We start from the raw sequence: 54444 nt of genomic DNA, 5'->3' as shown, positions 1-54444 counted from the left end.
GGAGGTTTTTGCGTTTGCACGCAAGATCAAGATCCGAGATCAGCGCCGGACGATAGTCTTTGTCTCGCAAGTCGATGACATTTGCGCCAAGCGCACTGCTTCACCCCCGGGCCGCGCCCCGGAAGGCGGCCGCCAACGCCGCAAGCGCTTCGCGTGAGGGGGCGTCCTTCACCCGGCTGTGCAGCATGATCGGCTGACGCGGCAGGGGCGGAAGACCGAGCCGCCGGCTCACCTCCATCACACCAAACGGGACCATGCGCGGCGATAGCGCCGCCACCCCGAGGCCCGCCATCACCGCCGCCGCCACCGCCATCACCCCGCCGCCAACAAAAATCTCCCGCCAGTTCACCCCGGCATCGTCCAGAAGCCGACAGGCCAGCGCGCGCACGCCACACGGCTCGGCCATCGTGGCAATCGGCAGCGGCTCGTCCGGGCGGTGTTGCCAAGCGGGAGCGGCGAACCAACCGAACTGTTCCTCGGCGATCAGGCTGCCATCGTCCCGATCGGACCTGAGGCGAATGAGCGCGCTGTCGATCTCCCGCCGGTCGAACTGCTGCAGGAGATCGGCCGACGACCCGATCCGGATCTCGATCACAAGCTGCGGATCCTGGCTGTTCATGCGCGCGATCAGGGCCGGAAGCTCGGGGCCGGCGACATGATCGCTGATTCCGATGGTGAGCCGCCGGCGCTGTTCCGAGAGGGAGGCCAGCGTCCGGTCGTGCAGTTCGAGCAAGGCGCGCGCCTGATCGAGAAAGCTCGCGCCGCGGGGCGACAATTGGACGTAGCGCGGGGTGCGGTCGAACAGGCGGCATCCGAGGCGCCCTTCGAGCCGCTTCAGCTTGAGACTGACGGCCGCCTGGCTCGTGCCCATGGCTTCCGCTGCCCTCGTGAAGCTTTCCAGCTCCGCGATGTGAACGAAGGTCCGGACGGAATCGAGGTCGAGTGGCGGATCAATCATATCAAAATGCTATCTCAGATATGAACTGCGATAGCGTACCAAAAAGAAGCGGCCATTCCTATTGTTTCGACATCGATCAACGGGAAGGAGCCGCACATGCCTCTCACGCACATCTCCCTCAGGGCCGGCAAGCCGGAAACCTATCGCCGGGCGATCTTCGACAGTCTCGCGCGCGCAATGCAGGAGACGTTCAATGTGCCGCGCGACAACCAGTTCATGACCATCACCGAGCATTCGGCCGAGAACTTCCGGTTCGACCCTTCCTACATGGGCATCTCGCGTACTGAAGATGTGGTGTTCATCCAGATCGCCGCGAACGACACCCGCACGGTGGAGCAGAAGAAGGAGATGTTCCGGCGCATCGCCCTCTATCTCAGCGAGAGCCCCGGCCTTCGGCCCGAGGATGTCTTCGTCAACCTCATCGAGGTGAAGAAGGAGAATTGGTCGCTCGGCAACGGCGTGGCCCAGTACGCCTGAGCGTGGGTCCTGGTCCGCACCTGCCTGCAGGGCGGGTGGGGGCCGCCAGCGGTCGAACGGCGAGGTCTCCGTGCGATGCCCTTATTTACCCGGATGAAAAATCAATCTATATCATCCGGGTAAATATGGAGGCGTCATGGACAGGCAGGAGCGCAAGGCGGCCGTCGCGGCCTATCGGCAACGCAAGCCCGCATTCGGGGTCTATGCGATCATCTGCACTGCGACGGGGGAGGTGTGGGTCGGCACCAGCCCCACCGTAGACACGTACAAGAACAGGATCTGGTTCGAACTGGGCATCGGCAGGCACGCCAACGGGGCGCTGCAAGCCGCGTGGCGGGCGCATGGTGCCTCCGAATTCCGATATGAGGAACTTGACCGGCTCCGGGACGACTTCCCCGATCTCGACCGGGACGACGAACTCAAGAAGCGTCGCGCCCTCTGGCAGACGCGGTTGCGCGCCGCATCGCTCTAGCGCGGCATTCTTCAGTCCGGCAGAGCCGGGCACTGGAGAGGCGCCACACGTGGGAAGGCCGGCGCTCGTTCCATGGCAGGGGTGCTTGCTGGGCCGAGATGAAAGCAGGCGAACTACCTGCCTTCTGCCGCCATACGCGCGCCGATGATGGCCACCGGGCCGCCACCATCCGGTCCCTGATGTTCGGCGCCGCCGGAGACATAAATCTCCGTGTGGCCGACCACGCCGGCCAGGGCGCCGGCGACGAAGGCGCGGGCGTGGCGGGTGGAGGAGATGTCGCTGTCGTCCAGCATGGTGTGGCGCTTGCCACGGATAAGGCCGCTGCGGCTCGCCTCGGCCTTGGCGAGTACGATGGTGGCTTCGCCCGGCGCGCCTCCGAGACTGTCGATTGCTTCGCGCACCGGCGCGACATCTATGGCATCTGCCATCACTGCATGAGCGATGACGCGCGGGCCGCTCCAGCTCCTCGACATGCCGAGCACGACGATCTCGTGCCCCAGCAGTTCGATGCCGCTCGAGCAACTGGCGCGGCCGGACCACAGGCCGTAGTCGGCGCAGATGGCAGCGTCGGAAAGCGCATCCTCGGCCACCTCGCCAAGCGCCAGCGCGATGCCGAGCGCACTGGCGCCGCGCGAGAGGCCCATGGATTTCAACGTGTCGGAGGTCGCCGTGGTCGCGCCCCGCTCCTCGGCCTCGCGCACGCGGGCGGCCGTGAGAAGCGGGCACTTCACCTGTACGAAATGGACATCGCCGGCGTCTTTGATGCCGGCGGCTTCCATGGCCCGTCGCACGCCTTCGGCGACCGAGCGCACCTGCCCCATTCGACCGAGATGCTCGGAGGGAAGGTCCGGCGTATGCGCGCGGCCGACGGCGAGGGCAGGGAAGGCGTCGTTCGCATCGGCCTCGGTCACCTCGAAGACCAGCAGGTGGGGCGACATCCCGCCCTCGGTGCCGCCCGACATGACGAGGCACACCTCATCCGCCGCGCCGCCGAGATGAGAGCGCAGGAGCGCCTGCAAGGCGGAGACAGCGAAGCCGCGGGAGAAGTCGTTGACGCAGCCGTTGCCCTCGGTCTTGCCGAAGATGGCGAGGATGCCCTTGGGCGCGATGGCGCCGGAGGCGATGGCGGCGGCAAGACCGGACACGTCGTCGGGGCTCGCCGTGGGGATGCGATGGACCTTGGCAGTGGGCATGGCGCGTGTCTCAGGCGAAGTCCGCCCCGTCCTTGCGCCGCGCCCAGCCGATCACCCGCCCTTCGATGAGGGAGAAGATGGCGTAGAGGCCGACGCCCAGCAGCGCCAGCACGAGCAGCCCGGCGAAGACGAGGGGCACGTCGAAGGAGGAAGAGGCGATCATCATGAGGTTGCCGATGCCCTGGTTCGAGGCCACCGTCTCGGCGATCACCGTTCCGACGAAGGCGAGCGTCACCGATACCTTCAGGGAGGCGAAGAAATAGGGCATGGCGCGGGGCAGGCCGACATTGAACAGGATGTCGAGCTTGGTGGCGCGGAGCGCCTTCATCACGTCCTCCAGCTCCGGCTCCGTGGTGGCAAGGCCGGTGGCGACGTTCACGACGATGGGGAAGAGGCTCATGATCATGGCGGTGAGCACGGCCGGCACCGTGCCCGCCCCGAACCACAGGACGAAGATCGGGACCACCGCCACCTTCGGGATGGAGGAAAAGCCGATCAGCAGCGGATAGCCCGTGTCATAGGCGAGGCGCGAGGAGCCGATGAGAACGCCCAGCAGCACGCCGGAGACGATGCCGAGGGCGAAACCCACCAGCGTGGTGTAGAGCGTCTGCACCGTGTGCGGCCAGATGGCGGGAGCCTGGAGCCAGAGCGTTTCGAACACCTGGCTGGGCCGCGGCAGGACGATCTCCTTGATGTGGAAGATCACGCAGGCGAGTTCCCAGACGACGAAGAAGCCGATGATGACGGCTGCGGAATTGAGGCGGCGGCGCAGGGCGTAGGTCATGCGGCGCTCTCCACTGCGGCGTCGGGCGCGCGGGCGGAGACGATCAGCTCGCGCAGGCGCTGGGTGAGAGAGACGAAGCCCGGCTCGTAGGTCATCTCGATGGTGCGCGGGCGAACGAAATCCACCGCGCAGTCCTCGACAATCCGCCCCGGCCGGGCGCGCATGACGCAGACGCGATTGGCGAGATAGCCGGCTTCCTTGAGATCATGGGTGACGAGCAGCACGGTCGGGCGGCGCGTCAGCCACAGGTCCTGAAGGATGGCCCACAATTCCTCGCGGGTGAACTGGTCGAGGGCGCCGAACGGCTCGTCCAGCATCAGGAGCTGGGGGTCGTGGATCAGGGCCCGGCAGAGCGAGGCGCGCTGGAGCATGCCGCCGGAGAGCTGCCAGGGAAACTTGTCGCCGAAGCCCGCGAGGCCCACCTGCTCCAGCAGGGCATCGGCGCGGTCGCGGAACTCGGTCTTCTTCTTGGCGCGGTACTGCTGGCGGAAGGGCGGCACGATCTTCAGCGGCAGCATCACGTTCTGCCGGATGGTGAGCCACGGCAGCAGGGTCGGGTTCTGGAAGGCCATGCCCACCCGCACCGGCTCCGCGCCCACTTCGCGCTGCGCGACGAACACCCAGCCGGCCGAGGCGGGGATGAGCCCCGTCACCAGCTTGAGGATGGTGGACTTGCCGCAGCCGGAGGGGCCGACGAGGGCGACGAAATCGCCCTTGCCGACCTTGAGATTGGTGGTGCCGAGCGCCTCCACGGTGCGCTCGCCGTGGCCGTAGGTCAGGCGCACGTCCTGGAGATGGACGAAGGGAGGGGCATCCTCGTTCATGCCGCCGCCTCCGGCCGGTGGGCGATGACCGCCGCCATGGTTTCATCGGTATGGAGCGGCTTCGCCTCCGGCATCTGCTGGATGGCGTGGACCGAGCGGCCGTGGCCCTTCGTGTCCGCCACCAGCACGCGATCCCTCATCACGAACCGCCCGCGCACCATGGTGTGGCGCGGCAGGCCCACCACGCCCCGTCCGTCCCACGGGGAAATCTTGGAGCGGGACTGGAGATCGGCGTCGCGCAACGTCCAGGCGTGGTTCAGGTCCACGAAGGCGAGGTCCGCGTCGGCGCCGGGCAGGATGGCGCCCTTCTTCGGATAGAGCCCCCACACCTTGGCCGGGTTCACCGCGCTCCAGCGCACATAGTCGCGGATGTCGTAGCGGCCGGCCGCGACCTCGGTGAGCATGAGCGGCATCTGCGTCTCGACGCCCGGGAAGCCGCAATCCACGCTCCAGATGTCGGCGCGGGTCTTCTCCTCCGGCGTGTGCGGGGCGTGGTCGGTGGCGATCATGTCGATGGTGCCGTCGAGAAGGCCGGCCCAGAGCGGTTCGTTGTTCACGCTTTCCCGCACCGGCGGGTTGACGCGGATGATGCCGCGGCAGCGGGCGTAATCGGCCTCGCCCAGCATCAGGTAATGCGGGCAGGTCTCGCCGGTGATGTCGACGCCGCGCGCCTTGGCGTCGCGCAGCGGGCCAAGCTCGGCGGCGGAGGAAATGTGGAGGATATGGATGCGCGCGCCGGTCCATTCGGCAAGGATGGCCGCGCGGGCCACGGCTTCCACCGCCACCACGGCGGGGCGGGAGGCGAGATGGGCGAGGGGATCGCTGCGGCCGCTCTCTGTCAGACGCTTCTGGCGCCGCTCCATCACCGAATTGGTCTCGGCATGCAGCGAGATGCGCTTGCCGGTGGGCGCCACCATTTCGAATGCCTCCAGCATCGCCCCCGTGGAGGGCGTCGGGATGCGGCCGAAGGTGTTCCCCATGTAGCACTTGAAGCCGATGATCCCGGCCTCGATCAGCTCCGGCACCTTCTCGATGGTGTCTTCGCCCAGCACCGCATAGAGGCCGTAGTCCACATGTGCCTTGGAGGCGGCGATGGCGTGCTTGGCCTTCAGCGTCTCCCCGTCCGCCACGGTGGGGATGGTGTTGGGCATGTCGAACACGGTGGTCACGCCGCCGAAGGCCGCGGCGGCGGTGCCGCTCTCGAAGTCTTCCTTGTGGGTGTAGCCGGGATCGCGGAAGTGCACATGTACGTCGATGGCGCCGGGCAGAATGTGAAGGCCCGTGGCGTCGAAGGTCTCCTTCGCCTCCGGCATGGCATCGGGCGCGCCGACGGCGACGATGGTCTCGCCGCGGATGGCGATGGAGGCTTCGATGACCGTCTCGGGGGAGACGATGCGCCCGCCATGGATGACGAGATCGACAGGTTCGTTCATGTCATCCTCCTCAGAGCATCGCCCAGCCGCCGTCGACCGGCATGTCGATGCCGGTGAGCTGGCGGGATACGTCGCTGGCGAGGAACAGGCAGGCGTTGGCCACGTCCTCGTCGGTGGTCACGCGGCGCAGGGCATAGTCCGCCGCGTGGCGGGCCATGGCCTCCTCCAGCGTGATGGAGAGCTTCCGCGCCATGTCGGCGCAGACCTTCTCGCGGAAGCGCGGGCCGTCCACCATGCCGGGCTCCACGCAATTCACGTTGACGTTGTGCGGCCCCACCTCCAGCGCGAAGCTCTTGGTGATGCCGCGCAGGCCCCATTTGGAGGCCGAATAGGCCATGCGGCCGGCCCGCCCCCGCATGCCGAAGGTGCCGCCCACATTGACGATCTTGCCATAGCGGCGCTCCATCATGGTGGGCAGCACGGCGCGCATGGTGTGAAAGCAGCCGTTCATGTTGAGGGTGACGATCTCGTCGAACTCCGCCGGCGTCGTCTCCACGCCCGTCTTGCCGATGGGGCCGGAGCCGCCGGCCACGTTGACGAGGATGTCCACCGTGCCGAACGCCTCCACGGTGCGCGCGGCGGCGGCATCGCACGCATCGGCGTCGGTCAGGTCGCAGGGGATCACGAGCGCCTCGGCGCCGGCGGAGCGCACCTCGTCGGCGATCGGCGCGATGGCTGCCGTGTCACGGCCGATGAGGGCGAGGCGGCAGCCTTCGGCCGCGAAGGCGCGGGTGATGGCGGCGCCCATGCCCTTGGCGGGGCCGGTGATCAGCGCGACGCGATCCTTGAGCTTGAGATCCATGGGAGGTCCGTTGGGTAGGGGGCGGGCGCCGCTCCACTCACGGGAGCGGCGCCGGGTCGGGACGTCGGAGCGTCTGGTTCAGAAAAGCTCTTTCAGAACAGCTTCTTGGGCAGGTCCGCCACCGGCGGCAGGAAGGCGGGATCGAAGATCTGCGCGGCCTTCGGGGTGGTGGGCAGCTTGTTGGCGTCCACCAGGATGTCGATGGATTCCTGCAGGCGCTTCATGTCCACGTTGCCGAGGCCGATCTTGGCGATCTCCGGGTGGTTCATCTCCGCCTTCAGGGTGGCGTCGAGGCGCTCGGTCTCCACCGGGATCTTGATGAGGGGCTCGCGCTTGGCCACGGCGGCCACGGCCGCGTCCGGGTCCTTCAGCGTGTCGATGACGCCCTTGTTGAGGGCGCGCAGGAAGCCCTTGATGGCCTCGGGATTGTTCTTGATGAGATCGGCCGAGACGATGATGCCGTTGGAATAGAGGTCCATGCCGTAATCGCCGAAGTTGATGTAACGCAGCTTGTCATCACCGGCGCCGATCAGCTTGGCGGAGAAGCGGATGGTGTTCACATAGCCGAACACCCCGTCCACCTGGCCCTGCATCAGCATCTGCTCGCGCAGGTTCGGCTGCATGTTGGTGATCTTGATGCCGGAGCAGTCGATCTTCGTCAGCTTGCAGAAGGCCGGGAAGAGCTTCAGCGCGCCATCATTGGCCGCGCCGCCCAGCGTCTTGCCTTCCAGATCCTTCGGCGTCTTGATCGGGCTGTCCGCCTTCACCGCGATGGTGAAGGGCGGCTGGTTGAACATGATGTAGACGGCGACGGGCGCGCCCTCCGGCTTCTTGGCGGCAAGCTCGATGAGCGCGTTCACATCGCCGAAGCCCATGTCATAGGTGCCGTTCGCCACCAGCGGCACCGCGGCGCCGGAGCCGTTGCCCTGATCGAAAGTCACGTCGAGACCCTCGGCCTTGAAGTATCCGCGGTCCTGCGCCAGGAAGAACATGCCCTGCGGGCCCTGATACTTCCAGTTGAGCACCATCTTCAGCTTGGTGTCCGCGAGCGCCGGCAGGCCGGCGGCGGCGGTGGAGGCGACGCCGAGGGCAAGGGCAAGCGCAAGTTTGCTGCGTGCGAGGCGTCGCGAGAGTGTGCGGAGTGTCATTCTGAAGGTCCCGTCTGGCTCTGGTTATTGTTGAGGCTGGTCGGCGAGGGCGGCCATCAGGTCGCTGCTCGAAAGCGTGACGCCGTAGAGCTGGCGCACGAGGAAGAGGATGGCGTCCGACACATAGGCCGGCGAGACGGTGGCGCAGGCGTCTTCCACCAGCAGGCAGCCGTAGCCGCGGAAGCTCGCGTCGCAGAGCGTGGAGAAGACGCAGCGGTCGATGTTCACACCTGAGAACAGCAGCGTGTCGATGCCGCGGTTGCGCAGGATGGAGTCGAGCTCGTTGTCGTGGAAGCCGGAGAGGCGATGCTTGTGCACCACGAGGTCGCCCGGCTCCGGCGCCAGCGCGTCGATGGTCGCGGCGCCCCAGTCGCCCTCCACGAGAATGCGTCCCCGCCCTTCCACCGAGGGATCGGCATAGACGGGCCGCGTGCCCGCGCCCGACGCCTTGGCGAGGAGCGGGGCCGACAGCTCCGCGCGATCCGCCCGCACCCCCCAGTTCACGAAAATGACGGGCAGGCCTGCCGCCCGCGTCGCCGCCGCCAGAGCCTGAAGGGTCGGCACGATGGCGAGGAGCGGCGTGGGATCGACGCCGAGGCGGGGAAACCAGCCGTCGGGTTCGAGAAAATCGTTCTGCATGTCCACGATGACGAGCGCGCTGCGGGCGAGATCGATCTCGGCCGGCTGCGGCGCGCCGGGCATGGTCACCGGCCGGGGCGTCGGCACGGGACGGGCGAAGCGCAGCGGGGGCGGTTTCAGCGGGGGCTGGTCGGACGCGGACATAAGGAGCGTTCTCGCGACACGCCGGAGAGGAGCTCTCCTGCTGAGAGATGACATTGGCACGACGCAGTGATGCGATCCATTGCCGATTATTCCACATGCTGTAGCCTAAAAGGCTACGATGGGTGGAGACGGCATGCGGCACCTCAGATTCCTGCGCTACATGGACGAGGTGGCGCGCACCGGCTCCATTCGCGGCGCCGCCGACCGGCTCAATGTGACGCCCTCCGCCCTCAACCGGCGCATCATCGATCTGGAGGAGGAACTGGGGCTGAAGCTGCTGGAGCGGCGCGCGCGCGGCGTGCGCCTCACCTCGGCCGGCGAGGTTTTCCTCACCTATGTGCGCGAGCAGCTGAACGACGCCGACCGGATGCGCTCGCAACTCGAGGATCTGCGCGGCCTGCGGCGGGGCACGGTGCGGATCGCCTGCAGCCAGGCATTGGCGCACGATTTCCTGCCGCGGCAGATCGGCGCCTTCCGCAAGCGCTATCCGCTGATGACGTTCGAGGTGATGGTGGTGGACCACGAGCGGGCCATGGGCCTGCTGGTGGATTATGTGGTGGACCTCATTCTCGTCTTCCGCCCGCCGTTTCTTGGGCGCCTGAGGCCGATCATGACCCTGCCGCAGCGGCTGGTGGCGCTGATGAACGCGGACCACCCGCTCGCCCGCAAGGCGAAGCTCCGCCTCGCCGACTGCACCGGCCATCCCCTCGCCTTGCCGGAATTCTCCACCGGCGGCCGGCAGATGATCGAGGAGCGGCTGTCCCGCGCGGGGCTGAAGCTGTCGGTGGCCGCCGAGACCAATTCCTTCGAGCTGCTGCGCGGCCTCGTTGCCCATACCGGCATGATCTCGTTCCAGATCGAGATCGGCGCCGAGCCGGATGCCATGCCGCCGGGTATCGTCGTGCGCCCGGTGGACGAGCGCGACCTGCCGAGCGCCGATCTGGTCCTGGGTCAGCTCCGCGACCGCAACCTGCCGCTGCCCAGCGCCCAGTTCGCCGAGCATCTGGCGGGCGCGCTGCGCGGGCGCATGGAGGTCCCGACGGGGTAGGGGCAATGGCCGCACGCCCCGGGGTGCAGCCGCGGTTACGATTGTCCATCGCACCACAGGACGCCATTCTGCGCGTCCGTTGCATGGAAGACGACCGACATGGAGACGACAATCAGGCTGATGCTGTTGAACGGCAGTCTCCGGCAGGGCTCGATCAATGGCGCGGTTCTCGCGACCGCCCGCGCTCTCGCGCCGGTCGGCACCCAGGCGCTGCTCTATCAGGGTATTGCAGGCCTCCCCCACTTCAATCCGGACGATGATGTGGATCCGCTCCACCCCAACGTGGTCGAGCTGCGTGAGGGAATCGGCAAGGCCGACGCCGTGCTCATCTCGACGCCGGAATATGCCGGATCGCTGCCGGGGAGCTTCAAGAATGCTCTCGACTGGACCGTGGGCGGAGCCAGCCTCTGTGAGCGGCCGGTTGGGTGGATCAATGCGTCCGCGGAAGGCCGTGCGCAGGATACCTATGCGGCGCTGAGACTCGTCCTGGAACGCGCCGGCGCCAGGATCATCGAGGCCGCTTGCCGCGACATTCCCGTGCCGAGGTCGGCCGTGGATGCCTCAGGCATCATCGCCGATCCTCACCTGCGTGCCGAGATCGGCTCGGTCGTCCGTTTGCTCGTCGCGGCAGCGAGATCGGGTCTGCCTGAGGATCAGCCCGCCGACACGGCGCATGTGCCGTAGCTGGGGGCACGGGGCCGCCTATGCGATCTCCGCTTTCATCGTCTCCGCCTCCAGGGAATTCACCACCTTGCGCAGCGAGTCCAGATAGCGCGAGGCCGCGACCGCAGTCGTCATCGCCGACGCAATGTAGACCACGCTCAGGCAGCCCAGAAGACCTTGCGCGCTGCGGATCGGAACGGCGATCCCGGCCATCTTCGGCTCTTCCGTCCAGTTCATGTGGTTGAAGCCATATCCCTGCTGCACCACGCGGGCGAGCAGGTCGTTCAGGGCCGGGCGGTCGCGGGCCAGCCGGCATTCCATTCGCGGCTGACGGGCGAGGAAATCGATGATGCGCTCGCGCTCATCCGCGGGACAGAAGGCGAGGTAGGCCGTGCCGCTGGCCGTCTGGAGCAGGGGCAGGCGCCGGCCAATCATGGAGCGATGGAACGAGAGCTTGCTGAAGCGGTGGGTGGTCTCGCGCACCACCATGGCGTCCACGTCGAAGGTGCACAGGTCCGTCGGCCAGCCCACCTCCCGCAGCAACTCGCCGAGCAGCGGCGAGGCCAGGGCCGAGATCCAGTGTTCGTCGCGAAAGCCTTCGCTGAGCTCGCGCACTCGAAGGTTCAGGCAATAGCGGTCATCGGACTCGCTGCGCCGGACATATCCCTCCGTCTGCAACGTCTCCAGAAGACGTTGCACGGTGGTGCGATGCAGCTTGGTCAGCTCGGCGAGGCGCGCGACGTTCGCGCCGCCATCCATGCGGTTGAGGACATTGAGGAGCGCGAGCCCCCGGCTGAGCCCCCGGACGTTCTTGTAGCGGCTCGCCTCCGCCATGTGGTTTCGCTCCCGACCTTTTCGCCAGCATAGACCAGGCGCGAAACGTTCGGCGCATTGCACGCGCAAAGGCCCGCCGCGCCTCGATCCTCGCCCCGCACCGATCTGCCCCCGGGCTTTCACGATGTCCCGGAATGATATTTGAAATCAATGATGTGCACTAGGTGCACATCCGAGCGGTTTGACGTTCCGTCTCCGCCGCCACCGCCCCTACAGTGCACGCATTCAAAATGAAGAACACGACCTGGAGGGGGGAGCTGGCCACGCGCTGTCGTCGGCCCGCAGCTTCCAAGGTCGAGGGAGCCAACATGACCATCATGCTCAAGTGCCTCTCGCACACGCCTTTGCGCGGGCTCAACGATCCCGCGCCCGAGGTGACTGCGGAAGTCGATGCCGTGCTGGCCCGCGCCCGCGCCGACGTGGAAGCATTCGACCCCGAGCTGATCGTGATCTTCGCGCCGGACCACTATAATGGCCTCTTCTACGACCTGATGCCGCCTTTCGTCATTGCAACGGCAGCGGAGTCGGTTGGCGATTACATGACGATGCATGGGCCGCTCTCGGTGGCGCGGGATCTCGCGCTCGACTTGACCCGCTTCGTCCTCGACCACGACGTGGACGTCTCCCTGTCCCATCGCCTCCAGGTGGACCACGGCTGCACGCAGACGCTCGAGGAGCTGACCGGCAGCCTGACCCGCTATCCTGTCATTCCCATCATCATCAATTCCGTCGCCCCGCCCTTTGCGCCCTATCGGCGCGTGCGCCGCCTCGGCGAGGTGGTGGGCCAGTTCATTGCCACCCTCGACAAGCGCGTGCTCGTGGTCGGCACGGGCGGCCTCTCCCATGAGCCGCCGGTGCCTCTGCTGGAAGGCGCGCCGGAAGCCATCGGCGAGTTTCTCATCTGCGGTCGCAATCCCACGCCCGAGGCCCGCGCGGCGCGGCAGGAGCGCACCATCGCCGCCGGCAAGATCTACGGCACGGACCTCTCCGCCCAGACGCCCCTCAACGCCGAATGGGACCAGGCCTTCATCGACCTGCTGCTCGGCGGACAGCTCGATGCCGTGGACGACTTCAGCATCGAGGACATCTCGAAGGAGGCCGGCCGCTCCACCCACGAGGTGCGCACCTGGGTGGCCGCCTTCGCGGCGCTTGCCGCTGCGCGGAACGGATACACCGCCCGCCGCGACTACTACCGCCCGATCAACGAGTGGATCGCCGGCTACGGCGTCATGAGCGCCGGGCCACGCTGACAGCGTGCACGCGACCCCAGCGAGGAACGCCAGGAGAATCAGCATGTTGGACAGATCGAGCTGCACGCCCACCGAAACCGAGATCGTCGCCCGCGCGACGGCCATGATCCCCTGGCTGCGCGAGCAAGCGGAGGCGGTGGAGAAGGCGCGCATGGTGCCGGCCGCCACCATCCAGGCCTTTCAGGATGCCGGCTTCTTCCGCATCCTCCAGCCGCGGCGCTGGGGCGGCTATGAGATGAGCCCCAACGTGCTCAACAGGGTGTTGATGGAGCTTGCCCGCGGCTGCCCCTCCAGCGCCTGGAACGTCATGGTCCTGGGCGTCCACCCGTTCGAGGTGGGCCTGCTCGATCCGCGCTGCGGCGACGAATTGTGGGGCGAGGATCCGACCCGGCTCGTCTCCTCCTCCTATGCCCCCTTCGGCACCGTGACGGCGGTGGACGGCGGCTACGTGCTCAAGGGCGAGTGGCTGACCTCGAGCGGCTGCGACCACGCCGAGGGCGGCGCCTTCCTCGGCGGTCGCGTCTTGGAGAATGGCGAGCAGGTGTTCCGCTCGTTCTGGGTGCAGAAATCGGATTTCGAGATCGTGGACGACTGGTTCGTCGTGGGTCTCGCCGGCACCGGCAGCAAGAAGCTGGTGGTGCGCGAGGCGTTCGTGCCGGCCTATCGCAGCCATGTCATCGCCGCCTATGGCGAGGAGACCCACGGCCACGTGGAAAATCTCTACAAGATGCCGTTCTTCTATGTGTTCTACGCGGCGGTGTCGTCCGTCATCGTCGGCATGGCCCGCGGCATGGCCGATCTCTACATCGAGCACATGCGGCCGCGTCAGAACCTCAACCAGGCCGTCGGCGCGGCGGTGAACGACCCCTTCATCAAGGCCCGCCTCGGCGAGGCGACCGCGAAGATCCTGGGGGCGGAAACCCGCATCCTGCACAACACCGACGAGGCGTGGAGCTATGCCGAGCGCGGCGAGCTGGTGCCCATCGACGTGCGCGTGCGCCACTTCGCCACCAACCAGTTCACCGGCGGCGAATGCTTTGACGCGGCCCACATGATCTTCAAGAAGACGTCGACGCGCGGCGTCTGGCTCAACAATCCCATGCAGCGCCAGCTGCGCGACATCCTGGTGGGTGCCAACCACATCACCCAGAACCAGGACAATATCGGCGACCTCCTTGGCGGCCAGATGCTCGGCAATCCCATGCCGGCCGCCAATCCATTCGGCGTGCGCGCCTGAGGCCCGGCCATGACAGAGAACATCAACACACAGACCATCAACCAGCGCCTTGACTGGGCGGCCAGCGAGGCCCTGCGCCACCTGCCCACCGCTAGCCCGGATGACCATCGCACCGGCATGCGGCACCTCGCTTCCGGCGTCTCCATCATCACCACGTGCGACGGCGAGACCAAGGTCGGGCTCACCGCCACTGCGGTGTGTTCCGTCACCGTCGATCCGCCCCGCATGGTGGTTCTGGTCAACAAGAAAGTGGCCGCGGCCGACAGCATCCTCGCCAGCGGCTCCCTGTGCATCAACGTGCTCTCCGCGGGGCAGGCGCACCTCGCCAAGGTGTTCGCCGGCATGGTGGAGGGCGTGTTTGGCCCCGCCCGTTTCGAGCATGGCGGCTGGCAGACCCGCGTCTCCGGCGCACCCGTGCTGGAGGGGGCGCTCGCCACCTTCGACTGCCGGGTGGTGAAGGTGTTCGACGAGAGCACCCACCATGCCCTGCTGTGCGAGGTGCTGGACGCCTCCGAGCCGCCGGGCGGCGAGCCCCTGATCTATGTGAACGGCGCCTTCTGCCGCGTCAGCCCCCTGGAATCCTGAGCATGAGCGAACCCTTCACGGAAGCCGGCACCAGCCGCTTCGCCCGCGTGCCCGAAGCCGGCGGCGAACTCACCATCCATTACAACGACTGCGATCCCGGCAATGCCCGCGAGACCGTGGTGATGCTGCACGGCTCCGGCCCCGGCGCGTCAGGCTGGGCCAACTTCAACCGCAACATCGCGCCCCTCGTCGAGGCGGGCTATCGCGTGCTGCTGGTGGATTGCCCCGGCTGGAGCAAGAGCGACACCATCGTCTCAACCGGCTCGCGCTCCAACCTCAATGCGCGTGTGCTGGCTGGCGTGGTGGAAGCGCTGGGGCTGGAGCGCATCCACATCCTCGGCAATTCCATGGGCGGCCACAGCGCTGTCGCCTTCGCCCTCGACCATCCGGGCAAGGTTGGAAAGCTCGTTTTGATGGGCGGCGGCACGGGCGGGGCGAGCCCCTTCGCGCCCATGCCCACGGAGGGCATCAAGCTCCTGAACGCGCTTTATCGCGCGCCGACCATCGAGAACCTGAAGGCGATGATGGCCGTCTTCGTGTTCGATCCCAATGATTTGACCGAATATCTCTACCGCACGCGCCTTGAGAACATGCTCCAGCGCCGCGATCATCTTGAGAACTTCGTCAAAAGCCTTGAGGCGAACCCGAAGCAGTTCCCCGATTTCGGCCCGCGCCTGGGCGAGATTTCGGCGCCCACCCTCGTCATATGGGGGCGCAACGATCGCTTCGTGCCGCTGGATGCAGGGCTGCGGCTGCTGGCCGGCATTCCGCGCTCCGAGCTGCACATCTTCGGCAATTGCGGGCACTGGGCCCAGTGGGAGCACGCCAACGCGTTCAACGCGCTGGTGCTCGAATTTCTTTCAAGGTGATTTGAGATGAGCACACAGCAGATCCGCGAAGCGGCGGACCGCCTCTTCGCCGCGGCGCGCACGGCCGTGCCCTGCGAGCCGGTGCGGGACCTGATCGGCCTCGACCTGAAGGCCGCCTACGAGGTCCAGTTCCTGAACACAAAGCGGGCGGTGGCGGAGGGGCGGCGCCTCGTGGGCCGCAAGATCGGCCTCACCTCCCGCGCCGTCCAGCAGCAGCTTGGCGTGGACCAGCCGGACTTCGGCGTGCTGTTCGCCGACATGGAGTATTGCGACGGCGAGGAGGTGCCCTTCGCCCGCCTGCTCCAGCCGAAGGCGGAGGCGGAAGTCGCCTTCGTGCTGAGGGCGGACCTTGCGGCGGCGGACGTCACCCCCACCGAGGTGTGCCGCGCCATCGACTATGTGGCCCCCGCCATCGAGATCGTCGGCAGCCGCGTGCAGAACTGGGACATCAAGATCTCGGACACCATCGCCGACAACGCTTCCAGCGGCGTCTACGTGATGGGCGGTCCCATCCGCCGGCTGGAGGATACGGACCTCGCCGGCCTCGGCATGGTGCTCAATCGCAACGGCACGGCCGCATCCTTCGGCGGCGGCGCGGCCTGCCTCGGCAACCCGCTCACCGCGGTGCTGTGGCTCGCCCGCACCTGCGCCGCGCTGGGAACGCCGCTGAAGGCCGGGGACGTGGTGCTCAGCGGCGCCCTCGGCCCCATGGTCCCGGTCGCGCCCGGCGATGTGCTGGAGGCGCGCATCGCGGGGCTCGGCGCAGTGAAGGTCGCCATCGGAACACCCGGCACCACGGAGAAGCAGGCATGAGCACGCCCAAGATCAAGGCCGCGATCATCGGGTCTGGGAATATCGGCACGGACCTGATGATCAAGATCATGCGCATGTCGCGCCATCTGGAGATGGGCGCCATGGTGGGGATCGATCCGGCGTCCGACGGCCTCGCCCGCGCGGCGCGGCTCGGGGTGCCGGTGACGCACGAGGGCATCGAGGGCCTCACCCGCCTGCCCAATTACGCCGAGATCGGCGTCGTGTTCGACGCCACCTCCGCCAAGGCCCACATCGCCAATGACGCGGTGCTGCGGAAGGATGGCAAGAAGGTCATCGACCTCACCCCCGCCGCCATCGGCCCCTTCACCATTCCCGCCATCAACGGCGAGGCCAATCTCGACGCGTCCAACGTCAACATGGTCACCTGCGGCGGACAGGCCACCATCCCCATGGTCCATGCCGTGCGCCGCGCCACCGACCGGGTGATCTGGGGCGAGATCGTCGCCTCCATCTCCTCCAAATCCGCCGGCCCCGGCACCCGCGCCAATATCGACGAGTTCACCGAGACGACGTCGAAGGCCATCGAGGTGCTCGGCGGCGCCGAGCGCGGCAAGGCGGTCATCATCCTCAATCCGGCGGAGCCGCCCCTCATCATGCGCGACACCGTCTTTACCCTGTCCCAGGGCGGCACGCGCGAGGCCATCGAGGCCTCCATCCTGGAGATGGTCGAGACCGTGAAGGCCTACGTGCCCGGCTATCGCCTCAAGCAGAAGGTGCAGTTCGAGGAGATCGGCAACAACGCGCCCGTCCGCATCCCGGGCGTCGGCCCGGTGACCGGCCTCAAGACCACCATCCTGCTCGAGGTGGAGGGCGCTGCCCACTATCTGCCGGCCTATGCCGGAAACCTCGACATCATGACCTCGGCCGCTTTGGTCTCCGCCGACCGCTGGGCCGCCCGTTTCCTCGCGAAGGAGGCCGCGTGATGGCCCGCCCGAACCCCGGCAAGCTCTACATCCAGGACGTCACCCTGCGCGACGGCATGCACGCCATCCGCCACCAGTATTCGCTCGACACGATCCGGGCCATCGCCCGGGCGCTGGACCGGGCCGGCGTGGACGCCATCGAGATCAGCCATGGCGACGGCCTCACCGGCGCCACCTTCAACTACGGTTTCGGCGCCCATGACGACCTCGAATGGATCGCCGCGGTGGCGCAGGAATGCAGCCGCGCCGTCGTTACCGTCCTGCTCATCCCCGGCATCGGCACGGTGCATGATCTGAAGGCGGCCTACGACGCGGGCGCCCGCTCGGTGCGGGTGTGTACCCACTGCACCGAGGCCGACGTGTCGCGCCAGCACATCGAGGCGGCCCGGGCGCTCGGCATGGACACGGCGAGCTTTCTGATGATGGCGCACATGATCCCGGCCGAGAAGCTGGCCGAGCAGGCGCAGCTGATGGAGAGCTACGGTTCGGAATGCGTCTATGTGACGGATTCCGCCGGGGCCATGCTGCCGGAGGACTATACGCTGCGCGTGCAGACGCTCCGCGACTTGCTGAAGCCGGAGACGGAGATCGGCGTCCACACCCATCACAACCTGACCCTCGGCGTCGCCAATGCGGTGGCGGGCATCGAGGCGGGGGCGGTGCGGGTGGATGCGTCTCTGGCCGGCATGGGCGCGGGCGCGGGCAATGCGCCGCTGGAGGCGCTGATCGCCGTGCTGAACCGCAAGGGCATCGCCACCGGCTGCGACCTCAACATCCTGATGGACGCCGCCGATGATCTGGTGCGTCCGCTGCAGGACCGGCCGGTGAGGGTGGACCGGGAAAGCCTCTCGCTGGGCTATGCCGGGGTCTATTCCAGCTTCCTGCGCCACGCCGAGGCCGCCTCGAAGACCTATGGCGTCGACACCCGCGACATCCTCGCCGAGCTCGGCCGCCGCCGCATGGTCGGCGGACAGGAGGACATGATCGTCGATGTGGCGCTCGATCTCGCCCGGGCGGCGGCCGCCGCCTGACAGCGCCGCTCAACACAATCCACCGCGCCCGGTCCCGCACGGCTCGTCCCGTGCGGGACCGGGCGCACACCGAGAAGAACCGCGGGGCCTGCCGGCCATCGGCGGACGGACAAGACAGCGGCCGCAACAGGCCGCGCCGGATGGGAGGAAAGCAAATGTCGACTGCCTTGAAAACAAGCCCTGCGGGAAGCCGGGCGCTCCTTTACGTCTCGCTGGCCGCCGTGATCGAAGGCTTCGATCTGCAGGCCGCGGGCATCGCCGCCCCCAAGATCGGGCCGGCCTTCCACATGACGCCCCAGCAGATGGGGCTGTTCTTCTCCTCGGCCACCCTGGGCCTCATGATCGGGGCCTTGATCGGCGGCTATACGGCGGACCGCTGGGGCCGGCGCGCAGGGCTCCTCATCGCGCTGGTAGCCTTCGGCTTCGCCTCCATCGCGACCATCTTCGCCACCTCCGTGGAGGCACTGGTGGTGCTGCGCTTCCTCACCGGCGTCGGTCTGGGCGGCGCGCTGCCGAACCTCGTCTCCATCGCCTCGGAGGCGGTGGGTCCGGAGCGGAAGGGGCGGGCGGTGGCCCTCATGTATGCCGGAATGCCGCTGGGCGCGGCGGTGGCGAGCCTCGTCGCTTTGCTCGACCTGCATGGCGGGGACTGGCGCTCCATTTTCCTCGTGGGCGGCGTCCTGCCCCTGATCCTTGTGCCGTTCATCTACATGGGCCTGCCGCCGCTAAAGATGGCGCCCGCCACCTCCGGGCAGAAGGCGCCGTGGACCGAGGTATTCCGTCCCGACTCGATGGTCGCCACTCTGCTGCTCTGGAGCGCCTTCTTCCTCGGCCTGATGGTGGTCTATCTGCTCATGAACTGGCTGCCGCAGCTGCTGGTGGCGCAGGGCTTCTCGCGCAGCGAGGCGTCGTTCGCCCTCATCCTGTACAGCCTTGGCGGCGCCGTCGGCAGCCTCATCGGCGGGCGGGTGCTGGACGGGCGCCAGCGTGGCATCGCCATCGCCGCCAGCTTCGCCTTCGTGGCGGCCGCCCTCGCCATGCTGGGCCTGCTTCAGCCTGCGCTCGCCACCATGCTGTTCACCGTGACGCTGGTGGGCGTCGGCGTGCTGTGCGTGCAGTCCATCCTCTACGGCATCGCCCCCCAATGCTATCCGGCGGAAATCCGCGGCACGGGCGTGGGGGTCGTGGTTGCGGTCGGCCGCCTCGGCTCCATGGCCGGTCCGCTGCTCGCCGGGGTTCTGGTGGCGCAGGGCATCACGCCGGCCGGCGTGATGCTGGTGCTGGTGCCGGTCATCCTCGTCTGCGGCCTCGGCACCCTGGCCTTGGTGGCGCGCCGGTTCCGCCCGGTCCTCGCCTGAGCCCGTTCCCGCGCCTCGTACCGCACGGGGCGCGGGACCACCGCCGGAGGGAGATCAGCCACCTGGCGGTCCCCGAACGCGCCAGGGGCAGGACAGCGTGCGGGACGGGGCCGGTTCGTACCCCGTCTGGTCAGAGCCCGCGGAAGGTCGGCCTGCGTTTTTCCGCAAAGGCGTTCATGCCCTCGCGCCGGTCCTCAAGGGCAAAGGTGGCATAGAGGAGCCTGCGCTCCACATAGAGGCCCTCCTGGAGATGCGTCTCATACGCCTGGGTCACGGCTTCCTTGGCGAGGCGCACCACGGGCCGGGACGAGGTGGAGATTTGCGCGGCGATCGCGACCGCTTCCGCGACATGGGTGCCAGCGGGCACCACGCGACTGACGAGCCCCAGCGCCTGCGCCTCTGCCGCGGACAGGGCCCGGCCGGTGAGGATCATGTCCATGGCCACGGCCTTGCCGACGATGCGCGTCAGGCGCTGGGTGCCGCCGGCACCGGGAATGATGCCGATGGTGGTCTCCGGCAGGGCGAAGCGGGCCGTCTGTGACGCCACGATGATGTCGCACATCAGGGCCAGCTCGCAGCCGCCGCCGATGGCATGCCCCGACACCGCCGCGACGGTCGGCTTGCGGGCCCGCGACACACCTTCCCATGTGGCCGTGATGAGCTGCTCCTCATAGACTTCGGCGAAGGTCTTGTCCTTGATCTCCTTGATGTCGGCACCGGCGGCAAAAGCCTTGTCCGATCCCGTGATCACGATCGCGCCGATGTCCCCATCGGCATCGAAGGCGGCGGCGGCGTGGGACAGCTCGGAGGTGATCTGGTGGTTCAGGGCGTTGAGCGCCTCCGGTCGGTTGAGGGTGATGATGCCGACGGCCCCCTGCGTGGCGACGAGCACGGTCTCATAGGTCATGTCTGTGGCCTTCGATTGAGTTCATGAGATGCGGATCAGGAGATGCGGATCAGGATCTTGCCCATGCGGGCCGGGTCTTCGAGGTGGGCGAAGGCGGAGGGCACGTCGGCCAGCGGGAAGGCGCGGTCGATGCGGGGCGTGAAGCCGCCGCCGTGCCATGCGAGGAGCAGGCGGCGAAATTCGTCCATGGAGCCCATGGTGGAGCCGTGCACCGACAATTGCCGGATGAACAGGCGCTGGAGGTCCGCCGAGGGATGGGCGCCCGTCGTCGCGCCGCAGGTCACGAGATGGCCACCGCGGGCGAGGGCCTTGAGGGAGGTACCCCACGTGCGCTCGCCCACATTGTCGATGACGAGATCTGCGCCTTCGCCTCCGGTCAGGGCCAGCACCGTCCTGGCGACGTCGGCGTCGCGATAGTCCAGAGTTTCGACGCCGAGGCTGCGGAAATGCGCGAGCTTGTCCGGCCCGGTCGTGGTGACGATGACCCGCGCGCCCGCCATGCGGGCGAGTTGCACGGCGGCATAGGAGACGCCACCGCCGGCCCCCTGGACGAGCACCACCGTGCCCGGCCCGGCCGGCGCCTTGCCGAACACCATGCGCCAGGCGGTGAGGTGGGCGACGCCCAGCACGGCCGCCTGGTCCATGTCGGCGTCGTCCGGCAGCTTCAGCAGAGCGCGCGCGGGGAGTGCCACATATTCGGCGAAGGTGCCGTGGCGGTGCTCGCCCAAAATCTTGGCATGGTGGCAGAGAGGCTGGTCGCCGTTGAGGCAAGGCCGGCAGGTGCCGCAGAATTCGTAAGGGTAAAGGATCACCCGGTCGCCCGGGGCAACGCCGGATCCAGCGGGCGCCTCGGCCACCATGCCCACGCCGTCCACCCCCATGATGAGCGGCAGCTGGTGGGTGATGCCCGCGCCCGAGTCGCGCATGTAGAGATCGACGCGGTTGACCGATGCCGCCAGCATCCGAACCTTTGCCCATCCCTCGGGCACGGCGGGTTCGGGCATGTCGAGAAGAGCGACGCCATGGGCGCCGCGTTCCGTCAACACAATGGCCTTCATGGTCTTCCTTCCCAAATCAGGATGATATGTTGCCTTATTTCCGCAAGCCGAGCATGGCGCGGGTGGGCTTAAGAATCCAATATTTACGGCTTCATGCCACCATCTTGCGGGTTGAGTCTCTCGCATATATAGGACAATATATTTCCATAATAGGGGAGGATGTCATGGCCTTGGATCCCGGGACCCTGTCCCAGCTGCTGGATGCGATCCGCCGGTTCGTCGACGAGCGGCTGATCCCCGCGGAGGCCGAGGTGGCCGAGACCGACGCCATTCCGGCCGCCATCGTCGTGGAGATGCGCGAGCTGGGCCTGTTCGGCCTCACCGCGCCGGAGGAGTATGGCGGCCTCGGCCTTGTGATGGAGGAAGAGGTGCTCGCCATTTTCGAGCTGGGCCGCGCCGCCCCCGCCTTCCGGTCCATGTTCGCCACCAATGTGGGCATCGGCATGCAGGGCATCGCCATCGACGGCACGGCGGAGCAAAAGGCGAAATATCTGCCGGGCCTGGCCTCCGGCGAGATCATCGGCTCGTTCGCCCTGACCGAGCCGGACGTGGGATCCGACGCAGGGTCGGTCAAGACCACGGCGCGCCGCGACGGCGACGCCTATGTGCTGAACGGCACCAAGCGTTTCATCACCAATGCGCCGCATGCTGGCCTGTTCACCGTGATGGCGCGCACCGATCCAGCCCAGAAGGGCGCCGCGGGCGTCTCGGCCTTTGCGGTGGAGCGTGGAACGCCGGGCCTCACCACGGGCAAGCCGGAAAAGAAGATGGGCCAGCAGGGCGCCCATGTGTGCGATGTCATCTTCGACGATTGCCGCGTGCCGGCCTCGGCGCTGATCGGCGGCGTGGAGGGGCAGGGCTTCAAGACCGCCATGAAGGTGCTGGACAAGGGGCGTCTGCACATCGCCGCCGCCTGCGTGGGGCTCGCCGAGCGCATCCTGGACGACATGCTCGCCTATGCGGTGGGGCGCCGGCAGTTCGGCCGGCCGCTGGCCGACTTTCAGCTGCTTCAGGCCATGTTCGCCGATTCGAAGGCCGATGCGTATGCCGCCCGCTGCATGGTGCTCGATGCGGCGCGAAAGCGCGATGCCGGACAGGACGTGAGTGTCGAGGCCTCCTGCGCCAAGATGTTCGCCTCGGAAGCGGTGGGGCGGATTGCCGACCGGAACGTCCAGGTCCACGGCGGCAACGGCTATATCCGCGAGTATCGCGCCGAGCAGCTCTATCGCGATGCCCGGCTGTTCCGCATCTACGAAGGCACCACGCAGATCCAGCAGATCATCATCGCCAAAGCGCTCACCGCCGAGGCGAAGGGACGCGCCGGACTCTAGGTGTCGGCGCGGCTGCCGCCACCGGTGCCTCCTCCTGGTGGCGGGCTGCGCTTTCCGGATCGATCGCCTTGAAATTGTTCAGCATCTTGTCGAGGTAGTGGATCATGTGGATACGATCCTCGGTGGAGAAGCCCGCCAGCGCCGCATCGTAATAATCGGCGATGACCGGGCGCATGTTCGCATCCCAAAGGCTTCGCCCCTTGGGTGTCAGGCGGATGAGGCGCGAGCGGTTGTCGTTGGCGTCGACCGTGCGCTCCACATAGTCCATGGCCTCGAGCCGCTGCAGCACGCCGGCAAGGTTCTGGCGCGTGACCAGCAGGAAGGCGGCGAGGTCGCCCACGGCCACGCCCTCCGCGAACGCCGGGCGGGTGAGGGCGCCGAGCACGGCCCACTGCTGGGTGGTGATCTCGTAGTCGTCCAGCGCCCGCGTTCCGGTCTTATGCAACATGTTTGCGCATTGGTAGAGCCGGAAGAAGAGCCTGTTGCTCAGGCCCGGCGAAATCCCGCGTGAAGTGCCACCAGTCTTTGTCATGTCAGCACTTTGACCGCGCCGCACGGCTCGGTCAAGGGATCGGGGTTCGGTCAAAATAAGGAAATATATTGACCTAAAATGCGGGAGCCGCTAAACCAGAAGTCACAAGAGCGACGGGCGTATCGGGGAGCGGGCGCTTCGCCGGAACAGGCGAAAATGCCGGGACCCTGCGCTTCGGCCCAGCCCACGATCATGGAGGACGACCACCGTGCGAGGCCTAAAGGGTAAAATAGTTGTCGTAACTGGCGGCGGCGGCGGAATCGGGTCGGCAACTTGCCGGCGCTTCGCCGAGGAAGGCGCACGCGTGGTTGTCGCGGACATCGGCGCGGCGGCGGCCGAGAAGGTTGCCGAGGAGATCAAGGCGGCCGGTGGCGAGGCCGTCACCATGGTGGTGGACCTCACCGATGCCGCCGCCACTGCCGCGGCCGTGGCCGAGGTGGAGGGCGCCCTGGGGCCCATCGACATCCTGGTCAACAATGCGGGCTGGGACCTGTTCGTCCCGTTTCTGAAGTCGGAACCCGACTTCTGGAGCAAGATCATCGACATCAACCTGCGCTCGGTGCTGAACATCACCAAGCCGGTGCTTGCCTCCATGGTCGCGCGCGGCGTTGCCGGACGCGTGGTCTCCATCGGCTCGGATGCGGGGCGGGTCGGCTCCTCGGGTGAGGCGGTCTATGCCGCCTGCAAGGCGGGCGTCATCGCCTTCATGAAGACCCTCGCCCGTGAGCATGCCCGCAACGGCATTACCTTCAACACGGTTTGCCCGGGCGTGACCGAGACGGCCATGCTGGAAAGCTTCATGGAGGCAGCCGGCGACAAGGACAAGCTGCGCACCGCCTTCACCCGCGCGGTGCCGCTTGGACGCCTCGGCAAGCCCGAGGACCTGCCCGGCGCCATCCTGTTCCTTTCCAGCGACGACGCCGCCTTCATCACCGGCCAGGTGATCTCGGTCTCCGGCGGCCTGACCATGCACGGCTGAGGGAGGACATGATGAGCTATACCGACATCCTCTACGAGATCCGCGGCGGCGCCGCCTGGATCACCATCAACCGGCCGGACAAGTACAACGCCTTCCGCGGCCACACCGTGGACGAGCTGATCCATGCCTTCCAGGCCGCCGGCTGGGACCGCAAGGTGGGCGTAATCGTGCTCACCGGTGCCGGCGACAAGGCCTTCTGCACCGGGGGCGACCAGTCGGCCCATGACGGCCAGTACGACGGGCGCGGCGTCATCGGCCTGCCCATCGACGAGCTGCAGAGCCTGATCCGCGACGTGCCGAAGCCGGTCATAGCCCGGGTGAACGGCTTCGCCATCGGCGGCGGCAACGTGCTCGCCACCATCTGCGACCTCACCATCGCGTCGGACAAGGCCCAGTTCGGGCAGGTCGGCCCCAAGGTCGGTTCGGTCGATCCGGGCTTCGGCACCGCCTATCTCGCCCGCGTGGTCGGCGAGAAGAAGGCGCGCGAGATCTGGTACCTCAACAAGCGCTACAGCGCCGCCGAGGCGCTGGCCATGGGCCTCGTCAACACGGTCGTTCCGCACGAGGAACTCGACGCCGAGGTGGACCGCTGGGTCGCCGAGCTGATGGAGCGCTCCCCCACGGCGCTCGCCCTCGCCAAGGTGTCCTTCAATGCCGACAGCGAGAACATCCGGGGCATCTCCGCCCTCGGGATGCGGGCGCTGAGCCTCTATTACGACACCGACGAAAGCAAGGAAGGCGGCGTCGCCTTCCGCGAGAAGCGCAAGCCCGACTTCCGCAAGTTCGGCAAGTAGGGCTTCGCGCCGTCGTCTGGTCCCGTCCCGCCAGGGGGCGCAAGGGACAGGACGGCTCCGCCATGCCGCACGTCAGGGCGGCGGCATGGCGGACGACCACAGGGCCGCGCACGGGCGGCCGCGCCGAACCCGGCGGGGAAACACCGGGGCAGCAAGAACAGCACGCAGGAAACCAAGGCAGGCAAGCCATGACACCCACGGCGTATCCAACGGTTTTCGATACTGAAGACCTCGTCGCCCTGCGCGATCTTGCGGCGAAATTCGCCGCCGAAAAGCTCGCACCCGGCTACAAGGAACGCGAGCGCACCGGCACGTTCGGCACGGATCTGGTGCGCGAGATGGGCCGCCTCGGCCTCATCGCGCCCGAGCTGCCCGAAGAATTCGGCGGCAGCGGCGCCGGCTCCATCTATTCGGGCGTCATCATCGAAGAGATCGCCAAAGGCGATTTCAACTTCGGCTATATCAACGTCCTCGCCTCGCTCAACGGCCAGATCCTCGCGAACTTTGCCAATCCCGAGATCAAGCGCCACTGGCTGCCGAAGCTGACCGCCGGCGAGATCCTGCTGGCCATCGCCCTCACCGAGCCGCGCGGCGGCTCGGACGCGGCCAATCTGGGCCTGCGGATGGAGCGCGACGGCGACCATTACGTCATCAACGGCGAGAAGACCTCCATCTCGGCCGCCGACCAGGCCGCCGCCGCCGTCGTCTTCGCCCGCACCGGACGGCCCGAGGACAAGGCGCACGGCGTCTCCGCCATCTTCGTGCCCATGGACACCCCCGGCATCTCGACGACCCGCTTCACCGACCTCGGCCAGCATGCCATCGGCCGCGGCTCCATCTTCTTCGACAATGTGCGGGTGCCGGCCGATCACCTGCTCGGGGGGGAGAACAAGGGCTTCGTGCAGGTGATGCAGGGCTTCGATTTCTCCCGCTCGCTCATCGGCCTGCAATGCCTCGGAACGGCCCGCCAGTCCCTTGCCGAGGCGTGGGCCTATATCGGCGAGCGGCGCGCCTTCGGCAAGCCGCTGGCGGCCTTCCAGGGCATCACCCACCAGCTTGCCGACTTCGACACCCGTGTCGAGGGCGCCCGGCTGCTGAGCTACAACGCGCTGTGGCTGAAGGACAATGGCCTGCCCCACGTGGCGGAGGCGGCGATGGCCAAGTGGTGGCCGCCGCTCCTCGCCTATGAGGCGATCCACGCCTGCCTGCTGATCCACGGCCACGCCGCCTATTCCACCGAGCTGCCGTTCGAGCAGCGGCTGCGCGACGTGCTGGGCCTCCAGATCGGCGACGGCACTGCGCACATCATGAAGAACATCATCGCCCGCGAACGGGCGGGTCGGGTCGCGGTCAACGGCTGATCCGGAGACAGGGGAGGACACCATGCAATTCGACGCCGTGCTCATCGAGCCCCGCCGCGCCCGGATGGAGGCCGAAGGTTTCTGGCAGGGCAAGACCCTGCTCGACTATTTCGACGTTTGCCTCGCCGAGAAACCCGATGCCGTGGCGGTGCTCACCGTCGTGACCGGCAGCGGGACGCGGCGCGAAATGACCTATGCGGAGATCGACCGCCTCGCCTGGCGCGCCGCCGCCGGGCTCCGCCGTCTCGGCCTCGGCAAGGACGACGTGCTGTCCTGCCAGCTGCCGAACGGGTGGGAATTCGTCGTCCTCTACATCGCCTGCCTCCGGCTGGGCGTCGTCTTCAACCCGGTGATGCCCATCTTCCGCGAGCATGAGCTGTCGTTCATGCTCCGCCATGGCGAGACCAAGGTGTTCGCCATTCCCCGCGTCTTCCGCGGCTTCGACCACGAGGCGATGGCGCACCGGCTGAAGGCGGACCTGCCCGACCTGCGCCATCTGGTCGTGGCCGGAGGCGAGGGGCCGGACGCATTCGAGGCATCGCTGCTCGATCCCGCGCTGGATGCGGACGTGCCCGCCGCCCGGGACATCAGCGCCCGCGACCGCAGCGGTGCGAACGCCGTGTGCCAGCTCATCTACACCTCGGGCACCACGGGCGAGCCCAAGGGCGTGATGCACACCGCCAACACCATGTATTCCAACCTGTTCGCCTATGCGGACCGGCTCGGGCTCGGCGCATCGGACGTGGTGTTGATGGCCTCTCCCATGGCCCACCAGACCGGCTTCATGTACGGCCTGCTGATGCCCTTCATGCTCAAGGCCCGCATGGTGCTGATGGACAGCTGGGACAAGGCGCAGGCGGCGCGCGTCATCGAGCAGGAAGGTGTCACCTTCACCATGGCTTCGACGCCCTTCCTCATGGACCTGACCAACACGGTTGAGGAACTGGGCGCGGATTCCTCCTCGCTCCGCATCTTCCTGTGCGCCGGCACCGCCATTCCGGGGGCGCTGGTGGAGCGGGCGCGGAAGGTTCTGGGCACCAAGATCATCTCCGCCTGGGGCATGACCGAGAACGGCGCGCTGACGCTCGTTTCTCCCTCCGACCCGGACGAGCGCTCCATCAACACGGACGGCTTCGTGCTGCCCGGCATGGAGATTCAAATCCGCGCCGCCGACGGCACCGCGCTCCCGGTCGGCCAGGAGGGCGCGCTCTTCGTGCGGGGCTGCTCCAATTTCGGCGGCTATCTCAAGCGACCGCAGTGGAACGCCACCGATGCCGATGGCTGGTTCGATACCGGCGACATCGCGCGCATGGACGAGCAGGGCTACATCCGCATCTGCGGGCGCACCAAGGACGTCATCATCCGCGGCGCGGAGAACCTGCCCGTGGTCGAGATCGAGTCGGTGCTCTACAAGCACCCGAGCATCCAGCAGGTGGCTATCGTCGCCTATCCCGACGAGCGGCTCGGCGAGCGGGCCTGCGCCTTCGTCGTGCCGAAGGCGGGGAAGACCTTCAGCTTCGACGAGATGATCGCCTTCCTCGATAGCCAGCATCTCGCCAAGCAATACTTTCCCGAGCGGATCGAGGTGGTCGATCAACTGCCGTCCACCGCCTCCGGCAAGATCCAGAAATTCGCCCTGCGGACCCTGCTGCGCGAGCAATACGAGCAGTCCCGCTCCTGATGGCCGCCTTGCGCCCCGGCGCTTCCCGTGCGCCGGAGCGGCGCATCCCCCATGTCCGCGAGTGAGGCCGACATGCCCGGACCCGTTCATTGCGTCGTCGAAGAGGGCGTCGCTCTCGTCACCATCGACAATCCCCCGGTCAACGTCATGTCCCAGGCTGTGCGGCAAGGACTTGTCCGCGCGCTCGACGCGGCCGAGGCCGCAGGAGTGAAGAGGGTGGTGCTGACGGGTGCCGGCAAGGCCTTCATCGCGGGGGCCGACGCGAGGGAGTTCGCCGCCGCCCCCCAGGAGCCTCACCTGCCGGACATCATCCGCCGGATCGAGGACTTTCCGGTTCCGGTGGTCGCGGCCCTCAACGGCACGGCCCTCGGCGGCGGGCTGGAAGTGGCGCTCGCGTGCCGGGCGCGGATCGCCGCGCCGGGCGCGACTCTGGGCCTGCCGGAAGTGACGCTGGGCATCGTGCCCGGTGCCGGCGGAACGCAGCGGCTGCCGCGTCTCATCGGCCTCGGGCCGGCCTTGTCGCTGATCTGCGAGGGTCGGGTGATCGGCGCGCGTGAGGCGCAGGACCTGGGGTTGGTGGATGCGGTCGCGGACGATCCGGCCGCCGCCGCCATGAGCTGTCCTGTCCCGAACCGACCTGCCACCGGCGCCTTGCCCGCCCCGCCGCCGGATCCAGATGCGGTGGAGGCGGCGCGCGAGCAGGTGGCAAGACGCAGTGCCGGCCAGATCGCGCCCTTGAAGGCAATCGATCTCGTCGACGTCGCGACCCGCCTTCCGTTCGACGAGGGTTTGGCGTTGGAGCGGGAGATCTTCCTCGCCCTGAAGACCTCGGATCAGGCGGCCGCCCTGCGGCATGTCTTCTTCGCCGAGCGCGCCGCCATGGCACAGGGGAAGGGCGGCGGGGCGGACATCCGCTCCGCCGTGGTGGTGGGCGGCGGCACCATGGGCGCCAGCATCGCCTACGCCCTCGCCGGACTTGGCATTTCCGTGGCGCTGGTGGAAAGCGACGCCGCCGGCGTCGAGCGGGCGCGGGCCAATGTGGCGCGCCTCTATGCCGACGCGGTGAAGCGGGGTAAGATCACGGCCGAGGCCGCCGAGGTGGAGCAGGCCGCGCGCTTCGGCTTCCACGAGGGCTATGGCGCCCTGCCGCCCGCGGATATCGCCATCGAGGCGGTGTTCGAGGACATGGAGGTCAAGCTGCAGGTTTTCGCCGCCCTCGACGCGGCGCTGCCGGCGCACACCATCCTTGCCACCAACACCTCCTATCTCGACGTGAACCGGGTCGGCGAAGGCGTAAGCCATCCGGAGCGGTTCCTCGGGCTGCATTTCTTCAGCCCGGCCCATGTGATGAAGCTGCTGGAGGTGATCCGGGCGCGGACCACATCGCCACAGACGCTCGCCACCGCCTTGCGCCTCGCCGCGCGGCTGAAGAAGATCCCGGTCCTCGCAGGCGTGTGCGACGGCTTCATCGGCAACCGCATCCTGACCCGCTATCGCCAGACCTGCGACATCATGCTGATGGAAGGCGCGCTGCCGGCCCAGGTGGACCAGGCGCTGCGTGGCTTCGGCATGGCCATGGGTCCCTACGAGGTGCAGGACCTCTCCGGCCTCGACATCGCCTATGCCAACCGCAAGAGGCTCGGCTGGCGCACGAAGGACGGCTTCCGCTACATTCCCATCGCCGACCGGATCGTCGAGGAGACCGGCCGTCTCGGCCGCAAGACGGGGGCCGGCTGGTACGACTACGATGGCGGGACGGCCTCTCCCTCCCCGTTGATCGACGGGATCGTGGCCGAGGAATCCGCCCGCGCCGGCATCGCGCGCTGCACCTTCTCCGACGAGGAGATCGTTACCCGAGCCATCAGTTCCATGATCGAGGAAGGCTTTCGCATCCTCGAGGAGGGCATCGCCGCGCGGGCCTCCGACATCGATCTTGTGATGGTGCATGGCTATGCCTTCCCGCGCTGGCGCGGCGGCCCCATGCACCACGCCGGGCGCATCGGATGTGCGGAGATCGCGCGTCGCATCGAGGCCTTCGCCGTCGAAGATCCGCTGTCCTGGGGTGTTCCCGCCCTCCTGCGCCAGGCGGCGCGCGAGGGTCTGAACCCCGACGATCCGGGAGCTGCCCCATGACCCAAGCCTTCATCTGCGATTTCATCCGCACCCCCATCGGCCGTTACGGTGGCGCGCTCGCGCAGGTGCGTGCCGACGACCTTGCCGCGCTGCCGCTTCGCGCCATCCTGGCCCGCAATCCCGGCCTCGATCCCGCTGCGGTGGAAGAGGTGTGGATGGGCTGCGCCAACCAGGCCGGGGAGGACAACCGCAACGTGGCGCGCATGGCGCTGCTGCTCGCGGGCCTGCCGAAAACGGTGCCGGGCGTGACGGTGAACCGCCTGTGCGGCTCCGGGCTCGAAGCGGTGGTTGCTGCCGCGCGCGCCATCCGCTCCGGGGATATGGAACTCGCCATCGCCGGCGGGGTGGAGAGCATGACCCGCGCCCCCTTCGTGATCCCCAAGGGCGCCGGGCCGTGGTCGCGTGCCACGGAAATCCACGACACCACCATCGGCTGGCGTTTCGTCAATCCGCGGATGGCGCAGGACTACGGCACCGATTCCATGCCTGAGACGGCGCAAAATCTGGCCGACGAGCATGGCATCAGCCGCGAGGACCAGGACGCCTTTGCCCTGCGCTCCCAGGAGAAGGCAGCGGCGGCCCAGGTCAACGGGCGGCTCGCCATGGAGATCCTCCCCGTCAGCGTGCCGGTCGGCCGTGGCAAGACGGAAGAGGTGGCGAGGGACGAGCACCCGCGTGCCACGACCCTGTCCGATCTTGCCCGGCTTAAGCCCATCACCCGCCCGGACGGCTCGGTGACGGCGGGCAATGCCAGCGGCGTCAATGACGGAGCCGCGGCGCTGATCGTGGCTTCGGAAGCGGCGGCGCGGCGCTTCGGCCTCACCCCTCTCGCCCGCGTGGTGGCCGGGGCCTCGGCGGGCGTGGCCCCGCGCATCATGGGCATCGGACCGGTGCCTGCGGTGGAACGGCTGTGCGCGCGCACCGGCGTCCGGCTGGATGGCATCGACCTGATCGAGCTCAACGAGGCATTTGCCGCCCAGGCGCTCGCCGTGATGCGACAGCTCGGCATTGCTGCCGACGATCCGCGGGTGAATCCCAATGGGGGCGCCATCGCGCTGGGCCATCCGCTCGGCATGAGCGGCGCGCGCATCGCCGGCTCGGCGGCGCTGGAACTGTCCCGCGGCGGGGGCCGCCACGCCTTGGCCACCATGTGCGTCGGCGTCGGCCAGGGGGCCGCGCTGCTGCTCGAACGAGTCTGACGCATACGGGAGGCGCGTCTGCGCCTCTCTCGGCATACTGAGACCAGATGAGGGGACGTCATGTCCGAAATCCAAAGGGAGGCGATGGCCTATGACGTCGTGATCGTCGGCGCGGGCCCGGCCGGCCTGTCCGCCGCCATCCGGCTGAAGCAGCTTGATCCCGACCTCGCCGTGGTGGTGCTGGAGAAGGGGTCGGAGGTGGGCGCCCATATCCTGTCCGGCGCTGTGCTCGACCCCTCGGGACTCGACGCGCTGCTGCCCGACTGGCGCGAGCGCGATGCGCCCATCACCGTGCCGGTGCGCGAGGACAATTTCCATTTCCTCACCAAAACCGGCGGCGTGCGCATTCCCAACTGGCCGATGCCGCCGTTGATGTCGAACCACGGCAACTTCATCGTGTCCATGGGCAATGTGTGCCGCTGGCTCGCCGCGCAGGCGGAGGCGCTGGGCGTGGAGATCTTCCCCGGCATGGCGGCTTCCGCCCTCGTCTATGGCGCGTCCGGCGAGGTGATGGGCGTGGTGGCCGGCGAGTTCGGCCGCGCCGCCGATGGCTCACCCGGCCCGGCTTACGAGCCGGGCATGGAGCTGCATGGCAAGTACGTGCTGCTGGGCGAGGGGGTGCGCGGCTCGCTGGCGAAGGAGGTCATCGCCAGATACGACCTTTCCGCCGGTCATTGCCCGCAGAAGTTCGGCATCGGCATGAAGGAGATATGGGAGGTCGATCCGGCCAGGCACCGGGAAGGCACGGTCACCCACACCATGGGCTGGCCGCTGGGCGCCAATGCGGGCGGCGGTTCCTTCATCTACCATCTCGACAACAATCAGGTCTATGTGGGCTTCGTGGTTCATCTGAACTATGCGAACCCTTATCTTTCTCCCTACATGGAGTTCCAGCGCTTCAAGCATCACCCTTTGGTGGCGGATCTGCTGAAGGGCGGCAAGCGCGTGGCCTACGGGGCGCGGGCCATCTCGGAGGGGGGGCTTCAGTCGCTGCCGAAGCTGGTGGCGCCAGGGGTGGCGTTGATCGGCTGTTCGGCGGGGCTGGTGAACGTGCCGCGCATCAAGGGCAACCACAACGCCATGCTCTCGGGCAAGGCGGCCGCCGAGGCGGTCCATGCGGCGCTGGCCTCCGGCCGCTCCGGTGACGAGCTGGCACCCTACGAGAGCGAGATCCGGACGGGAGCGGTGGGGCAGGACCTGAACAAGGTGCGCAACGTGAAGCCGCTCTGGTCGCGCTACGGGCTTATGGCCTCACTGGCGCTGGGCGGCTTCGACATGTGGACCAACCAGCTCTTCGGACGCAGCCTGTTGGGCACCTTGAAGCACGGCAAGAGCGATGCCGCCTCTACGGGAGAGGCGAAGGATTTCACCCCCATCGACTATCCCAAGCCCGATGGCGTGCTCTCCTTCGATCGCCTCACCAACGTGGCCTTCAGCTTCACCAACCACGAGGAGAGCCAGCCGCCGCATCTGAAGCTGGCCGATCCGTCCATTCCCGTCGCCGTCACCCTGCCGACATATGCCGAGCCGGCCCAGCGTTACTGTCCGGCGGGGGTCTATGAAGTGGTTGAAGATCAGGCGGAGCCGCGTTTCGTGATCAACTTCCAGAATTGCGTCCACTGCAAGACCTGCGACATCAAGGATCCGGCGCAGAACATCACCTGGACGACCCCGCAGGGCGGCGACGGGCCGAACTATCCGAACATGTGAGGATACGATGGGCGATGGCGGCTCCGTCTGGACGCAGCGGGCGGCCTCGCCTATCCGGCCGCCGGGGTGTTAGGCACCCAGGCGAGCGTGTGGGAGGCGACGGCCACCAGCGTGCCGTCCTGGTTCGTGACCTCGATCTCGGCACTGGCGCGCCTGCGTGCGGCATCCACCGTGCTGACGCGATAATGGGTGGTCACCGTATCGCCCAGAAAGACCGGCTTGACGAAGCGGATGCGATCGTAGCCGAGCGCCACGGCGATCTCGTTCGCCTCTGGCGGTGTCCGGGCCGCGATCATCCCGGCGACGGTGGACATGAAGCCGACCAGCAGCGCGCCGTGCGCCTGTAGCCGGCCGAAGCGCGAGCGCTCCATGAAGGGGCGGTTGACGTGGTTCGGGGCGAAGTCGCCAGTGATGCCGGCGAACAGGTACACGTCGGTCTCGCCAACCGTTTTCGTGAAGACGGCGGAATCGCCCGGCTTCACGTGGAAGTCCTGCATCGTCCTCTCCTTTCCAACCCGGATCGGCATGCGGCCGGCCGAGGATCATTCTCCGCGCTCCGGCGGAGCGCCCAACGTAGCCTCGTCCAAAAAAATTGGCAAATATATTTACATAATATATGGAATGTGATTGACGTAAATGGCGCCAATAAAAACAGCTTCAGTCACCGCAAGGGGAGGATACGCCATGCGTCATTATATGAGCATTTTAGGGGTTTTGGTGGGAATCGCCGTGTGGGCGGGGCCCGCCGCGTCCGAGACCAGGATCAAGATCGGTATCCTGAGTGACATGAGCGGACCATACTCGGATCTTGCAGGTCCTGGCTCGGTGGCGGCCGCCCGCCTCGCGGTGGAGGACTTCAAGGGTGCAGACAAGGGCATCCAGGTGGAGATCGTCTCCGGCAACCATCAGAACAAGGCGGACATCGGCTCCGTCATTGCCCGCTCGTGGATCGACCAGGAGGGTGTCGACGTCATCGGCGACGTCACCGGCTCGCCGGTCGCGCTGGCGGTCAGCCAGATCGTCAAGGACAAGGACAGGATCCAGCTGAATGCCGGCGCGGCGACCGCCGATCTCACCGGGTCCAAATGCACGCCCAACACCATCCACTGGACATACGACACCTGGGCCAACGCCAACGGCACCGGGAGCGCCATGGTGCGCCAGGGCGGCAACAGCTGGTTCTTCATCGCGGTGGACCAGGCCTCCGGCCATGCCATGGAGCGCGACACCGTGGCGGTGGTGAAGGCCGCCGGAGGGCAGGTGCTGGGATCGGTCAAGCACCCGCTCGGCACCAGCGACTTCTCATCCTTCCTGATCCGGGCGCAATCCTCCGGCGCCAAGGTGGTGGGCCTCGCCAGTGGCGGCGAGGACATGATCAACGCCATCAAGCAGGCCTCCGAGTTCGGCATCGTGCAGGGCGGGCAGTCCATCGCCGGCCTGTTCACCTTCATCACCGACATCCATGCGCTGGGGCTCAAACTCGCGCAGGGTCTGGTGCTGACGGAGGCGTTCTACTGGGACCGAGACGATGCGAGCCGGGCCTTCGCCAAGCGCTTTGCCGCGCTCCACAAGGGCAAGATGCCGACCCAGGTTCATGCCGGCGTCTATTCCTCCATCATGCACTATTTGAAGGCCGTGGAGGCCGCCGGCACCAAGGATACGAACACCGTGCTGGCCAAGATGCGCGAGATGCCCATCGACGATCCCCTGTTCGGCAAGGGCGAGGTGCGCATCGACGGCCGCGCGGTGCACGACATGTTCCTGTTCAAGGTGAAGGCCCCGGCCCAGTCCAAGGGCGAATGGGACGTCTACGAGACCCTCGCCACCATCCCGGCAGCGCAGGCGTTCCGCCCGCTCAATGAAGGCGGTTGCCCGCTGGTGAAGTAGGGTAGACCTGGAGCGTCTTCACGCGAGGCGGAGATCGCCTCGCGTGAAGCAGACGCGCCCCATCAAAGAGCTGGAGGGTTCTCCCATCATGCCGACGGCGAACGCAGACAGTGCCTCCCGGAAGGGTTTCGGCAAGCCGGCCATCGACACTGCCGGACGCATTCGCGCATCCATTGCCGCTCCAATCCAGGCCAAGCGATGACGGACGCAACCATGTCTCACGCGGATGTATCGTCCGAGAGCCTGAGGGCGCGCATCCTGCGGATGTTCTCGCGCAATGCCTTCTCGGGGACGATGCCGCTATGCCTCGTCGAGGCCGAGGTGGGGCGCGCGGTGATCACCATGGAGGTCGGCCCGGCGCAGATGAACGGCCATGGCACGTGTCATGGCGGCGCCCTGTGGACGCTGGCCGACATGGTCTTTGGCGCGGCCGGCTACTACGACGGCACCATCCTGACCACGGGCAGCGATCTCACCTTCATCCGTCCTGTTCCCGGCGGCGCGACGATCCATGCGTCCGCGGCTCAGATCAGCCGCCGGGGGCTGAGCGGGATCTTTACCGTCGTGCTCACCCTCGATCCGGGCAATCCCGACGCGGTGGTGGCTGCCGGGACCTTTTCCGGCCGTTGGCTCCGCAGCGAGGGCCGCGGCGGCGGAAACTGAACGGCAGGCGCGTGCTCGCATCTCACATCGTGCCGTCAAGTTCACGGTGGCATCGACGCCGGCCCGCTCCTCGATCGCCACCATGGCCGCATATTGGACCGGCGTGATCAGAGCCCAGGAGCAGTCTTCCGACACGTTCCCATTGATCGGATGGGCGCGGGTTGACATCGTGCACGTCGGAATTTCGTACCGGGGTTGGCCGACGTGCCTGTGTTGAACGATCGCCAGAACACCATCCTGTCCCTTGCCCGGGCGAGTGGCCACGTGGACGTCGAGGACCTTGCGCTGCGCTTCAACGTGACGCCACAGACCATCCGCCGCGACCTTAACGCCTTGTGCAGCGGCAATCTTCTGGCCCGCACCCATGGTGGCGCCGTCATCTCGTCATCCGTGGAAAACCTGTCCTACGAGGCGCGGCGGCAGATCGCGGCACCTGCCAAGCGCGCCATCGGCGCCGCCGCGGCGGCGCTTATCTCGGACAATTCCTCGCTCTTCATCACCATCGGCACCACCACGGAGGAAGTGGCCCGGGCCATCACCGCCCATCGCGACCTTCTGGTCATCACCAACAACATCAATGTGGCGCTGAGGCTTTATCCTTTCCCCGCGATCCGCGTGATGGTCGCGGGCGGACAAGTGCGGCATTCGGACGGGGCGGTCGTGGGGCCGGCGGCGGTCGACATGATCCGCCAGTTCAAGGTCGACACCGCAGTCATCGGCGCCTCGGCCATCGACGAGGACGGATCGCTGCTCGACTTCGATCCCCTCGAGGTGACGGTCGCGCGGGCCATCATGGACAATGCGCGCCGGGTGATCCTTGTGTGCGATCGCAGCAAGGTGGGCCGCGTCGCGCCGGTCCGTCTCGGACACCTCTCCCAAGTGTCGGCCTTCGTCACCGACCACCTGTCTTCGGATCGCCTGCGCGCCGTGTGCGCCACGCATGGCGTGCGTGTGGTGGAAGCGCCTCCAGAAAACGAAAACAGATAACTTATTGATTTATATTGTTATATCGATCATAAAATGTTCGTTGTTTTCGATTGCGAACATAGATTTGTTCGTTTTAGGTTTGACCCGTGATCCGGATCGCTCCTTGGCCGCATAGGCCCGGCGCCGCATCGCCGCGAGACACGCGCTGCAATGGGGTGCGGAGGCTGGGTCGATGGAACGAGTGCGCACGTCCGCGCAGGTGTCGGCGGGCCGTCCGGCCGCGGACGATCCGTTCGATATCGCCATCATCGGCGGCGGCGTGAACGGCTGCGGCATCGCCCGCGACGCGGCCGGACGGGGCTATTCAGTCTATCTGTGCGAGCAGGGCGACCTCGCCGGCGCCACCTCCTCCGCCTCCACCAAATTGCTGCACGGCGGCCTGCGCTATCTCGAATATTACGAGTTCCGGCTGGTGCGCGAAGCGTTGACCGAACGGGAAGTGGTTTGGGGGATCGCGCCCCACATCGTGCACCCGCTGCGCTTCGTGCTGCCCTATCGCCGGGGTATGCGCCCGTGGTGGATGCTGCGCCTCGGCCTGTTCCTTTACGACCACATCGGCGGGCGCAAGCTGCTGCCCGCCACCCGTTCCCTCGACCTCGGCCGGGACCAGGCCGGTGCGCCCCTCAAGCCCGATCTGCGCACGCGCGGCTTCGAGTATTCCGACTGCTGGGTGGACGATGCCCGGCTCGTGGTGCTCAACGCCTGCGACGCCCGGGACCGGGGCGCCGTGATCGAGACATGGGCGCGGGCGGTGGATGCCGCGCGCGCCTCGGACGGCTGGACACTTCAGGTCGAGAATGCCGAGACACACCAGCGCAAGGATGTGCGCGCCCGCGTGCTCATCAACGCCGCAGGCCCCTGGGCGGACTGTCTCGCGGGCCAAACGCTTCCGCCCCTCGCCGGCCGGCTGCGGCTGGTGCAGGGTTCGCACATCATCGTGCCGCGCCTGTTCGATCACGACCGCTGCTACATCTTCCAGAACCCCGACGGCCGGATCGTCTTCGCGATTCCGTATGAGGGGGACTTCACCCTCATCGGCACCACCGACCATGATTTCGAGGGGGACCCGGCCGCGGTTGCGATCACCGCCGACGAGACGGGCTATCTCTGCGCCGCCGCCAGCGAATATTTCTCGCGCCCCGTCTCACCTGCCGACGTGGTGTGGAGCTATTCGGGCGTGCGCGCGCTGTATGACGACGGGGCGAGCGCCGCTCAGGCGGCGACGCGGGACTATGTACTGGAATTGAACGATGCGGGAGGCGCGCCGCTCCTCTCCGTGCTCGGCGGCAAGATCACCACCTATCGCCATCTCGCCCTCGACGCGCTGGACAAGCTCAGTCAGCATCTTGGCGCAGCGGCCGCGCGCCGTGGGGACTGGACAGGGAGCGCACCACTGCCCGGCGGCGATTTCCCCCGCGGCGCGACGGCGCAGCTGGCGCTGTCCCTTCGGCAGAACCGACCCTGGCTGACGCCTCCGGATGCCGCCCGGCTGGCGCGCACCTACGGCACCAGGGCCGAGACGTTTCTCGCGGCGGCTGATGCCGATCCCGCCGCGCGGACCACCTTCGGGGCGGGCCTGACGGTCGCGGAGGTGCGTCATCTGATGCGCGAGGAGTTCGCACGCACGGCCGACGATGTGCTCTGGCGCCGGACCAAGCTCGGCCTTCGCCTGACGCCGGCGGAGGTTTCGGCGCTGGAAGACTTCATGGCGTTGGAGCGCAATGGCGCCGCGGCCTGACGCGGGGCATGGCCCAGAACAAGAATGACAAAGAATAAGAATGACAAAGAATAAGAAGGGGGGGCGGGTGGAGACGCATATACTTGTCATCGACCAGGGCACGACTTCGACGCGATCCATCGTGTTCGATCGCAACTTCACGCCCGTGGCCTCGGCCCAACGCGAATTCCCGCAGTCGTTCCCGCATCCCGGCTGGGTCGAACATGATCCGCGCGATCTGTGGGAGACCAGCCTTGCCACCATGCGCGATGCGCTCGCGCGCTCGGGGCTGACGGCGGCCGACATCGCCGCCATCGGCATCGCGAACCAGCGCGAGACGACCGTTCTGTGGGACCGCGAGACCGGAGAGCCCATCGCGCCCGCCATCGTCTGGCAGGACCGGCGCACGGCGGACCTGTGCAACCGTCTCACGGCGGAGGGCTGCGAGGGCCTTGTTGCCGAACGCAGCGGGCTCCTCATCGATCCCTATTTCTCGGCCACCAAGATCGGCTGGCTGCTGGACAACGTCCCCGGCGCGCGGAGCCGGGCAGAGCGCGGGGCGCTCGCTTTCGGCACGGTGGACACCTTCCTGCTCTGGCAGCTCACCGGCGGTGCCGTGCATGCCACGGATGCGACCAACGCCGCCCGGACGATGCTGTTCGACATTCACTCCGGCGTCTGGGACGAGGACCTGCTGCGCCTGTTCCAGATCCCCGCCGCCATCCTGCCCGAGGTGCGCGACACCGCCGGCGCGTTCGGCACCGCCGCCGCGACCTGGCTAGGGCGCGAGGTGCCGGTGCTGGCCATGGTCGGCGACCAGCAGGCGAGCCTCGTGGGGCAGGCCTGTTTCTCGCCGGGGCTGGCGAAGGCGACCTATGGCACCGGCGCCTTCATGCTGCTCAACACGGGCGATGCCCGGCCGCGCTCGCGCCACCGCCTCCTGACAACCATTGCCTATCAATGGGATGGCAAGCGGACCTACGCGCTGGAGGGTTCGATCTTTTCCGCCGGGTCCACTGTGCAATGGCTGCGGGACAGCCTGGGCATCATCACCACGGCGGCCGAGAGCACGCGGCTGGCGGCCGAGGCGGACGATGATCAGCCAGTCTATCTCGTCCCGGCCTTCACCGGCCTTGGCGCGCCCCACTGGCGCAGCGATGCGCGCGCCACGCTGAGCGGTCTCACCCGCGGCACCACCCGCCGGGAGATCGCCCGCGCGGCGCTGGAAAGCGTCGGCTATCAGACCCTCGATCTTCTGGAGGCCATGCGGGCGGACATGCTCGACGCCGGTCTTGAGGGCGCCGAGGCGGTCATCCGGGTGGATGGCGGGATGTCCGACAGCGATTGGACGATGCAATTCATCGCCGACGTTCTTGGCAATCCCGTGGACCGCCCGGTCGTGCGGGAGACCACGGCGCTCGGGGCGGCCTTTCTCGCCGGATGGCGCGCGGGCCTTTACGGCGGGCCAGAGGAATTTGCCCGCAACTGGCACCTCGACCGGCGCTTCTCGCCTGAGATGGCGGACGACCGGAGATCCAGCAAAATCAATGGCTGGCGCCACGCGGTCGTGCAGGCGCTGCACGCTCAGGACCGACCTTCAACCCGCACAGAAGACAGGTGCGCCTGTTGACAGGTTATGATGTCTTATAGATTGTTATGACAATAGGCCGGATCCATATCGGCCAGGAGGAAACGCCAATGACTTCTGTGAAGCCCACGCGGCGTCACGTGCTGCAGGCTGGCCTTGCCGCCGTCGCTTTCCCCGCTCTCATCCGTTCCGCCGGCGCGCAGGATGCGGACCTTTCGGCCTACAACGCGGCCAAGATCGACTGGCGCCAGGCATCCGGCGAGCAGATCACCGTCGCGGTGATCCCGGCAAGCTACTTCGATGCGCTCATCGCGCTCGCGCCCCAGTTCGAGGCGCTGACCGGCATCAGCGTCCGGTTCGAGAAAATCCCGCCCGCGCAGATCCGCCAGAAGGCCGTGATCGACCTCACGTCCAAGGCCGGCGGATATTCGACCCACGCGGCCGACCCCATGTATTACGCGCTCTACGCCGCGAACAAATGGGTGGAGTCGCTCGATCCCTATCTCAAGGACGCGACCCTCACCGACCCCGCCTGGTTCCAGCCGGACGACATCATTCCCGCGTGGCGCAACGCCAACACCATCGACGGCAAGCTGTATGGCGTGCCGTATGACGGCGAGGTCACGGTTCAGGTCTATCGCAAGGATCTGTACGACGCGAAGGGCCTCAAGGCGGCGGATACGCTGGAAGACTACGTCGCCAACGCCGCGGCGCTGAACGATCCCGGAAGCCGCCTTTGGGGCGCCGCCCTGCGCGGCGTCGCCGGTGCCGGGCAGAACGTCTACATCTATTCTTCGCTGTTCAAGGAATTCGGCGGAGACTGGTTTCCGGGCGGCAAGTTCCGCGTCAACGGGCCGGAGGCCGAAGCGGCGCTCAACTGGTATGTGGACGTGATGCGCAAATACGCGCCCACCGCAGCGCAGAACTGGAACTGGCCCGACATCGCCGACGCCTTCTCGCAGGGCACCATCGCCAGCTACATCGACGCGAACACGTCCGCCTCTGTCATCACCAATCCCGAGAAGTCCAAGGTGGTCGGCAAGATCGGCTTCGCGCGCTGGCCCAAGGGGCCGACTGGCAAGCGCGTGTCGTCCATCTGGAACTGGGGCTTCCCCATCAATGCCTCGCTGCCGGAGAAGCGGAAGAAGGCCACCTGGCTGTTCATCCAGTGGGCGGCATCGCTCCAGACCCAGGCGCTCACCTCCTACCAGTTCTCCGGCCCGGCAAAGCGCTCCGGCGTGAACCGCCTGAGCCTTTGGAAGAACCCGGACTTTGTGAAGCTGATGAACAGCTTCGGCGACAATTTCGTCGCCACCACCCTGGGCGCGCTGGAACAGGATACGGACGTGAACTGGCGTCCGCGCGTGCCCCAGTGGCCGGCCATTGGCGACACGCTCGCCACCGCGATCCAGCAGGCCTTGGTGGGGCAGGCCACCACCAAGGCCGCCCTGGACGAGGCACAGCGCCGCCTAGAGCCGATGATGCGAGGCTGATGTCGTGACGAAAGCCACTACCCTCGACGTTCCGGTCGGCGGTCGCGCAGATCCCGCGCGGATGATGGAGGGACGGGAGCGCCGCTTTGCGGCGGCGCTGCTCGCCCCCGCCTTCATCGCCCTGATGGCGACCACCACGTTTCCGCTGCTGCATCTGGGATGGACCAGCCTGCACCGGATGGACCTCGCGATGCCGTTCATGGACGGCTTCGTCGGGCTCGACAATTACCGGGAGCTGCTCGGCGATCCGCGTTTCTGGTCCGCGCTCGGGGTTAGCCTCGTCTATACGTTTTCCACGGTGATCCTGCAGGTCGTCCTGGGCCTCGCGCTCGCGCTGCTCGTCAACGGCATGAAGCGCGGACAGGCGCTGTTCCGCATCGTGGCGATCCTGCCCGTGGTGCTCTCGCCCGCCGTTGTCGGCATGGTATGGCGCACCTTCATGCTCACCCCCGAATTCGGCGTGGTGGACTATCTGAGCATGACGGCCGGCCTCGGCAGCCACAACTGGCTCGGCGATCCCTCCCTCGCCCTGTTTTCCGTCGTGGTGATCCACACCTGGCAGTGGACGCCGTTCGCTTTCATGGTGCTGCTGGCCAGTCTCGCGGCCCTGCCCGAGGACATCTACGAGGCGGCGCGCATCGACCGGGCGAGCCCGTGGCGCTGCTTCGTGCGCATCACCCTGCCGTTGCTGCGTCCGGCCATCGTCATGGTGATCATCATGCGCACCATGGTGGCGCTCACGGCGTTCGCGGCCATCTTCACCGTCACTGGCGGCGGTCCGGGAACGGCCACCGAGATCCTCAATCTCTACGCCTACCGCAAGTCCTTCACCGAGCTGTCCATCGGCTACGGCTCGGCGCTCGCGGTGGCCCTGTTGATCTTCACCCTCGTCATCACCGGCGTCCTGTTCGCACTCCGGAGGGCGAAATGAAGGGTCACAAGCTGCGCCTTGCCCTGCTCCTGAGCGTATCCGGCCTGTTTCTGCTCGCCTGGATTTTCCCGATCTTCTGGAGCCTCCTCAACGCCTTCAAGAGCGAGCAGGATGTGCTCGCCTATCCCCCGAAGCTGATCTTCTCGCCAACGCTCGCGGCGTTCAGGGACGTGCTGTTCGGCCCCACGTCCATCGTGCCGAACCTCGTCAGCAGCTTCATCATCTCCATCGGCACGACCATCGTGACCATGGTGCTCGCGATCCCCGCCGCCTACGCCCTCGCCCGCCTGCGGGTGCCGGGCAAGAAGTGGTCGGGCTTCTACGTGCTCGCCACCCAGATGCTGCCCCCGGTGGGCATCATCATTCCCTACTTCCTGATCCTGCGGGATATCGGCTGGATCGATACCTATCAGGGCATCATCCTGATCTATCTCTCCTTCTCGCTGCCGTTCGCGATCTGGCTGCTGGTGTCCTATTTCGAGGACCTGCCGTTCGAGATGGAAGAGGCGGCCTTCATCGACGGCGCGAGCCGGCTGATGACCCTGTGGCGCATCATCCTGCCCCAGGTGCGCGGCGGTGTGGCGGTGACCGTGGTCTTCGTCTTCCTGAATGCCTGGAACGAGTTCCTGTTCGCCGTGGTGCTGTCCGGAAACGTGGTGAGGCCGGTCACCATCTCCATGTTCAACTTCGTGTCGGTGGAACAGACGCTCTGGTCGAAGCTGGCGGCGGTGTCCGCGCTCGCGATGCTGCCTGTCATCATCCTCGGCATCATCGCCCAAAAACACATCGTGAAAGGCCTGACGGTCGGCGCCGTCAAGGGAGGGGGACGCCGATGACCGCGCGCGGACTGGTTCAGCTCGAAAAGATCGTCAAGAAGCATGGGTCGTTCGAAGCCCTGAAGGGCATCGACATCGAGATCCGCCCAGGCGAATTCTTCGCCCTGCTCGGGCCGTCGGGCTCCGGCAAGAGCACGACGCTGCGCATTCTCGCCGGCCTCGATGCCCCCACCTCCGGCCGCATTCTGCTGGATGGGAAGGACGTGACCGGCGCCGATGCGCGCGCCCGTGACATCGCCATGGTGTTCCAGAGCTATGCGCTCTACCCGCACATGACGGTGGCCGAGAACATCGCGTTTCCCCTGGAGATGGCGAAGACACCGAAGGCGGAGATCGCGCCCGCGGTTCGGGAGGCGGCCGCCAAGGTGAAGATCGATCATCTTCTGGACCGCAAGCCGGGGCAGCTTTCCGGCGGCCAGCAGCAGCGCTGCGCGCTCGCCCGGGCGATCGTGCGCAAGGCGCGGCTGTTCCTGCTGGATGAACCGCTCTCCAATCTCGATGCCATGCTGCGCCTCGCCACCCGCGTGGAGCTGAAGAAGCTGCAGAGGTCGCTCGGCGTGACGGCCGTGTATGTCACCCACGACCAGGAAGAGGCGATGACCCTCGCCGATCGCATGGCGGTGTTCCGGGAAGGCGAGATCTGCCAGATCGGCCGGCCGGCGGATGTGTTCGCCGCGCCGAACTGCATCGAGGTTGCCGCCTTCATCGGCAGCCCGCCCATGAACCTCATCACCACCCGGACCACGGCCGGAGGCGTCCTGATCGGCGGCCGTCATGTTCCGGTGGCCGCCTCTCTCGAGGCGGGTCGCGCGGTGGTGGTGGGTGTGCGGCCCAGCGCCGTCCGGTTCGATCCGGCCGGCATTCCCGTGACGGTGGAGGTCGTGGAGAACCTCGGCGACGCCGCCATCCTCGACCTCACCCTCGATGGCACCCCGCTCAGGGCCCGATACGACCGCTTCCCGCTGCCGCGCGAAGGGGAGACGATGGCCGTGTCGTTCGCTCCGGAAGACATCCATCTGTTCGACCCAACCACCGGCCGGCGGATCTGACATGCTCGCGCCCATCAAACTCGCGCCCATGAAAGGCAAGTCCGCGCGCGAAGCGAACGGGACCAAATCCGGCGGGGCCGGAGCGCCGCCGCTTCACATCCAGGTGCGCGAAGCCATCCGCAGTCAGGTGCGCGAGGGCAAGCTCATCGACGCGGACGGCCGCCTGATGCCCGAGGCCGAGCTGGTCAAGCATTTCGGCGTGAGCCGCATCACCATCCGCCACGCCATCCAGCCCTTGGTGGAAGAGGGCATGTTCGCCCGCGAACGCGGCCGCGGCACGTTCCTCAAGTCGAACGAGCCGGAGAACTGGCTCGGACGGCTGATGGGCTTTTCCGAGACCATCCGCGACGCCGGCTTCGAGCCCGGCGCGCGCATTCTCCACCAGGGAATGACCAACGCCCACGACACCGCCGCACGCGAGACCCTGCGCGAGCGCGCGGTTTGGGAACTGAAGCGCGTGCGGCTCGCGGACGCGATCCCCATCGCCATCGAGCATGCCTTCTACCCGCCCGATATCGGCCTTGAGCTGGAGAAGCGGGACCTCGTTTCCATCCTGATGTACCGGGTGTTCGAGGAGGAGCTCGGGCTCAACATCAAGGAGGCGAGCCAGAGCATCTCCGCCACGCTCGCCGACGAGGCGACTGCCGGCCTGCTCGGGATCGCGCCCGGCGACCCGCTTCTCGCCATGGAACGCCTGACCATCTCCACGGACGGACGGCCGCTGGAGCTGCTGCGCTCGGTCTACCTGCCCGACTATTTCCGCTTCACCATCAATCTGACGCGACGGGCGTGACGAGGTCACGCCGCGCCCCTGGAGCCATCCATGTCCGATACGCCCGCGACCAAGCGCCCGAATATCGTCCTCATCCTGAATGACGACATGGGCTTTTCCGATATCGGCTGCTACGGCGGCGAGATCGAGACGCCCAATCTCGACCGGCTGGCGGCGAACGGCCTGCGTTATTCGCAGTTCTACAACACCGCACGCTGCAGCCCGTCCCGCGCGTCGCTGCTCACCGGCCTTCATCCGCACCAGACCGGCATCGGCATCCTCACCTACAGCACCGGGCCGGAAGGCTATGTGGGCAATCTGAACAAGAACTGCGTGACCATCGCCGAGGTGCTGCGCAAGGCCGGATATCGGACCCGCCTCACCGGCAAGTGGCATGTGGCGGCGAACCTCACAGAGCCCACCGATACCTGGCCGCTGCAGCGCGGCTTCGATGAATTCTACGGCACCATCATCGGCGCCGGCAGCTTCTATTGGCCCAATACGCTGACGCGCGGCAACGAGAATGCCGAGCATGAGGCCAAGGAAGATCCGAACTTCTTCTATACGGACGCCATCACCACCGAAGCCGCCGACTTCATCCATCGTCACGCGAAGGAGCATGCCGGCGAGCCCTTCTTCCAGTACGTGGCCTATACGGCCCCGCACTGGCCGCTCCATGCGCACCCCGAAGACATCGCCAAGTACAAGGGCCGCTTCGACGCCGGCTGGGACGAACTGCGCGAGGAGCGCCTGTCCCGCATGATCAAGTCGGGGCTGATCCATCCCGACTGGAAGCTGACCGACCGCGATCCCACCCAGCCGCCGTGGACCGAGGCGGAGGAGCGCGCGTGGCTGGCCCGTTGCATGGAGGTCTATGCCGCCCAGATCGACCGGATGGACCAGGGCATCGGCCGCGTGCTGAAGGCGCTCGAGGACACCGGGCAGATGGACGACACGCTGGTCATCTTCCTCTCCGACAACGGCGCCTGCGCCGAGGACATTCCCGAGGATGTCTCGCCCCAGGCCCTCGTCGAGGACCTGATGATCGCCCGGGCGCAGACCCGCGACGGCCGTCCCGTGCGCTTCGGCAACATTCCCGAGATCATGCCCGGCGCGGAGGACACTTATCAGAGCTACGGCGTCGCCTGGGCCAACCTCTCCAACACGCCCTTCCGGCTCTACAAGCACTGGGTCCACGAAGGCGGCATCGCCACGCCACTCATTCTCCACTGGCCGGCCCAGATCACGGCAGGCGGCGAGCTGCGCCATGTGCCGGGCCAGCTGCCGGACATCATGGCAACCATTCTCGACGTGACCGGCGCCGCATATCCCCAGACCCACGACGGCAATGCCATCCTGCCCTGCGAAGGCGTCAGCCTCGCGCCCTCCTTCCCGGAGGACGGCGAACGCACGGAGCCGATGTTCTGGGAGCACGAGGGCAATGCCGCGGTGCGTGTCGGCCAGTGGAAGCTGGTCCGCAAATACCCCGGCCCCTGGGAGCTCTACGACATGGAGGCCGACCGCACCGAGCTACACGATCTCTCGGCGGGCCACCCCGAGCGCGTCCAGGAGATGATCGGCCTCTATCAGGCGTGGGCCGAACGCTGCGGCGTGATCCCGCGCGAGAAGATCCTCGAGCTGATGAAGGCCCAGGGCGCCGCCGCCTTCTGGGAGGAAGAGGAGTGACGCAGGGGCGGGAGAGCGGCGGGGCGGAGGAGGCCGGCAAGTCGCCGACCTGCTGCTGCGCGCGCCGCCCCGAGACGGCAGGCGAAGCGCCGCCGCCACCTCCGCCGGCCTCCACCGGCGGGAAGGGCACGGCCTTTCGCTGGATTGCGCTGCCGGGTGGACGCTTCCTGATGGGCACATCCGGCGCCGAAGGCTTCGCGGGCGATGGCGAGGGGCCGGCGCGGCCGGTCACGCTGAGCCCGTTCCGGGTGTCGGCCTATGCGGTGACGAACGCGCAGTTCGCCGATTTCGTCCGGGCGACCGGTCATGTCACGGAGGCCGAACGCTTCAACTGGTCCTACGTCTTCCACGCGCTGGTGCCGCCGGAGACCGCTGCCCGCATCGAGCGGGTGCCGGTAGAGGCGCCCTGGTGGCTGCCCGTGCCGTTCGCTTACTGGGCCCAGCCGGAAGGCCCCGGCACCACCGTTCTCGATCGCCTGGATCACCCGGTGGTGCATGTGTCCTGGAACGACGCGGTGGCCTTCTGCGCGTGGTCGGGCACGCGCCTCCTGACCGAAGCGGAATGGGAATATGCCGCGCGCGGCGGACTGGACGGAAAGCTCTATCCCTGGGGAGACGAGCTGACCCCTGGCGGCCGGCATCGCTGCAACATCTGGCAGGGCACCTTCCCGGATCTCAACACGGCGGAGGACGGCTACATCGGCACCGCCCCGGTGCATGCCTTTGAGCCGAACGGCTATGGCCTTTTCAACGTGGCGGGCAATGTCTGGGAATGGGTTCGGGATGTCTTCAGCCCCGAATATCACCGGGTCACAGGCGATCGCGACCCCGTCCATGACGGGCCGGGCGCGAGCCGCTCGATGCGTGGCGGCTCGTATCTGTGCCACAGCTCCTATTGCAACCGCTACCGGGTCGCGGCCCGGAACTCCAATACGCCGAACAGCAGCAGCGGAAATATCGGCTTTCGCGTCGCCGCGCTGGATGCAGGCGCGGCCCAATTCGCGTAGACCGCCCGGACGATGAGTTCGTCACGGGTCGATCTGACCTTCATGGCGACCTGATACACAGCACAGCGTGCAACAATGTCCAATCTGTCTCTCGATACATCCGCTGACCGGTCAGAGCATGGACCGTCTCTGAAATGGTGGCAGCGCGGGGCGCGGCCGGATTATCGCTTCTCGCTCGCCAACGAGAGAACGTTTCTCGCCTGGATCCGGACGGCTCTGGCGCTGATTGCCGGAGCGGTCGGCATCGACCAGTTCGCCTCGCATCTCGGGCCGCTGCCCCTGCGGCTTGGTCTTGCGCTGATCCTGTTCGTGGCGGGAGGCGTGCTCGGTGGAATGGCCTATCCCCGCTGGGTGCGGGCCGAGCAAGCCATGCGTCACAACGCCGATCTGCCCGTCAGCGCCCTGCTTCCCCTTCTGGCGGCCTTCACTGCCACCCTTGCCGTGGGGCTCGCCTGTCTCATGGTCTTGATCTGACCGGACCCGCGGCATGAAAGACCCAGGCCTCCAGCGCGAGCGGACGGGGCTGGCCTGGTCGCGGACGGGCTTCGTGATGATGCTCGTCGCCCTGCTGTCCATGCGCGGCGGCCTCTCCCATTTTTCCTTCAGCCAGCTCTTGGCGGCGCTCTTGCTGAGCGGGACGTCCGGCCTGTTACTGTATCGCGGCCACCAGCGATCCCGCTACGAAGACGGCACGGACGAGGTCGTCGCCGAGCCAAGCCGCCGGCTTGCCGCTGTCACCGGCATGGTCGTTCTCACGGTGGCGCTGCTCCACGCGACTTCGGTCCTGCTCCGGCTCCTGCACCATTTCGCCGGCTAGGCTGGCGCGCCACATGAGGGCCGGAGCACGCCGTGCGTGAGATCGAGCGGGCCGAAATCGCTCGGGAGAGGGGTCGTATGGCGGCATGGCTTGGTGCTGACGTTCCATGTCCGTGCCGCGCCTCGATCATCTCCTTTCAGGCCATCCCGCCGACCTGAAGGGCTCAGGCGTCAGGCGGTGTCCGGGTCGACAGCGGCATGCGGAGCGTGGCCTGCAGGCCGCCCAGATCGGGGCTGCTGTCGAGGGTGATCGTGATGTGCAGCAGGTCCGCGATCACCTTCACGATCGACAGGCCGAGGCCGCTGCCCGGTACGTCTGCCCGGTTGGGCGCACGGTAGAAGCGCTGGAACACGCGTTCGCGCTCGGCCTCGGGAATGCCGGGGCCGCTGTCCTCGACGGTCACGACGGCTGCATCGCCGCTGCGGTCGGCGCACAGCACCACCTGTCCACCGGCGCCGGAATATTTCACCGCATTGTCGAGAAGATTGCCCAGCAGTTCGGACAGCAGCACGGTATCGGACACGAGCGGCAACGGGCGCTGCCGGATGAGGCAGGAGAGCTGGGTGTCGGGCGGGATGCCGGCGATGCGGTCGGCGATGACGTGCTCGATCACGTCGCCCAGATCGCAGGGCGTGCCGCCTGCGGCTGAAACTGCGCTTTCGTCGGCGCGGGCCAGGGTGAGAAGCTGGGTGATGAGCCGCTCCAGCCGTTCGGCACCCTGGTCCAGCTCGGCCAGCGCGCTGCCCCTCAGCTCGGGATCCGCACTTTCCCGCCGCAGCAGGTCCACATGCATCCTGACGATGGCCAGCGGCGTGCGCATCTGGTGGGAGGCGTCGGCGGTGAAGCGCCGCAGCAGCTCGGTGGCCGAGCGCAGGCGCTCGAACATGGCGTTGATGGCGGTGGCGGGAGCCATCGCCTCCTGCGGCACCTCGGACAGATCGAGCGGCCGCAGATCGCGCCAGTCGCTGACGGCGCGGGTGTCGATCTGCCGGCTGAGGTCGGCGAGCGGCATCAACCCGCGCTCGACGGAAACCCACGCCAGAATCCCGATGGCCAGTATCAGGGCGGCCTCTGCCAGACCCAGGTTGCGCAGCATCTCGTTGCGCAGCTGGTTGCGGGCGAGCCGGGTCTCGGCGACGGCGACGATCACCGGACGCTCGACGCCATAGACGCGGCGCGCCACTGCGGCGAGGCGCACGGCATTGCCGCGGTAGGTGTCGTTCCAGTGGGTCGGCTGGCCGGGCAAGGCCGCCGCCATCCGGCCGAGCGGCAGGTCGGGATAGCCCGTCACCGGCCCGGCGTCCGAGGTGACGAGATAATAGACGTTATCCTGCGTCTTGGTTTCGAGCATGCCGAGGGCAACCTGCGGCATGTCCACCACCACCTCGCCGCTCTCCACCGCGAGGCGCTCGGCGATGGCCATCAGGGAGCCGTCGAGGAGGCGGTCGTGGGAGCTCTCCACCACCGACGTGATGGTGAGATAGCCGCCGGCTCCGATGGCGACGGCCAGCAGCAGCACCGGCGCGAGCAGATTGAGGAGAACCGCGCGCTTCAGCGAGCGGCGGGCGGGGCGCATCAGTCCTTCTCCAGCATGTAGCCGAGCCCGCGGACGGTGCGGATGCGCAACCCGCCGGCCCCGAGCTTCTTGCGCAGGCGGGCGATGTACAGTTCCAGGGCGTTGGGGCCGACTGCATCGTCCAGCCCGAACACTTCCGAGATGAGGCGGGCCTTGGGCACGAGCTTGCCCGCCTGGACCAGAAGGAGGTGCAGAACCGCAAGCTCCCGCCGCCTAAGATCGAGAGGCGTGCCCTCCAGGCGCGCCACGTGCTGCACGGTATCGAACTGCAGCGGCCCGAATTCGATCAGGGCGTCGCTGACGCCGAAGCCCCGGCGCACCAGTGCCCGCACCCGCGCTTCGAACTCGGCGAGGGCAAACGGCTTGTTCACATAATCGTCCGCGCCGAGGTCCAGCGCCTTCACCTTCTCGCTCACATGGTCGCGGGCGGTGAGGATCATCACGGGCGTCTTGAGGCCCGCGCGGCGGATCGCCCTGAGCACGTCATATCCGCTGCCGTTGGGCAGGCCGAGATCGAGCACCACCAGATTGTACGCCTCGCGGGTTGCCAGCCCGACCGCATCCGCCGCATCGGCCTCGTGATCGACCGCGTAGCCAAGCGAGGCGAGCGAACGCTTCAGTCCGCTCGCCAGCGCCCGGTCGTCTTCCACGATGAGGATACGCATCAAGCCGGCTCCCGGCCGGGCTGCAACCGGCCGCAAGGCATGAAAGCCCCGGGTTCGGAGCTGGAAGGATGCCCCATACGTGACCACACCCGTCGCATCGCATAATGTAGACCGGCTAACGGAAGCAAGTGCAAGAGACGGTGCGGACGTGCGTGCGGGAGGCGGGTGGATGGCCCCGACGGGCAGCGACTGGGGGCGGATCACCGTGCCGTCCGCGGGGCGGCGCTTTCGGGCGGTTGCGGGGCGCATGAGCGGGATCGCCTTGGCTGTGGCGCTCGTCATCGCAGGGGGCCTCGCGGACGCGGGCCGCCCGGCTGGAGCGCAGTCCCGCTCGGACGAAATCTCGGTCGGTACCGGCACCGCCGGCTCACTCACCGTCGTGTCTTCCATCGATCTCGTGGAGATGGGCGAGCTGCTGGAGCACTGGCGGGCCCGCTATCCCGACATCAAGCTGACCTACCGGCACAAGAATTCGCTGTACGTCTATTCCGACGTGGTGGAGTGCAACGACACCCGCCCCTGTCCCGATATCGCCTGGAGTTCCGCCATGGATCTCCAGATCAAGCTGGTGAACGACGGCTATGCCGCGCGGCACGAGTCCCCCGCCACGGCGATGCTGCCGCCCTGGGCGGTGTGGCGCAACGAGGCCTTCGGGGTCACGGCGGAACCCATCGTCCTCGTCTACAACAAGATGCGGGTGCCGCCGGAAGACGTGCCGCGCACCCATGCCGATTTCATCCGCCTCCTGCGCGAGAAGGGCGCGGCCTACCGGGGCAAGGTCGCGGCCTACGACCCGGAGCGCAGCGGGACCGGCTTTCTGTTCTGGAACAGCGATGTGCGCATCACCGCCGACACCTGGCAGCTGGTCCGGGCCATGGGGCGGACGGGACCGAAGCTCTATTCCTTCGCCCACACCATGCTCGACCGCGTGTCGGATGGCGACCAGCTGTTCGCCTACAACACCATCTCCTCCTATGCCCGGGCCCGGGCGCGGGAGGAGCCGGCCATCGGCGTCGTGGCCTTTGAGGACTATACGCTGGTGATGACGCGCATCGCCCTCATTCCCAAACAGGCGCCGCATCCCGAGCAGGCCCATCTTTTTCTGGATTTCCTCCTGTCCCGCGAAGGCCAGGAGGACCTCGCGCGCCGGGCCTTCGGTACCGTCCGGCTCGACATGCCGCCGCCGGCGGAAGCTGGAGCCGATCCCGCAAGGCTGCGCCCGATCCATGTGGGCCCCGAGCTTCTGGCCTACCAGGACCAGTCCCGGCGCCGCATCTTCTTCCGCGCATGGCGGAAGGCGCTGGAAGGCGAATGATCGCCTGAGCACATCAGACCATCGTCGCGGAAGACGTGACAGGTTCTTGACAGGTTCTCCCCCCTAGGCTCCCGCCGATGCCGTCATGCGATGGGCTGCGCCAGATTCCCGCCAAGGGACTGGCCGGCTGCAGACGGCCGGACGAAGCAACAAGAAGCAGCGCAGAGACGCCGCGAGCGGCTGCGCCGGCATGGGAGACAACGCATGGTCGGGCCTTCGGCAGCCGCCGTTCCATCCGCTGCGGGCACACAGGTGCCTGCCATCAAATCGAGAACCGCAGCCATCCTGCGCTCGACCAGCGGCAATTTCCTCGAGCAGTTCGATTTCTTCCTCTTCGGCTTCTACGCGACGTCCATTTCCAAGGCGTTCTTCCCCACCGGAAATGAAGTCACGGAACTGCTCCTCACCTTCACCACCTTCTGGCTCGGCGCCTTGATGCGGCCGGTCGGCGCCATCGTGCTCGGCTCCTATCTCGACCGCATCGGCCGCCGCAAGGGCCTGATCGTGACGCTGGGCATCATGGCCGCCGGCACTGTGCTGATCGCCGTGTGCCCGACCTATGCGCAGATCGGCATCGCCGCGCCACTCATCGTGCTGTTCGGGCGCCTGTTGCAGGGCTTCTCGGCGGGCGTGGAGCTGGGCGGCGTCTCCATCTATCTGTTCGAGATCGCGACGCCTGGCAACAAGGGCTTCTACACCTCGTTCCAGTCCGCCAGCCAGCAGGTCGCCATCTTCTTCGCGGCGATCATCGGCTTCTCGCTGAGCCAGCTGATGCCGGCCGAGACCATCACCGCCTGGGGCTGGCGCATTCCCTTCTTCATCGGCTGCGCGATCATCCCCTTCATCTTCTTCATCCGCCGTACGCTGGAGGAAACCCCCGAGTTCCTCAAGCAGAAGAAGCACCCGACCCAGAGCGAGGTCTTCGCCGCGATGCTGGCGAACTGGCGGATCGTGGTGCTCGGCATGATGCTGACGGCCATGACCACGGTGACCTTCTATTTCATCACCGTCTACACGCCGACCTTCGGCAGGAACGTGCTGAAGCTGTCCATTACCGACAGTCTGCTGGTGACGCTGCTGGTGGCCACCACCAACTTCATCTGGCTGCCCATCGGCGGCGCCATCTCCGACCGCGTGGGGCGCCGTCCGGTGCTGCTGACCATCGCCATCCTGGCGCTGGCGACGGCCTATCCCGCCCTTGCGTGGCTGGTGGTGGAGCCGACCTTCAACAAGATGCTGATGGTGGAGCTGTGGTTCTCCATGTGCTTCGGCGTCTACAACGGCGCCATGGTGGCAGCCTTGTCGGAGGAAGTGCCGGCGCATGTGCGGACCACCTGCTTCTCGCTCGCCTTCGCTCTCGCCGCCGCACTGTTCGGCACGTTCACGCCCCTGGTCTCCACCTGGCTGATCGACATGACGGGCAACCGCGCGGCCCCCGGCTTCTGGCTCATGGCGGCGGCCGCCTCGGGCCTCATCGCGACCATCCTCATCTATCGCGGTCGCAACGCCTCCCTCTCACGAGGTTGAAGGCAAGGACGCGGCGCCCCCCGGGGCGCCGCGTCCGCATATCGGGTGGCGGCCCCTGAATCCGCTGAACCAGAAAAATGATTGTTCGCTCCGTCGAGGAGCGCTCGGGCTGCGCCTCACGCCAAAGGACGCGACCTGGGGCGACGCGATCCCGGGGGCAGCGCGGTCACGGCGTCGCGCGCGGCCGACACTCATGCGGCCGGCAGGACCGAAAAAATCAAGACATCGATCTCGGGAGGAAAGACAATGACGATCTCACGACGCTGGGTTACCGCCTTGCTGATCGGCGCCGCTCTGGCGCTGCCGGCCTCGGCGCGCGCCGACGAGGTGCGTGTCATGATTTCGGGCGGCTTTTCGGCTGCCTACAAGCAGCTGGTGCCGCAGTTCGAACGCGCGACCGGGCACAAGGTGTCGACCGCCTACGGGCCGTCCATGGGCACCACGGAGAACGCCATTCCGGTGCGCCTCAACCGGGGTGAGCCGGTGGATGTGCTCATCATGGTGGGCGAGGCTCTCACCGGACTGACCGAGCAGGGGAAAGCGGACAAGGCCTCGCGCGTCGATCTCGCCCGCTCGCCCATCGGCGTCGCCGTCCGCGCGGGCGCGCCGAAGCCCGATATCTCCACCGTGGATGCCCTGCGCACCGCGCTCCTCAACGCCAAGTCCGTCGCCTATTCGGACAGCGCGAGCGGCGTCTATGTGGAGAATGAATTGTTCAAGCGCCTCGGCATCGAGGA

Annotated in this window: 53 protein-coding genes (1 of these 53 running past the window's edge); 38 read left to right on the top strand and 15 right to left on the bottom strand. The window is 67.3% G+C overall.

Annotated features, from left to right (window positions below; genetic code table 11):
- Positions 1–100 precede the first annotated feature (100 nt).
- Complete coding sequence (locus A37E_RS0105685; protein ID WP_029555727.1) at positions 101–958, bottom strand: LysR substrate-binding domain-containing protein; 858 nt, start codon at positions 956–958, stop codon at positions 101–103.
- A gap of 96 nt (positions 959–1054) precedes the next feature.
- On the opposite strand from A37E_RS0105685, the gene A37E_RS0105680 reads away from it, so the two are divergent.
- Positions 1055–1435 carry a tautomerase family protein gene (locus tag A37E_RS0105680; protein ID WP_029555726.1) on the top strand — a complete coding sequence of 127 codons (381 nt, stop codon included), beginning with the start codon at positions 1055–1057 and terminating at the stop codon, positions 1433–1435.
- A gap of 136 nt (positions 1436–1571) precedes the next feature.
- A complete protein-coding gene (locus A37E_RS0105675) occupies positions 1572–1907 on the top strand; it encodes a GIY-YIG nuclease family protein (RefSeq protein WP_029555725.1) in 336 nt (111 codons plus the stop codon).
- Between the two features lie 113 nt (positions 1908–2020).
- Here A37E_RS0105675 and A37E_RS0105670 read toward each other — a convergent pair whose 3' ends face one another.
- The 7 genes from A37E_RS0105670 to A37E_RS0105640 form a co-directional block, all read right to left on the bottom strand.
- Positions 2021–3100 carry a ring-opening amidohydrolase gene (locus A37E_RS0105670; RefSeq protein WP_029555724.1) on the bottom strand — a complete coding sequence of 360 codons (1080 nt, stop codon included), beginning with the start codon at positions 3098–3100 and terminating at the stop codon, positions 2021–2023.
- A 10-nt stretch (positions 3101–3110) separates the two neighbouring features.
- The gene (locus A37E_RS0105665) at positions 3111–3884 is read right to left on the bottom strand and encodes an ABC transporter permease (RefSeq protein WP_024280822.1); all 774 of its coding nucleotides are present in this window, start codon (positions 3882–3884) and stop codon (positions 3111–3113) included.
- Positions 3881–4708, bottom strand: a complete 828-nt coding sequence (locus A37E_RS0105660) for an ABC transporter ATP-binding protein (protein WP_024280821.1) — start codon at positions 4706–4708, stop codon at positions 3881–3883. Before A37E_RS0105660 ends, A37E_RS0105665 begins: the two co-directional genes overlap by 4 nt.
- Complete coding sequence (allB, locus tag A37E_RS0105655) at positions 4705–6141, bottom strand: allantoinase AllB (RefSeq protein WP_029555722.1); 1437 nt, start codon at positions 6139–6141, stop codon at positions 4705–4707. Before allB ends, A37E_RS0105660 begins: the two co-directional genes overlap by 4 nt.
- A gap of 10 nt (positions 6142–6151) precedes the next feature.
- Complete coding sequence (locus A37E_RS0105650) at positions 6152–6943, bottom strand: SDR family NAD(P)-dependent oxidoreductase (RefSeq protein ID WP_029555721.1); 792 nt, start codon at positions 6941–6943, stop codon at positions 6152–6154.
- Between the two features lie 92 nt (positions 6944–7035).
- Positions 7036–8091, bottom strand: a complete 1056-nt coding sequence (locus tag A37E_RS0105645) for an ABC transporter substrate-binding protein (RefSeq protein WP_029555720.1) — start codon at positions 8089–8091, stop codon at positions 7036–7038.
- A 24-nt stretch (positions 8092–8115) separates the two neighbouring features.
- Positions 8116–8874 carry a cysteine hydrolase family protein gene (locus tag A37E_RS0105640; protein WP_051678814.1) on the bottom strand — a complete coding sequence of 253 codons (759 nt, stop codon included), beginning with the start codon at positions 8872–8874 and terminating at the stop codon, positions 8116–8118.
- Between the two features lie 133 nt (positions 8875–9007).
- Here A37E_RS0105640 and A37E_RS0105635 point away from each other — a divergent pair, with 133 nt between their 5' ends.
- Positions 9008–9922 (top strand): LysR substrate-binding domain-containing protein, encoded by a 915-nt coding sequence (locus A37E_RS0105635; RefSeq protein ID WP_029555718.1) that lies wholly within the window; start codon positions 9008–9010, stop codon positions 9920–9922.
- Between the two features lie 99 nt (positions 9923–10021).
- Entirely contained in the window at positions 10022–10606 is a 585-nt protein-coding gene (locus A37E_RS0105630; RefSeq protein ID WP_051678813.1) for an NADPH-dependent FMN reductase, read from the top strand.
- Positions 10607–10624: 18 nt separating this feature from the next.
- Here the strand turns inward: A37E_RS0105630 and A37E_RS0105625 are convergent, their stop codons facing one another.
- A complete protein-coding gene (locus tag A37E_RS0105625; protein ID WP_029555716.1) occupies positions 10625–11419 on the bottom strand; it encodes a DNA-binding transcriptional regulator in 795 nt (264 codons plus the stop codon).
- Positions 11420–11727: 308 nt separating this feature from the next.
- Here A37E_RS0105625 and A37E_RS0105620 point away from each other — a divergent pair, with 308 nt between their 5' ends.
- The 8 genes from A37E_RS0105620 to A37E_RS0105585 all read left to right on the top strand — a co-directional run bounded on the left by A37E_RS0105620 (position 11728) and on the right by A37E_RS0105585 (position 19506).
- Positions 11728–12669, top strand: coding sequence for a 3-carboxyethylcatechol 2,3-dioxygenase (locus tag A37E_RS0105620; protein ID WP_029555715.1), 942 nt, complete (start codon positions 11728–11730; stop codon positions 12667–12669).
- Between the two features lie 43 nt (positions 12670–12712).
- A complete protein-coding gene (locus A37E_RS0105615; protein WP_029555714.1) occupies positions 12713–13906 on the top strand; it encodes an acyl-CoA dehydrogenase family protein in 1194 nt (397 codons plus the stop codon).
- A 9-nt stretch (positions 13907–13915) separates the two neighbouring features.
- The gene (locus A37E_RS0105610; protein ID WP_029555713.1) at positions 13916–14491 is read left to right on the top strand and encodes a flavin reductase family protein; all 576 of its coding nucleotides are present in this window, start codon (positions 13916–13918) and stop codon (positions 14489–14491) included.
- A 2-nt stretch (positions 14492–14493) separates the two neighbouring features.
- Positions 14494–15360, top strand: coding sequence for an alpha/beta fold hydrolase (locus tag A37E_RS0105605; protein ID WP_029555712.1), 867 nt, complete (start codon positions 14494–14496; stop codon positions 15358–15360).
- Between the two features lie 6 nt (positions 15361–15366).
- The gene (locus A37E_RS0105600) at positions 15367–16173 is read left to right on the top strand and encodes a fumarylacetoacetate hydrolase family protein (RefSeq protein ID WP_029555711.1); all 807 of its coding nucleotides are present in this window, start codon (positions 15367–15369) and stop codon (positions 16171–16173) included.
- Entirely contained in the window at positions 16170–17117 is a 948-nt protein-coding gene (locus A37E_RS0105595) for an acetaldehyde dehydrogenase (acetylating) (protein ID WP_029555710.1), read from the top strand. Before A37E_RS0105600 ends, A37E_RS0105595 begins: the two co-directional genes overlap by 4 nt.
- Positions 17117–18148, top strand: a complete 1032-nt coding sequence (gene dmpG, locus A37E_RS0105590; protein WP_029555709.1) for a 4-hydroxy-2-oxovalerate aldolase — start codon at positions 17117–17119, stop codon at positions 18146–18148. Before A37E_RS0105595 ends, dmpG begins: the two co-directional genes overlap by 1 nt.
- 155 nt (positions 18149–18303) lie before the next feature.
- On the top strand, positions 18304–19506 hold the full coding sequence (locus A37E_RS0105585) for an MFS transporter (RefSeq protein ID WP_051678812.1): 1203 nt from the start codon (positions 18304–18306) through the stop codon (positions 19504–19506).
- A 130-nt stretch (positions 19507–19636) separates the two neighbouring features.
- Here A37E_RS0105585 and A37E_RS0105580 read toward each other — a convergent pair whose 3' ends face one another.
- Together A37E_RS0105580 and A37E_RS0105575 are read right to left on the bottom strand one after the other, a co-directional pair.
- The gene (locus A37E_RS0105580; RefSeq protein WP_029555707.1) at positions 19637–20413 is read right to left on the bottom strand and encodes an enoyl-CoA hydratase-related protein; all 777 of its coding nucleotides are present in this window, start codon (positions 20411–20413) and stop codon (positions 19637–19639) included.
- 35 nt (positions 20414–20448) lie between these two features.
- Positions 20449–21471 (bottom strand): zinc-binding dehydrogenase, encoded by a 1023-nt coding sequence (locus A37E_RS0105575; protein ID WP_029555706.1) that lies wholly within the window; start codon positions 21469–21471, stop codon positions 20449–20451.
- 164 nt (positions 21472–21635) lie between these two features.
- Here A37E_RS0105575 and A37E_RS0105570 point away from each other — a divergent pair, with 164 nt between their 5' ends.
- On the top strand, positions 21636–22802 hold the full coding sequence (locus tag A37E_RS0105570) for an acyl-CoA dehydrogenase family protein (RefSeq protein ID WP_029555705.1): 1167 nt from the start codon (positions 21636–21638) through the stop codon (positions 22800–22802).
- On the opposite strand, the gene A37E_RS0105565 is transcribed toward A37E_RS0105570, so the two are convergent.
- Positions 22768–23334, bottom strand: coding sequence for a MarR family transcriptional regulator (locus A37E_RS0105565; protein WP_024280803.1), 567 nt, complete (start codon positions 23332–23334; stop codon positions 22768–22770). The two genes, A37E_RS0105570 and A37E_RS0105565, sit on opposite strands and share 35 nt — an antisense overlap.
- A gap of 208 nt (positions 23335–23542) precedes the next feature.
- On the opposite strand from A37E_RS0105565, the gene A37E_RS0105560 reads away from it, so the two are divergent.
- The 7 genes from A37E_RS0105560 to A37E_RS0105530 all read left to right on the top strand — a co-directional run bounded on the left by A37E_RS0105560 (position 23543) and on the right by A37E_RS0105530 (position 33191).
- Complete coding sequence (locus tag A37E_RS0105560) at positions 23543–24313, top strand: SDR family NAD(P)-dependent oxidoreductase (protein WP_024280802.1); 771 nt, start codon at positions 23543–23545, stop codon at positions 24311–24313.
- Positions 24314–24324: 11 nt separating this feature from the next.
- Positions 24325–25107: a 2-ketocyclohexanecarboxyl-CoA hydrolase gene (gene badI / locus A37E_RS0105555; RefSeq protein WP_029555704.1), complete on the top strand. Its 783-nt coding sequence runs from the start codon at positions 24325–24327 to the stop codon at positions 25105–25107.
- A 188-nt stretch (positions 25108–25295) separates the two neighbouring features.
- Complete coding sequence (aliB, locus tag A37E_RS0105550) at positions 25296–26468, top strand: cyclohexanecarboxyl-CoA dehydrogenase (RefSeq protein WP_029555703.1); 1173 nt, start codon at positions 25296–25298, stop codon at positions 26466–26468.
- Positions 26469–26490: 22 nt separating this feature from the next.
- Positions 26491–28149, top strand: coding sequence for a cyclohexanecarboxylate-CoA ligase (gene aliA, locus A37E_RS0105545; RefSeq protein ID WP_029555702.1), 1659 nt, complete (start codon positions 26491–26493; stop codon positions 28147–28149).
- Positions 28150–28221: 72 nt separating this feature from the next.
- The gene (locus tag A37E_RS0105540; RefSeq protein ID WP_029555701.1) at positions 28222–30282 is read left to right on the top strand and encodes an FAD-dependent oxidoreductase; all 2061 of its coding nucleotides are present in this window, start codon (positions 28222–28224) and stop codon (positions 30280–30282) included.
- Positions 30279–31481, top strand: a complete 1203-nt coding sequence (pcaF, locus tag A37E_RS0105535) for a 3-oxoadipyl-CoA thiolase (protein WP_029555700.1) — start codon at positions 30279–30281, stop codon at positions 31479–31481. Before A37E_RS0105540 ends, pcaF begins: the two co-directional genes overlap by 4 nt.
- A gap of 60 nt (positions 31482–31541) precedes the next feature.
- Positions 31542–33191, top strand: coding sequence for an electron transfer flavoprotein-ubiquinone oxidoreductase (locus A37E_RS0105530; RefSeq protein ID WP_029555699.1), 1650 nt, complete (start codon positions 31542–31544; stop codon positions 33189–33191).
- 50 nt (positions 33192–33241) lie between these two features.
- On the opposite strand, the gene A37E_RS0105525 is transcribed toward A37E_RS0105530, so the two are convergent.
- The gene (locus A37E_RS0105525) at positions 33242–33688 is read right to left on the bottom strand and encodes a MaoC/PaaZ C-terminal domain-containing protein (RefSeq protein WP_024280795.1); all 447 of its coding nucleotides are present in this window, start codon (positions 33686–33688) and stop codon (positions 33242–33244) included.
- Between the two features lie 199 nt (positions 33689–33887).
- Here A37E_RS0105525 and A37E_RS0105520 point away from each other — a divergent pair, with 199 nt between their 5' ends.
- The 15 genes from A37E_RS0105520 (at position 33888) to A37E_RS0105450 (ending at position 48624) form a co-directional block, all read left to right on the top strand.
- Positions 33888–35078: an ABC transporter substrate-binding protein gene (locus A37E_RS0105520; RefSeq protein ID WP_029555698.1), complete on the top strand. Its 1191-nt coding sequence runs from the start codon at positions 33888–33890 to the stop codon at positions 35076–35078.
- Between the two features lie 43 nt (positions 35079–35121).
- Entirely contained in the window at positions 35122–35280 is a 159-nt protein-coding gene (locus tag A37E_RS26815; RefSeq protein ID WP_156026246.1) for a hypothetical protein, read from the top strand.
- Positions 35281–35342: 62 nt separating this feature from the next.
- On the top strand, positions 35343–35741 hold the full coding sequence (locus A37E_RS0105510) for a PaaI family thioesterase (RefSeq protein ID WP_051678810.1): 399 nt from the start codon (positions 35343–35345) through the stop codon (positions 35739–35741).
- A gap of 204 nt (positions 35742–35945) precedes the next feature.
- A complete protein-coding gene (locus A37E_RS0105505) occupies positions 35946–36728 on the top strand; it encodes a DeoR/GlpR family DNA-binding transcription regulator (protein ID WP_029555696.1) in 783 nt (260 codons plus the stop codon).
- A gap of 172 nt (positions 36729–36900) precedes the next feature.
- Complete coding sequence (gene glpD, locus A37E_RS0105500) at positions 36901–38466, top strand: glycerol-3-phosphate dehydrogenase (protein WP_051678809.1); 1566 nt, start codon at positions 36901–36903, stop codon at positions 38464–38466.
- A 40-nt stretch (positions 38467–38506) separates the two neighbouring features.
- The gene (gene glpK / locus A37E_RS0105495; protein ID WP_081837468.1) at positions 38507–40075 is read left to right on the top strand and encodes a glycerol kinase GlpK; all 1569 of its coding nucleotides are present in this window, start codon (positions 38507–38509) and stop codon (positions 40073–40075) included.
- A 68-nt stretch (positions 40076–40143) separates the two neighbouring features.
- Positions 40144–41526 (top strand): sugar ABC transporter substrate-binding protein, encoded by a 1383-nt coding sequence (locus A37E_RS0105490; protein ID WP_029555693.1) that lies wholly within the window; start codon positions 40144–40146, stop codon positions 41524–41526.
- A gap of 4 nt (positions 41527–41530) precedes the next feature.
- The gene (locus A37E_RS0105485) at positions 41531–42457 is read left to right on the top strand and encodes a sugar ABC transporter permease (RefSeq protein ID WP_156026244.1); all 927 of its coding nucleotides are present in this window, start codon (positions 41531–41533) and stop codon (positions 42455–42457) included.
- Positions 42454–43293, top strand: a complete 840-nt coding sequence (locus tag A37E_RS0105480) for a carbohydrate ABC transporter permease (protein ID WP_029555691.1) — start codon at positions 42454–42456, stop codon at positions 43291–43293. The genes A37E_RS0105485 and A37E_RS0105480 overlap by 4 nt, the downstream gene beginning before the upstream one ends.
- Positions 43290–44342 carry an ABC transporter ATP-binding protein gene (locus A37E_RS0105475; protein WP_029555690.1) on the top strand — a complete coding sequence of 351 codons (1053 nt, stop codon included), beginning with the start codon at positions 43290–43292 and terminating at the stop codon, positions 44340–44342. The genes A37E_RS0105480 and A37E_RS0105475 overlap by 4 nt, the downstream gene beginning before the upstream one ends.
- A gap of 1 nt (position 44343) precedes the next feature.
- Positions 44344–45135: a GntR family transcriptional regulator gene (locus A37E_RS0105470; RefSeq protein ID WP_024280785.1), complete on the top strand. Its 792-nt coding sequence runs from the start codon at positions 44344–44346 to the stop codon at positions 45133–45135.
- A gap of 30 nt (positions 45136–45165) precedes the next feature.
- Positions 45166–46800: an arylsulfatase gene (locus A37E_RS0105465; protein ID WP_081837466.1), complete on the top strand. Its 1635-nt coding sequence runs from the start codon at positions 45166–45168 to the stop codon at positions 46798–46800.
- Positions 46797–47807: a formylglycine-generating enzyme family protein gene (locus A37E_RS0105460; protein WP_081837465.1), complete on the top strand. Its 1011-nt coding sequence runs from the start codon at positions 46797–46799 to the stop codon at positions 47805–47807. The genes A37E_RS0105465 and A37E_RS0105460 overlap by 4 nt, the downstream gene beginning before the upstream one ends.
- A 75-nt stretch (positions 47808–47882) precedes the next feature.
- Entirely contained in the window at positions 47883–48281 is a 399-nt protein-coding gene (locus A37E_RS0105455; RefSeq protein ID WP_024280782.1) for a DUF202 domain-containing protein, read from the top strand.
- Between the two features lie 13 nt (positions 48282–48294).
- A complete protein-coding gene (locus A37E_RS0105450) occupies positions 48295–48624 on the top strand; it encodes a DUF202 domain-containing protein (RefSeq protein ID WP_029555686.1) in 330 nt (109 codons plus the stop codon).
- A 163-nt stretch (positions 48625–48787) separates the two neighbouring features.
- Here the strand turns inward: A37E_RS0105450 and A37E_RS0105445 are convergent, their stop codons facing one another.
- The gene (locus A37E_RS0105445; RefSeq protein WP_038192640.1) at positions 48788–50200 is read right to left on the bottom strand and encodes a sensor histidine kinase; all 1413 of its coding nucleotides are present in this window, start codon (positions 50198–50200) and stop codon (positions 48788–48790) included.
- Positions 50200–50865, bottom strand: coding sequence for a response regulator (locus tag A37E_RS0105440; protein WP_024280779.1), 666 nt, complete (start codon positions 50863–50865; stop codon positions 50200–50202). The genes A37E_RS0105445 and A37E_RS0105440 overlap by 1 nt, the downstream gene beginning before the upstream one ends.
- Positions 50866–51034: 169 nt before the next feature.
- Here A37E_RS0105440 and A37E_RS0105435 point away from each other — a divergent pair, with 169 nt between their 5' ends.
- From A37E_RS0105435 to A37E_RS0105425, 3 genes are all read left to right on the top strand, one after another.
- Positions 51035–52180 carry an ABC transporter substrate-binding protein gene (locus A37E_RS0105435; RefSeq protein WP_051678807.1) on the top strand — a complete coding sequence of 382 codons (1146 nt, stop codon included), beginning with the start codon at positions 51035–51037 and terminating at the stop codon, positions 52178–52180.
- Between the two features lie 204 nt (positions 52181–52384).
- Positions 52385–53707 (top strand): MFS transporter, encoded by a 1323-nt coding sequence (locus A37E_RS0105430; RefSeq protein WP_029555683.1) that lies wholly within the window; start codon positions 52385–52387, stop codon positions 53705–53707.
- Between the two features lie 246 nt (positions 53708–53953).
- Positions 53954–54444 carry the 5' portion of a substrate-binding domain-containing protein gene (locus A37E_RS0105425; RefSeq protein WP_029555682.1) on the top strand. 301 nt of this gene lie beyond the right edge of the window, so only the first 491 of its 792 coding nucleotides appear in the window; its start codon is at positions 53954–53956; its stop codon lies off the right edge, out of view.

The organism is Xanthobacter sp. 91, assembly GCF_000702385.1.
Classification (GTDB): domain Bacteria; phylum Pseudomonadota; class Alphaproteobacteria; order Rhizobiales; family Xanthobacteraceae; genus Xanthobacter; species Xanthobacter aminoxidans.
The sequence above is the reverse complement of the archived record's forward strand: the minus strand, read 5'-3'. Positions and strand labels throughout refer to the sequence as shown.

Excerpts from the sequence above, each read along its gene's own strand:
- A37E_RS0105685 (WP_029555727.1), bottom strand. The coding sequence starts at position 958 with ATGATTGATCCGCCACTCGACCTCGATTCCGTCCGGACCTTCGTTCAC.
- A37E_RS0105680 (WP_029555726.1), top strand. The coding sequence starts at position 1,055 with ATGCCTCTCACGCACATCTCCCTCAGGGCCGGCAAGCCGGAAACCTAT.
- A37E_RS0105675 (WP_029555725.1), top strand. The coding sequence starts at position 1,572 with ATGGACAGGCAGGAGCGCAAGGCGGCCGTCGCGGCCTATCGGCAACGC.
- A37E_RS0105670 (WP_029555724.1), bottom strand. The coding sequence starts at position 3,100 with ATGCCCACTGCCAAGGTCCATCGCATCCCCACGGCGAGCCCCGACGAC.
- A37E_RS0105665 (WP_024280822.1), bottom strand. The coding sequence starts at position 3,884 with ATGACCTACGCCCTGCGCCGCCGCCTCAATTCCGCAGCCGTCATCATC.
- A37E_RS0105660 (WP_024280821.1), bottom strand. The coding sequence starts at position 4,708 with ATGAACGAGGATGCCCCTCCCTTCGTCCATCTCCAGGACGTGCGCCTG.
- allB (WP_029555722.1), bottom strand. The coding sequence starts at position 6,141 with ATGAACGAACCTGTCGATCTCGTCATCCATGGCGGGCGCATCGTCTCC.
- A37E_RS0105650 (WP_029555721.1), bottom strand. The coding sequence starts at position 6,943 with ATGGATCTCAAGCTCAAGGATCGCGTCGCGCTGATCACCGGCCCCGCC.
- A37E_RS0105645 (WP_029555720.1), bottom strand. The coding sequence starts at position 8,091 with ATGACACTCCGCACACTCTCGCGACGCCTCGCACGCAGCAAACTTGCG.
- A37E_RS0105640 (WP_051678814.1), bottom strand. The coding sequence starts at position 8,874 with ATGTCCGCGTCCGACCAGCCCCCGCTGAAACCGCCCCCGCTGCGCTTC.
- A37E_RS0105635 (WP_029555718.1), top strand. The coding sequence starts at position 9,008 with ATGCGGCACCTCAGATTCCTGCGCTACATGGACGAGGTGGCGCGCACC.
- A37E_RS0105630 (WP_051678813.1), top strand. The coding sequence starts at position 10,022 with ATGGAGACGACAATCAGGCTGATGCTGTTGAACGGCAGTCTCCGGCAG.
- A37E_RS0105625 (WP_029555716.1), bottom strand. The coding sequence starts at position 11,419 with ATGGCGGAGGCGAGCCGCTACAAGAACGTCCGGGGGCTCAGCCGGGGG.
- A37E_RS0105620 (WP_029555715.1), top strand. The coding sequence starts at position 11,728 with ATGACCATCATGCTCAAGTGCCTCTCGCACACGCCTTTGCGCGGGCTC.
- A37E_RS0105615 (WP_029555714.1), top strand. The coding sequence starts at position 12,713 with ATGTTGGACAGATCGAGCTGCACGCCCACCGAAACCGAGATCGTCGCC.
- A37E_RS0105610 (WP_029555713.1), top strand. The coding sequence starts at position 13,916 with ATGACAGAGAACATCAACACACAGACCATCAACCAGCGCCTTGACTGG.
- A37E_RS0105605 (WP_029555712.1), top strand. The coding sequence starts at position 14,494 with ATGAGCGAACCCTTCACGGAAGCCGGCACCAGCCGCTTCGCCCGCGTG.
- A37E_RS0105600 (WP_029555711.1), top strand. The coding sequence starts at position 15,367 with ATGAGCACACAGCAGATCCGCGAAGCGGCGGACCGCCTCTTCGCCGCG.
- A37E_RS0105595 (WP_029555710.1), top strand. The coding sequence starts at position 16,170 with ATGAGCACGCCCAAGATCAAGGCCGCGATCATCGGGTCTGGGAATATC.
- dmpG (WP_029555709.1), top strand. The coding sequence starts at position 17,117 with ATGGCCCGCCCGAACCCCGGCAAGCTCTACATCCAGGACGTCACCCTG.
- A37E_RS0105585 (WP_051678812.1), top strand. The coding sequence starts at position 18,304 with ATGTCGACTGCCTTGAAAACAAGCCCTGCGGGAAGCCGGGCGCTCCTT.
- A37E_RS0105580 (WP_029555707.1), bottom strand. The coding sequence starts at position 20,413 with ATGACCTATGAGACCGTGCTCGTCGCCACGCAGGGGGCCGTCGGCATC.
- A37E_RS0105575 (WP_029555706.1), bottom strand. The coding sequence starts at position 21,471 with ATGAAGGCCATTGTGTTGACGGAACGCGGCGCCCATGGCGTCGCTCTT.
- A37E_RS0105570 (WP_029555705.1), top strand. The coding sequence starts at position 21,636 with ATGGCCTTGGATCCCGGGACCCTGTCCCAGCTGCTGGATGCGATCCGC.
- A37E_RS0105565 (WP_024280803.1), bottom strand. The coding sequence starts at position 23,334 with ATGACAAAGACTGGTGGCACTTCACGCGGGATTTCGCCGGGCCTGAGC.
- badI (WP_029555704.1), top strand. The coding sequence starts at position 24,325 with ATGAGCTATACCGACATCCTCTACGAGATCCGCGGCGGCGCCGCCTGG.
- aliB (WP_029555703.1), top strand. The coding sequence starts at position 25,296 with ATGACACCCACGGCGTATCCAACGGTTTTCGATACTGAAGACCTCGTC.
- aliA (WP_029555702.1), top strand. The coding sequence starts at position 26,491 with ATGCAATTCGACGCCGTGCTCATCGAGCCCCGCCGCGCCCGGATGGAG.
- A37E_RS0105540 (WP_029555701.1), top strand. The coding sequence starts at position 28,222 with ATGCCCGGACCCGTTCATTGCGTCGTCGAAGAGGGCGTCGCTCTCGTC.
- pcaF (WP_029555700.1), top strand. The coding sequence starts at position 30,279 with ATGACCCAAGCCTTCATCTGCGATTTCATCCGCACCCCCATCGGCCGT.
- A37E_RS0105530 (WP_029555699.1), top strand. The coding sequence starts at position 31,542 with ATGTCCGAAATCCAAAGGGAGGCGATGGCCTATGACGTCGTGATCGTC.
- A37E_RS0105525 (WP_024280795.1), bottom strand. The coding sequence starts at position 33,688 with ATGCAGGACTTCCACGTGAAGCCGGGCGATTCCGCCGTCTTCACGAAA.
- A37E_RS0105520 (WP_029555698.1), top strand. The coding sequence starts at position 33,888 with ATGAGCATTTTAGGGGTTTTGGTGGGAATCGCCGTGTGGGCGGGGCCC.
- A37E_RS0105510 (WP_051678810.1), top strand. The coding sequence starts at position 35,343 with ATGTTCTCGCGCAATGCCTTCTCGGGGACGATGCCGCTATGCCTCGTC.
- glpD (WP_051678809.1), top strand. The coding sequence starts at position 36,901 with ATGGAACGAGTGCGCACGTCCGCGCAGGTGTCGGCGGGCCGTCCGGCC.
- glpK (WP_081837468.1), top strand. The coding sequence starts at position 38,507 with ATGACAAAGAATAAGAAGGGGGGGCGGGTGGAGACGCATATACTTGTC.
- A37E_RS0105490 (WP_029555693.1), top strand. The coding sequence starts at position 40,144 with ATGACTTCTGTGAAGCCCACGCGGCGTCACGTGCTGCAGGCTGGCCTT.
- A37E_RS0105480 (WP_029555691.1), top strand. The coding sequence starts at position 42,454 with ATGAAGGGTCACAAGCTGCGCCTTGCCCTGCTCCTGAGCGTATCCGGC.
- A37E_RS0105475 (WP_029555690.1), top strand. The coding sequence starts at position 43,290 with ATGACCGCGCGCGGACTGGTTCAGCTCGAAAAGATCGTCAAGAAGCAT.
- A37E_RS0105470 (WP_024280785.1), top strand. The coding sequence starts at position 44,344 with ATGCTCGCGCCCATCAAACTCGCGCCCATGAAAGGCAAGTCCGCGCGC.
- A37E_RS0105465 (WP_081837466.1), top strand. The coding sequence starts at position 45,166 with ATGTCCGATACGCCCGCGACCAAGCGCCCGAATATCGTCCTCATCCTG.
- A37E_RS0105455 (WP_024280782.1), top strand. The coding sequence starts at position 47,883 with ATGTCCAATCTGTCTCTCGATACATCCGCTGACCGGTCAGAGCATGGA.
- A37E_RS0105450 (WP_029555686.1), top strand. The coding sequence starts at position 48,295 with ATGAAAGACCCAGGCCTCCAGCGCGAGCGGACGGGGCTGGCCTGGTCG.
- A37E_RS0105445 (WP_038192640.1), bottom strand. The coding sequence starts at position 50,200 with ATGCGCCCCGCCCGCCGCTCGCTGAAGCGCGCGGTTCTCCTCAATCTG.
- A37E_RS0105440 (WP_024280779.1), bottom strand. The coding sequence starts at position 50,865 with ATGCGTATCCTCATCGTGGAAGACGACCGGGCGCTGGCGAGCGGACTG.
- A37E_RS0105435 (WP_051678807.1), top strand. The coding sequence starts at position 51,035 with ATGGCCCCGACGGGCAGCGACTGGGGGCGGATCACCGTGCCGTCCGCG.
- A37E_RS0105430 (WP_029555683.1), top strand. The coding sequence starts at position 52,385 with ATGGTCGGGCCTTCGGCAGCCGCCGTTCCATCCGCTGCGGGCACACAG.